Source organism: Streptomyces sp. NPDC001373, assembly GCF_042895815.1.
Lineage (GTDB): Bacteria > Actinomycetota > Actinomycetes > Streptomycetales > Streptomycetaceae > Streptomyces.
On record NZ_JBIAWQ010000024.1, the window covers coordinates 1 to 57,671 of the forward strand.

Sequence of the window (57,671 nt, forward strand, 5' to 3'; positions counted from 1 at the left end):
AACCAGGCAGCGGCCGAACAAGCGAACCTGAAACCACGTCAACCCGCCCTGACCAGCTAGTCAGCACCTCCCGCGCAGCGGGGGAACCTCAGAGGACCGCCTGCCGCAGGGCGGCCTGCTCGGCCTCCCCGAGCACCTGGTGCACCCCGACCGGCTTGCCCCGCGGGCGCATGACCAGCGCCTCCCGCCCGCCGGCCTGCCACTTCGCCCACCACTTGTCGACGGCCTTCAGCGACACCCCGAAGACCGCCGCCACGTCCTCACGGTCCCGGCCCGCCACCAACGCGGCCACCGCCCGCAGCCGCAGGGCCTCCTGCGCCGACGGCGACAGATGCCGCGCGTCCCCCACCAGATCGCTCACACCCCACCAACGACCCAGAACCCAAACCGTTTCGGATCAATAGAACCGCCCCGCCTCGGCGATCTCCGCCTCCCACCGCCCACCTTCCTTCGGCATGGTGATGAGGCCCCGCTCTTTCAGGACCTGTGCAGTGCGGGCTAGGTCCGGCGAGTCAGACGTGACGGGTTCAGCGCCCTCCCCGATGCGTGTGAGGAGGGCGAGCTGGCGAGCGTTGAGCGGCGACCAACGGTGCATGTGATCGTCGTACCGTCCATGGCGCGGTCAGTACAAGCCGTAGGTGGATCGAAGCGTTAGGTCGGCTAGGCTGACTCCCCGTCTTCGTGGCCCCCTTTTGATCCATGGGGGCCACAGCGTGTCAGGTGTTCGAAGTTCTCCACCCAGAACCCGCTTACCAGGTCCCCGTGAAGAGCCAGCTTCGGGTTGATCACCACACGCATGCCGCGCGTCATCGCTATGCGAACAAAGCGGTCAAACTGTTCATCGGTCAAAATTGCCGACACGGTGAACTCGGGCAGTTTGATGCCGCACCGTTCCCAGTTCCTGAGGTACGACTCCAGCTCGAGCGGATTGTGGAGAGAGAGATTACGCCGTCTACCACGATGGGGTCGCCCGTCTCCACATCCACAAGGTACGCGAGCGGGGCGTAATACTGCTTGCAGTCAGAGTAGGCGTCCCCAATGGCCCGGGTGTACCGCACAGCCTCCGCTCCTGTGCAGGGCACGGGGTCATGCCCCAGGCCGAGGAGCTGTGAGTAGGAGCCGAACATGGAACCACTGGCCGAATAGCAGAAGGGATCCCCAGCCTCCCGCGCCTGAGAGATGTGATCATTCATCACTTCTGCGCCACGGGCGGCGTGGTCGGCGGAGAAGCGCTTCACGCGCCCACGGTCAGTTACATAGTTCGCGCCGCCGTCTTCCAGGGATGCCTTGACGCACCAGCCACCCTGGGAGAAGTCGTCGTACTCGGACTTCCAGGAGATGGGGGCAAGCTTCATCGACGACTCCAGAAGCCCACCGAACAGCCATTGCCCACCCTGGACCGCCGTGATCCATCCCTTGTAGTCGAAGTTGCGCAGTCGCCGGTTCTCCCGGAACAGGGCCGCGTCGATCCCGCCGAGAACGCGGTCAGTGGGGGTGCGGCATGCCTCGTGGACCAGACCGATGTCTGCCGGAGAGCCCTCCTCGTCTACCTCGACCAGGGGTGCCCCGTCCTCGGAGATGTGGTCGCCGCAGTGCCTGCACAGGAAGGTGTTCTCGATGCGCGCGGCCAAGTTGGCGCAGTGGGCTCCGTGGGCCAGTGCCGCTGGCGCCGTGCTGGGATCATCCGTGAAGTTGGCGGCCAGGACCACCACCTGCTTGTCCGCGTATTCTTCGACACGGTCCTGCATGTAGCGTTCGAGCCCCGCACTGGTGGCCCATCGGCCGATGAGCTCCCACCGCTGCCCCTGTGCCAGTTCTACGTAGCCGTTGGCGAAGTTCAGACGCTTCGCCCCCGTGTCGTCGAAGCGCTTGAAGTCTGCGATGACGAAGTCGTACTCCTCGAAGGGCGACCTCGCCAGTACGATCTCCCGCCCGTACGAGAGTCCGGCGAGGAGATCCCCTGTAAAGAGTTGCGACTCCTCGCTGTCTCGGTCTCCCGGACGCTCGCTCATGTACATCCCCATACGGTCCTGCAATCCGGCGGTGCTGATCGAAAGCCGATCCCGGGCAAGCGAGACTGCCAGCGCAACCAGACCGCCCCAGAGCAGCCGGGGAGGAACCGTTGCCTTGCTGCTCAGCAGCAGGAGCGCAGCCGCCTCAAGGGAGCCGCCTTCCCTGATGTCCAGCGAACAGATCCGGATCCTGGCCAGGACGCGCTGGACCCCCTCCGGCGAGATCGCGTCCCCTGCCAAGGCTTCATGGTGATGGCGGATGATCCCCTCAGTCTTCTCCAGGACATCCCTCTCTTCAACGGTGAGCGGGATGCTCCTGCTGTCGGACTGATCGAGCCGAGCGGACTCAGTGAGTTTCCGGAGCACCTTCCGTACGCGCGAGGAGGCCTCAACCGAAGTAGCCAGCACGTACACGTCGCCGGGGCGGTTGTCGGAGACGTATTGGCCAACAAACTGGGCCAGGACGGATCCGAATTCCGAGGTGGGGTCTCCCGACACGCTGATCGTGTTCTTGGCCTGGACGAAGTGCCGTCCGCCAGGACCGACCAGGACGAGATCGTCGATTTGGTCCTCCGTCTCGAAGCGCAGCTCATCGACCTGCATGCCGGAGCCGAACCCCAGAAAGTCTAGATCCGTGATCCCGCATAGCATGTGGATCATGGCGAGAGCTGCGATGCGCTGCTGGAAGTCGATCCCAGAATGAGTAGCAGCACCCCCGCTGTTTCCCATGTAAGCCCCTCCCCTGGCGGATGAGAGATCCGCCGGTCGTCTGGAAGAGGGTACGTCGGCCACCTTCCGCACTTGAGCCAACGGATGCCTGAGCCCGTAGGGCCGCGGCCGAGCGCGAGGCGGAACCCCCTGACGGACAGGCGACACGACCGCCCATATAAAATAACTGGCTCGGTCTTGAGTGGAAGCCAGTCGGCCTGAGAGGCGTCGGCGAGCACTCAGGAGCTGTCTCTACGCGTCTTGGACGCTGTCGGTGGCGGCATGGATCAGGCCCGTGAAGTGCTGTTCGCGGCGGTCGACAGGGTGGAGTTCCGTAGCGTTTTGGACACCACCGTGAGTGGCACACCGACGGAGGTCGTGGTCGCCAGGTGGCGCGGGCGTGGCCGGTGATCCTGGGGCGCCGGCTTCTTCGACAGCTGGTGGAGCCGGTCGGGGACGTGGTGCGGTCCGAGCGGTCGGCCGTCGGGTCGGCAGACCACGAGTTCGGCGATCGGGTCGTCAGGATCAACCAGCAGTTTCCCTTGCCTCTGCGCCAATGGCCCCGGGTCCGGAGACCGGCAGCAGACTCTTGGTCTCCTGGGGTACAGCAGTTGCACCCACGCTGACCTGTGGAAAGGACAGTTGGAAAGGCCCATTGGCGGGGGCTGGTCCGGGAATGGGCCGGATCTTGGCCTGGCGGGCGCCCATTCGGGCTGTGCCTCGGCGGCAGGGGGAGCGGTCTCGACGACGCTTCTCTCGCTGATACCAGCTGCCGGCCGTGTCAGAGGTGTGAGGGAGAATCCGCAGCTGTACGGCAAGCGCCGCAGAGCGGAGCCGAGATGGGGGCGGGGCTGTGACGGAGAATGAAACCCTCTTCCGGGGGCCGCTGGGGGATATGGCGCAGAGTGAAGCGAGCCCTGTAGGAGTCCATCCGGCAGACCTCTACATGGCGGCGGTCAGCTGGTGGTCTGCGGCCGTGGCCCCTGCGGTCTCGATCGCTTCGTGGCCGAGCGCCCCGGTGACGGTATGGGCGTCTGTGGTGCGGCGGGAAGGTTCCGAGGACGATTCGCTGCATGGTCTCCTTCAGCGGCTTCTCAGCGAGTCGGCTCCGTTGGCATTCCACCACGATGTGACGAACCGCAGACTTCTGGGTGCGGCCTGCCACGCAACCCGGCGTGCCGAGAGGGCCGGCGTCGGTGCGCCCAGCTTCCTCCTGACGGGTTCACCGTTCACAGCAGGTCGTGGGGGCTCCAGTATCAGCATGTCGTTGGAAGGACCCATACGGCAGGCGTGGGACGGCCGGCACAGTCTGCCGACCCGCGGAGTCGGACGCTACCGGGCGGGCAGACCCGGACCTCAGTTCGGATCACTGTGGGAGGTGTCTGCGCGGGAGTGGCGCGGTTTCCTGGCGACCGACGCGGCCACGTACTCGCGCCTCCTGCACTTCTCCCGCCGGTCAGCGCCTGCCCGGTGCACGGACCCAGAGCCGGGCAGCTGGCGCCACGAGCTGGCAGCGGCATACGGCTGGGCCTTCAACACCCGGCCCGAACTGACTTACACGCGCCGTGCGCGCCGGCAGTGGCACATGATCCGCACGGCCGTACATCATTGGGAAGACCTTCCCGAGTGGCAGGCCGACTTCTTCGTCCGGATCGGCGATCACGTCTCCCGCATAGCGGGAACTCTCGCCACCACCGAACGCACCGCCATCCACAGTGCCCACGTGGAGTCGGCCTGGTCGCTGACCCGCCGTGCGGTCCTGGACACTGCAGACCTCGCCGCGATGGACCGCAGCGCGGTGGAGCAGTTCATCATGGACCTGGACGAGATGCTTTCCGACATCGAGCCGGAAGAAGGGCAAGCCGCGCCCATCCCCCCGGTCGAACCTGAACACAGTTCCTCGCGGCTGCGAGGCAGTGGCCGCCACGGACAGCAGCAGGCGACCGGCAGCAGCAGTGTGCGCAAGCTCAAGGAGTGGTACCAGGACCAGTGCCAGATGTGCGCGGCGGTGTTGGTACTGCCCTCACCTCGGCACCGGTACAGCGAAGCCGCTCACATCCGGGCGAGGGAGGACGAGGGCCCCGACGTGGTCGAGAACCTGTTGTGTCTCTGTCCGAACTGTCATGTCCTCTTCGACGCGGGCGCACGGATTCTGACCGACGACCTCGAAGTCGTCGACACCGTGACGGGCCGGCTCGGGGAGCGGATCCGGCTCCACCGATGGCACTTCATCGACCTCGAGTTCGTGCGCCACCATCGTCGGCGCTGGACCGGCGACGAGCGTGGCGGCACTCCCTTGGAGTAAGAAGGAGGTGCGATGGCAGGCACCTTGACGACTCCGCCGCCATGTCCGGCTGCCCCGTCTCGCCACGGGCGATGCCGGTGCGCCGGCCGACGTGCTCGCCGATCTCGGTGACGTGGAACGTCATCAACTGGCGAAAATGCCCCGGAAGGCGGCGCGATTGAGAGAGCCGGCCGAGTGGTCCCAGACGGCGAAGGTGATGCGGACGAACGGGGCGCCGTGGGTGTTCAGGGCTTCGGCGAACGCGTCCGCCACCTCGGCCGGGTCGTTGCCGAACACGCTGCAGCCCCACCCGCCGAGGACGAGCTCGCGCACCCTGTGGTGGGCGGCCACGCCGAGCACACGGCGGGCCCGTTCGGTGAGGGTGCCCTTGACGTCGACCCCCTCACCCGAGCAGCAGGTCTGGCGCGGCGCCGGGCTCAGGCGGCGTCGCTTGCGACGGACGGATTCCTTCGCGGGCCGAACGCGGTGTTGAAGGGGCGGCAGTGCGTCGTAGGCACGAGCAAGTACGGCGCGCCCGAGCCGTTTCGGACTGGGCGGGGGCCGGTCTGCCCCGCTGTGAGGGCGTCGTACGGGGTGAGGACGTCGAGGTTGTCGAACACGTAGTAGAGGGGCAGCCTGGTCCACGCGACGAGCTGGAGGTGCGCGTCGACCGCGGCGCTCTCGATCGCGTGGCGGTGCGTCGCCCGACTGGTCATGCTGCTCTTGCAGTCGATCATTGCGACATGGCCCTCTTTAGCGGCAAGGAGGTCGGGCGTCCACCGAAGAGAGCTGTCGGTCTTTCGGAGTGCGGCTTGAACGGGCTGGGTGAGGACTCCCTGCCCCCACGGGTTGACCGCCCATCCGCGCGCGGTCAGTTCCTGGGCGATGCGCTGCTCGTGGGCGTCCCCCACGGCTTTCCTCTGCTGAAAGCTCGGCATGACGTGAAGTCTTGCGCAGCACGCTCTCGTCGAAACGAGAGGCAGACACAGACCGGCCAGGCGGAACGCCGCAGAAGCTGTCTCACTGCGTCCCGCTGTGTCCGCCTGAGTCCGGCTGTGTCTCACTGCGTCCGGACAACAATGGCCGGAAGTCATCCACGTCTGGCCCTCTTCGCCCACAGAGCTGTTGGCGCCCGGCAGGGCCCGGTGGCCCGTGTATCCACGCGTTGACCGTTTGGCTTCGGGGAGCTGTCCGGCTCCCCGAAGGCCTGACAGGAGTGGTGATCAGCGGAGGCGGAGGCGGCGCAGGGCCATGACGGTGCCGTCGGGGTGGATGGAGACGGGGCCGCGCCACTTGGCGTCCCAGGGGTCGGTGGGCCAGGAGTCGCGGAGGGCGTTGGTCTCGTGGCGGTACTGGTCGACCCTGCCGTCCCGGAGGTGGTCGAAGAGGTTCTCCGCCAGACCGGAGAAGGCCTCCACCCGGACGCCGTTGAGGCGGAAGACATGATCGGTGCCCACGAACTTCCTGCCGTGGATGGTGTGTGTGACGTCTTGGACGATGCCGGTGCCGGCGTGGGTGAACGTCTCGAAGTGGCCTTTGCCCTGGCGCTTGGTGAGGTACCGGGCGGTGGGCTCGCCACCTCCGGTGAAGGCCATCAGGCCGGCGGCATCCGCCTGGGCGAGGACTCGGCCGAACCAGCCGCACTCCTCGGGACGCACGTGGTAGCCGACCGGTGGTTCCTCGTTCGGATTGGTCGGGGCGTCGATGCCGGGCCGGATGCTGCGGTCCTCGACGGGAGGGTCGAGATAGAGGTCCTTCGCATCTGCCAGGGTGCCGTCGCCTGGGGCGTGGAGCAGGTAGAGCGTGATGCTCTCGCTCTTCTTGGGGAGCGTGGTGCCGAAGACGAAGGCCGGTGTCTCGTTGTACGCGCCGATGTGGATGCCTTCCACGTCGGCGGAGGCGGTGGCCAGCTGCTTGTGGACCTGGGCGGCGTTGCCGTGCGTGCCCTTGCAGGTGACCGGCATGACCCGGGACGGCTCGCCCGGCTTCCACACCTCCAGGAAGAAGCCCGGCCGGCGCGGGGCACTGCTGCGTCCCGCCTCCCTGCCGGTCAGCTCCCAGCCGGCCCGCATGGCTATCTCGGCGTCGATGACCGAGACCGAGTGATCCGGGTACTGAGCGGCGAGTACGCGCCGGGCGAGGGCCAGGGCGAAACCGATGCCGAGCTCGCCCGACTGTGTGGCCGCGTAGTGGCGCCTGGGGTTACGGCCCTCGCTGGACAGTGCCATGTAGCGCCCGTCGTTGCCGGTGAGGGCCTGGCAGTACTTCAGGCTGGCCCAGTGCTCGGCAAGTCCTCGCCCTGCGCCTTGGCGGGCGAGGACGTTGGCCCGGCCCAGGGCGTGGAGTACGTCCCATGGAGTCAGTTGGAGCGACAGACCGAGTGACTTCACGGGCAGCGGCCGAAGCTCTGGTTTGCGGCGCAGAGGGGCCTGGTTCTTCTCCCGCTTGGCCTTGTCGTCCGCGGTCGCAGCCTTGGCAACGCTGCCCGCGAGGTCCGATGTCGAGTGAACGGCCACGTTCCACGGCTGCGCGAGATCCCTCAGCACGTCTGCTCGCTTCAAGCTGCTTCCCCCTACGTTCGTACGGGTGGTACAGGCCGGTGTCGCAAGTTACGTGGGGGAGCAGGGGCGCATGAAGGGCGTAAGCGCGCACATCGTCGGCGTCGGCCCCACCTTGGTACGGGGGCCAGCCAGTCAGGCGTTGACCTGCGCCATGCCGGCGTCCGTGCTGCTGTCGCTCATGGCGTCGAGGCAGCGCTCGGCGTCCAGGGCCGCTGCGCAGCTCGAACCGGCTGCGGTGATGGCTTTGGCGGTGGGTGTGGTCGACGAAGTCGCCGGCGGCGAAGACGCCAGGGGCGTTCGTACGGGTTGAGGGGGAGGCAGGCACAGGGACCGGTCCTGCAGGTTTTGGCGGTCGGCCGCTGGGGGATCGGCATGTCTGAGTGACGTGCCGTCAGGTAAGTCAGCATCTGGTCAGCATCAGTCCCCCACGTTCCGGAGAGTCTGGCCGACGCGAAGCCCGGTCCGGCAGCGTCACGACGGCCTGATGCCCACGGCAGTGCAGGCCAGAAGCCTTCTCGTCCGAGGGGGTGGATTTTCCTTTAGATCTCCGACCCGACGCCTCCCGGTGTAGAGTGCAGAACGCCCTTGACCTGCAAAAAGCTGGCAGGGAGCCGTCTTCTAGGAGCTCAAATTGCTGCGCACCATGATCAAGTCCAACATCTGACATTTGGTCATCTGCGCAGGTCAGGGCCATGATGGCCGGGCCCAGGTCAGCAAACACTCAGCATGAGACCGGACCCCGTTCCGCCGATGCTGACCCCCGGGCGAGACAGCGGGGGGCCGGGCCAGCGGTCGCCCGCACGGCTCCGGAAGGCTCCCACTCATGGCTCGACAGCTCGCCCGCGGCATGGGCACGTTCTTCAAGCCCTGCGACTGTGCGAGGCAGACGCGATGCGCGCACACGTACACGATCCGCTTCCGGGACGCGCTTGGGAAGCAGCGCGAGGAGACCGGTTTCAGCACGCAGGACGACGCGATAGAGCGCCTCACGGTGCTCTATGCGGAAAAAAAGCAGACGGCCCCAACCGTGGCCGAGGCGCGTCGTGAATTGGGGCAGAAGACGGTCAAGGAGTATGCAGAGACTTGGTTGCCTCGGCAGCGCAAGATGACGGATTACTCTACCGCACAGCATGTTGGTAGCTATATCAAGGTTCATATCAACCCCGCCCTCGGCTCCCGAAAGCTGAACTCGGTCACCCCGAGTGTGGTTGAGCGGTTCCTTGACAACCTTGAGGCTAATGGGGTGGGCCGGGGAAACCAAATGAACATCTATCGCACCCTGAAGTCCATCCTTAGAGATGCGTACGACAAGGGGGCGATGGCTGAGGATCCGGTGAAGGGCGTCCAGGATCCGGAGTATGTTCGGGACAAGGTAGTCATCCCTGCGCTGGACTACATCACCAAGGCCCTGGCGGTGGCAGACACAGACCTCGCCCTGGAGATCACGATGATGGTCGGGTGCGGGCTCCGCAATGGTGAGGCTCGGGCAGTCAACGTGAACAACGTGGTTGCGGACGACGTTTATCGAGTGCACGAGCAGATTCATTCGAATCTACAGAAGCCGGCCAAGCTTAAGCATCGCAAGGCGGGTGAATTCAGAGAAGTGCCCCTACCTCGCGCCGTACGAGAGGCGATGGAGCGTTTCGAAGAGAAATATGGCACGACGAAGGACGGCTATCTCCTCAGGGGGCCGAGCGGCTTCTATACCGAAGGAATGGAGCGGCGGCGCGTGCAGAAGCTGTTTAAGGACCTGCCCCCGATGGAGGGGATGAGCATGTACGGATTCCGTCACTACTTCGCTTCAAATGCCCTGGGTAAAGGCATACCGATCACTGATGTGGCGGAGTGGATGGGACACAAGTCCATCGAGGAGACGTATCGCACCTATCGGCACCTCATGCCTGGCAGCATTACAAAGGCCGCTCGCATCCTTGACGCCGGCCTCTGGGAGACTGCTTGACCGCGAATCGGGCCAAAACTTGCGCTCGCGACCCTTTTGGGGATCTTAGACACTGCTGGCCTGCCCTGCTGCACACCTAGTTCCGCCCCTCAACCGGGTCGACTGGTTGGCCGAGGACCCCGTGTGGTTCCGAGGGGAAAAAGCGGAGTCGACAAGTCTCAGCCGTCACCTGGTATAGCGGCAGCCCTTGAGGGCTGAACGGGTTAGGCAGGTGCGTCAGGAGACGTGCTTCTTGGTCCCGAACATGGGAGATGTAGAGGACAGAGTAGGTCTCATCCTTCGCCAGCCTGCGTGCGCGGCGCACCTGGGTGGCCCCGAGTTCGAATTCGTACCCGTCCCCTTCGGACGCCTTGACCTCGAAGTAGTGACGTGTGTCGGCCGTCGTGATCATAAAGTCGTAGCCGAGGCTGTCATCGCCCCGGTCGTCACCGAGCACTGCGGCGCGGAAGCCCGACACCCAGCTCTCTTCCAAGGGCACCCCGAACTTCTGCCGCAGCCACTCGCCAGCGACCATCTCCCCGGCGAGGCCGATGTGCTGGGCGCTCATCGCGTCGTGGTCAGCTCCGGTCGCCGCGTACCGGCGTGGACCGCCGGAGCGTGGAGCCGCGGTTACAGGTGGCGCGATGGTGAGGCCGGTCGTTGTCCGGATCGGCCCCATTCGGCGGGCGAAGTCCTCGGCGAACGTGGGCAGGGTGTCGGCCACGGCAGGTGTAAGCGCTGCGGACCGCACGCCCGCACTGCCCTCGGACCCGGCCGCAAGGTCGGACGTTGACGTTGAGGCCCCGAATGAGCGCCGTTCGGCAGTGAGATCCTCCACCGTCCACAGGCCGAGTCGGCGCAGCAGCACTGCGGTGGCCTGCGGCGTCAGTTCCTCGAAGTCGAGCAGGCCGTGGGCGCTGAGTGCCCTGAGCGCCTGGGCTGCGGTCGGACGGCGATGGCCAGGGGCGGGGGCGGGATCCAGATCGTGAGGGGGGAAGTGGGAAGGAGGGTCGGTCAGCCAGCGGCGGATGTTCTCGCGGTTGAGCCGTCGCAGTTCAGCTACCTGGGGCAACCCGGACACAGGTACCGGGGCAACCGGTGCGCGTGATCCCAGCCAGGTGTCGAGATGGGCCTGCAGCAGGTCGTCGGGCAGTTCCCAGTACATGTCGAGCCAGGCCGGATCCGGACCGAGGACAGACAAGGCCGCGCAGCTCTCTATGTAGTCGAGCGAATCGCCGCTGGTCGTGTAGTCCGACAGGAAGGCGTCCCGGATCTGGTCACACAGCACGGCGCGGTTGCGTTGCAGCCAGGCCTCCAACTGCCGGGCGTGCCCGTCGGCGTCGTGCAGCGGCGGGTAGCCGTGAGCGCGCCACAGCGTGTTCGCCTGTTGCAGGGAAATCTCCAGGGCGGCGAGGGCAGCGCGCCGGTCGTCGGAATCGGCCAAGGCGAGCAGCAGCCCGGTGCCCGTGTCAGTACCCACCAGCCGGGAATCGAGCCAGGCTTTCAGGTCCGCGACGCCGCACAGGGACGGGCCCTCGACGACGAGCAGGGCGGCGGCAGCGGCGTTCACACAGACGAGCAGCGGCAGCAAGCGCTGCACGGTCGACTCGATCAGAGCGTACCCGGGTGTCAGTTCAAGCAGTTCGGCCACGTCCAGGTCCAGCACGCCGGCGATCGCTTCCACCGTGACCGAGGTGGGGTCGGGGCACCGGCGCTCCAGGTCGATGAGGTGCAGACGCAGCGAGTCGTCGAGACCGGGGACGCCCAGCAGGCCCACGATCGCGCTGCTCGCAGCCTGGAGCGCCGCCCACATGGCCTCGGCCGGGCTGTTGTGTGCGGTGCCGGGGACACTCACGATGAGGGGGCCGACCGGGCTTTGATGCAACAGGGCGTGCGGCCTGTCCGGCACGGAGGCGGGATGCCCCTCGATGACTGGCTGCACGTGCCGGGCGAGCGTGAACGTGGCTTCACCCAGCTTGTCCATCACGTCCGCGAACCTCAGTCGCGGGCCGGGCTGTGGGTGCAGTTCCAGAAGCCCCGCCACGGCCACCGGAAGCCACGGGCCAACCGTTTCGAGGAGGGCATGCCGGGGAGCACGGTGGAAAGGCTCGCCGTCGATGGTCAACTCGATGTCGGTGCCGCTGGCAAGGCGGAGCGCCGTCGCTCCGTGACGGGCCAGGTATTCCCGGACCCGGACGGCCAGTCCGGCTCGGCGCAAGGGCAGCAGTGCTGCCTGAGTCTGTTTCAGCAGTCCGTATTGCGATGCGCCCTGGCTGTCCAGTACGTAGATGCTCTCGTGGCCGTCTGCAGGCAGGACGCTGAGTACCCCGGAGCGCTGGACGAGCACGTCGAGATGGAAGGGACCTGCCGGGGGAGCCTCGGCGCGGCCACTGGGCAGTAGATCCGCCCACGCTGCCTCGTACGCCGCCCGGATGCCCGGCATGGACCTGATGTGACGGACGGACGGAGCGTCCCGCAGCAGCTCGACGAGGTGGCGCAGACGGTCTGTGGCGGACGAGGGGTCCTTCCACATCCTGACACCCAGGGCACCCAGGCGTAGCTGGACGCGGTCATTCAGATGAAGGTTCACGCCGGACGGTTGGGCTGCCAGGAAGTCGGGGACACGATCCTGGGCAGGCACGAACCAAGCGTCCTCCGGACGCCGGAAGGCCACGGCGGAGCGGTTTCCGGGTGTGGTCTGCGGGAACCAGGCTGCGGTGGACAGGAACCCGGCCACCGGAGAGGGCCATTCGACCGCGGTGCCGTTGGCTCCCCGGAACACCACGGACGACTTGGGCCACCTCCGCAGGCCGTGTAGTACAAGCTCCGCGTACATGGAGCGGCTCGTGTCATCGAAGGTCTCGAAGGCTTCCCGGCCGGGGAGTTGGTAGAAGACGCTCTCGCAGGTGTACGAGGCACTTGGGAAGGGCTTGCCTCTCGCCCACAGGTTGTCGATGCCGTGGATCCACTGGCGGAACTCCTCGCGGGACACGCCCCATCCGGGTTCCCAAGGTGTGCTCGACGGGCCGGCCAAGTTACTGCCGAGCACCCGCACGTTCGTATGTTGCACGGGTTCCAGGGGCAAACCGTGCTGGACGCCGCACCGTTCCAGGAAGCGGTACAGCCGGGCAACCGGAGCCTCGGGAAGCATGTCGGCGGGGGAGTGTAGGAGACGGCGGCGTACGCCGCTGAGGGAGGCGCACTGCGCGTCACCACGGCTCAGGAACCGAGTGAGTACGGCGTCGATCCCGCTCCCGGACGGGTCGGTCCAGCCGTCGCCGAACACGGCACGGCTGGAGAGGGACCATCCTCCCGCGGTAGGCACCAGCAGCTTCGCCGTGATGGCGCTGCCGGCCGAGTCCAGCACGCTGCCGTTCCACGTCCGGAAGGCCCCCGCGAGGCAGGCGCGAAGCTGCTCTTCGTCGCTGCCCGCCGACGCCATGGCGGCAGCGATGAGTTCCAGGACGGTCTCGGTGCTGTAGCTCCGGACCAGTCCGTTCTCCTCGAGCCACCGCTTGGCGTCCGTGGGGTGACGCGTCCCAGTGACGGAGAGGGGGATGTCGGGGCGGAGGAACACGACGTGCTGCTCCAGGCCCGGAGGAAGCGCGACGTCCATCGTCCCGTCGGCGTCGGGCTCAGGGGCGAAGAAGACGTGCCTGCCGTCGGAGGAGGGAGGTACGAGCACACCCTCGTGGCCCATCAGTAGGGCCCGGCCGGCGCACAGTTCGGCGGAGACGGTCCGCGAGAGGTCGCTGTAGAACTCGGTCCAGGCTCTCGGGGGCACGTCCTGAGCGGCGAGTGACGCGGCGCACCGCTCCGCCCACGCGACGAGTGTCCCAGCAGTAGGCCTGAGGTCGCGCTTGCGGTGTGCGGCCAGACGTTCCAGACGCTGCAGCCGTTGGGATCCGATGGCGTAGTGATCGACCATGTCGGGAACGCCCGTCAGCGCGACGGCCAGGGGTGTGAAGCGGGTGCACTGCGCGGACTGCTTCCACATCCGGGCCCGCTCCAGGGACGTGCGGCTGGGCACGGAACGGAGTACTGGAACGAAGGGGACGGTGTCGATGTCGGCGCCCGTGCGGGCGAAGGCCTCGGACAGCCGTGGAATGTCGCTGACGTACCAGCTGACGAGGTCGAGCAGGGTGCCGTCGGGGAGGGGCAGCCGATCGGCGGCGGCGAGCTGCGCAACGCGGGCGCACGTGTCGGCCGCCCGGTCGAGGAGCATGCCATTCCACGGCATCTCCTGGTTGAGCGTACGGCGATCAAGGCCTGCGGAGAAGGGGGCGTTGAGGTAGCCGCCGAACGGTGCCTTCGCTGCCGCGCCCATGGGCAGGAAGGTGTACATCCTGCTGGTGGTGATGGCCTCGTCCAGTGAGACAGCGATGCTGACGGAAGCCTCTCCGCTCCAGGACTCCCATGCCGTGCCCATGGTGCGCTCCGCGCGGCCCTCTGCGATCGTGCGCAGGACGGTGGCCTCGTCGACCCGGCTCGTTGCGATCAGGAGGCGCGGGCCACGGCTGAGGTGGACTTCTCGGATCTGAAGATCTTCATGGCTCAGCAGTTCGGTGGTCTTCCGGCTGTACTCCGCCCGGGTCTCGGACAGACCGGTCCCGTACGCCAGCGTGACGGTTTCGAGTCGATCGAGGAAGAGTTCGAAGGGGGGAGCATTGCGGTCGCTCAGCGCTTGCAACTGCTGTACGACTTCCTGCCTGGCTTCGCGAGAGCGTAGTGGCAGCCGGATGACGGTGGAGTAGCCGGCGCGGGCGTAGGCCGCCACGTCGCCTGGGACCTCGTCCACGCAGACCGGCACCTGGAGGGAGGAGACGTTGTCACGGAGTTCCTGTGCGAAACCGTGACGGTCGACGGCGACCAGGGCGGCGAGGGCGTCGAAGTCCGCGGGCTGGGCGAAGCGGAAGCAGTAGCCGTCGAAGCGGGCGGAGAAGGGGGTCGCCTTGCTGAAGATCTCGGGGGCATCCGTCAGATGCAGAACGCTCTTGAACCCGACTCCTTTGTGGCCGATGCCCTCGTCGGGCCTCTTGCTCGACCGGGCGATGCGGCACAACGCCGCGAAGTTGGCATCGGTCAGCGGGAACCCGCCGTTGGCCGCGTACAGGACACCGTGCTCGCCCTCGTCCGGGCGCAGCGCCAGTTCGACGCGGCCGTCCGAGCGGTCTGTGGGGTGGGCGTCGTGGCCGTTCTGCAGGAGTTCGACCAAGGTCCGACCGCGGTAGTCGGGGGCGATGGTGCCTTCCGTGATCTCTTTGAGCTCACGGGTGAGAGGCTGGCCGTATGCGGCTGCCGCCAGGTACGCCCGGGCGATGCCGGACGCCTGCGCCTGGACGCGCTGACGCCAGTCGGCAGCGGCTGCGGCGTGGTGCTGGCCGCCACTGTTATGGCTCAGGCGTGCGTCTGCCATGATCCCCCCGGTTCTGCGGGCTCCCCAGCCCGGTGTGGTGCGCGTCCGGTGGCCCGGACGAGTCCGGGCGATGCGCGGACATGGCTACTGATGGGTGGTCACGTTACCGGCGGTCCAGCCTGAGGAAGGTTGCTGCTCACCCACTGGACAAGCGATCTAGACACGCGGACGCGCCTCGACCGAGGCTGGGTTGCGGTCTCAGACGGTCGAGGGGGCCGGCCTCGCGGTCTGATCGATTGGTCCATGCAGCAGCGGGACCGTGTCAGCCAAGGCCGCAGCATGCGCGTGTCGGCTGTTGGTCGCGTTCACCCACGGGGCGGTGTCTGGGAGCGGACCTTAAGCCCGAACTGTCGGGGTGTAAGTCCGAGGCGGGCCGTCTCCTCGATGCTCTGGTGCAGCTCGCCGGCCACAGCGGCGACCTCTGCGTAGGCACTCTCGAGCTCGGGAGTGGTGTAAAGGCGGCATAGGTCCTCGTACCCAACGCGATACCCAAACCACCTGCCCAGGTGGAGCAGGGACTCATACGTGCGTGAGGAGCGAAGGACGTAGCCGACTGTGAGGCCTTCGAGCGTAAGCCCCAGAGGGAGCTGGGTGCCAGCGATGGCGATGACGCTCAAGCCCACAGCTCGGTTCTCGAAATACGCTAGGAGTTCATTGGATCCGCCGTTCACGGTGCCGACGCGGATTCTCTCTATTGCGGGCCTTAGGTGTTCCGCAACCTCCTCCCATGAAACTCTCGCCGCCTCGGCTGAGGGGAAGGCTTCGCTCGTTGGAGAGAAGTCCGACAGCCACAGATCCCGGAAGTCGGCTAGCTGTCGGATCGCAGCAGCGTTGCGTCCGTCCCGCAAAGTGTCCATGATGAACCGCACACGAGCCTCGACCTGTTCGCGCACGTGGGCCTGCACGTTAACGAAACGGCTGACCGTGACGAGCATGGAATTGTGCACCGAGATCTGGCCTCGTGCGCGGCGTGCGGCACAAGAAAGGATGAAGGCATCGATCGCTTCGCGTAGCGAGGCGGGCAGTTCTGCACCCGGAACGTGTTTCGATGGATGCTGTGTAGGCATCCAGCCTTCGTAGTCCGTGACATGCCGCACGAGGGGTAGTCCTTCGGTTGATGTCGCGGCCCCTTCCTCGCTCCGCGTGCTGAACAAGCGCTCCGGACCCAAGTAGTTCGACGGTGCGCGGAGGCTATACATAAAGCTGTCTGGGAAAAGGCTGGGACTGGTCGCCTCGCCGTGCTCGTCGGATTCGAGGTACATTCCGGCGATCGGTGTAGAGGCGTATCCGATGTATGCAGACCTATTGAAACGTGCCAGGATCCTGCGAATGCTCTGACCTGTGGCTGACAAGCTGCTGTTCGGGGCTGACGTCAATGGGCCGTAGGACCTATCTACGTCGTCGTCCACGATGAGAATCGGGAGATCCAGGACGACGGTATCTCCCGTGGCAGGGGACAGCGTTCCGTACTGCTCCGTGAGCCATTCCTGAAGATTCTCCACGACCCGTCGGTTCTTTTTGATCACGAAGACGACAGGAACCCGGCTCGATCGAAGGTTCAGCTGCCGAAGGAGCCTCGAGTTAAAGTCCCCCTTTTCGCTGCTGTTGGTCATGGAGATAATGTGCAGCGCTTTGGAGTGAGGCAGGGAGCCGGCGCCGAAGCGGTGTCCGACGGCGTTGCGACGCGTTTCAGAACGCATCTGATATTGGGAGTCGAATCCCAAGAGTCCCTCGTCAACACGCATTTGTGTCTGCGCCCGCAGGGCATTGTTAGGGCCGGTGATGATCACGATCAGGCGGTAGCCCGCGTCGATGGCCTTGGCGGCCAGGCCGATGTAGTGGCCGGTCTTGCCTGACTGGGGTTGCCCAATGACCAGGCCAGTACGCCGCCAAGCCCCGGGTCGCCGTGGGTCCTCGAGACGGGCCAGTACGTCGTGCGTGCTCTCGTCGAGGCGTTGAGCCACAAGGGGCGGAAGACCCCGGGCCTCCCGAAGAAAGCGCACATACCGCTCCCAGAAGTCCCACTCCCGGTTGTCTGCAGCATCCTCCAGCCACGGCACGTGGCCTTGGCCGTTCTCCAGCACTGCCGCAGATTCCTGAAATACAGTTACCTGGGCCTCAAGGCTTCTCAGTAGGGCCGCACGATTTACGCTTGCGCCCTGACCAGCGAGCATCCTCTCGGTCGTGTCTACGGAGGCCGCTACTTCCCGTGGAGTTGGTTGGCGGTCCGTGGGCAGCAGAGCCAGAGCGAGACGCAGGGCGAGTTCCGTCCCCGGCTGGGCGTCATGCGCGGTTGGCGGTAGCAGGCGGGACTCATCGTCCGGCGCGCTAGCCGCGTTCTCCAGAACACGGACCACCTGTCCGGAGGCGACGTCACGGGGTGGGACAGCGGGCAGTCCGCGTGAGGGCGGGTCCGGGCGGTGGGGGGGCGTCGGGGGAGCGGTAACCTGCTCCGGCGCGGAAACGCCGAGCAGTTCCAGGGTCTGCCGCGAGGCGCGGGCGAATGGGTGGAGCTCCGCGTGTAGTTCCCGGGAGGCGGACGGGTCGGGCAGTACGGACATCAGCCCCTGGCCGCCGCTGCGCTCGGCGACGCGGCGGTCGAGAGCCTCTCGCATCCGCCAGACATCGTCCACGGCCAGCCGTTCTCGTAGAACTACCTGCGCAGCCCTGGTGAGTGACAGTCTGACGGAATCTCCATCGCCGCTGATCTCGAATAGCCCGCTCGTCACCACCTCTGCCACGTCCGCCGTCGCAGCCTCCTGAACCAGGGCGTCCCGGATCAGGTGCAGCACGGCCAGGGGCAGTGGGTCGAAGGTGGAACACAGAACAGCGAGCCGGACCGCCGCCCTGCTGGCGGTGCGGAGGAACCCGTGTGCGCGGACTTCGGGCGGTACGGGCTTGGTAGCTGGAACGGAGTGCGCGGGCAGGCGCCCTGTGGGCGGCACGAGGACGGCGGTGCAGCCCGCGGGGTCGTTGCGCATCATTGCGCGTGACCAGCGCCCAATGGAATGGGCGGACAGGGACAGGACTGGGACCGGTTGCCATGAGCCGGGGCCGCCGGACGCGTCCCGGTCGAGCAGCGGCGGGGCGTCGTAAGGGAGCCGGGCGCCGTACGGGCCGGGGACGGTCGGGGTGACCCGCACCAGGGGAAGGTCGAGTCCGGTGCCACGCCACAACCGGGTGGGCAGCGGGTTGAGCAGTGCGATCGGTGTCGTGCCCGCCCAGGTGTGCAGCAGCTGCCACACCTCGGGCCGCCTCCAGGCGCCGGCCGCGCAGTCGGAGACGAGGACCACGAGCATCCGGCCGTCGGGGGAGCCGACCTGGCCCGGCGAGATGGGGCTGCCGTCCGGCCGGAACAATAGGTCGCGGACCCTCAGAGTGCGGAAGGCGCCGGTTCGGGAAACCAGCGCAATGAGCTCCCTTACCGTCTCTCGCCACACTCGCATGCCAGGGGAGCGATCGACGACGAACGTCACGTCGAACCACCGCTCGGGGGCAGGGGCGAACACGGGGATCAGGTGCCCGCTGCGGGCGTAGCCAGCGACGGTCAGGTCGACGTCGAGCTCGCTCCGCCGCCCCTCCCGCCACCGCCGCTTCCATGGCCGCAGCGCGTGGGTCACGTCGAGGGCGTGCGGGAGCGCTGCCGCACGGGGTACCGAGACTGTGGTGCCGCGGAGCCGGTCCGGCCCGCCAGCGCGGGGTGCGTGCAGGGCGTGGTCGGCGGCCCGGGCGGTCCCGGCGATGTCCGGCTGAGGGGTGCTAGACCGCACGACGGGCGTGGCAACCGTGGGCGCCGTTCCGGCACGGTCGGGTGCACGGGTCGGCGGGACCGCGGTGGATACCGATAGATCGCCCCGCGGCTCCGCCAGGTCCGGGCCCGCGGCCGCGTCGCGGGCCATCCGCGAGGCGAGCCACAGAACTTCGGCCAGGGCGGTGCCGTCCAGGTCCGGCGCAGCCGTCTGCAGCGCTGCCAGCACCCGGGACAGGTCCTGGGGCACCCCAGGCATCTCAGGCACGGGACAGATCTCGCAGCAGCAGCTCTTCGATGTCCCGCCGTCGGTCCTCGTCGGGAGCGTTGTCCGTGCTCAGTAGGTGGACGGCGTTCAGCAGCTGGTCGACCGCCAGGTTCTCGCCCTGCTCCAGACGGGTGACGAAGGTGGCGATCAGCTGCTGCGAGTTGGCCGCCCCGGCGGTCCCCTCGTCGAGGTGCGCGGCGACGACTCTGGTCAGCGTCTCGACCGTGGGCCGCGGCATAGTGAAGCGGACGCAGCGACGTAGGAACGCCGCGGGGAAATCGCGTTCGCCATTGCTGGTCATCACGATGAAGGGGAACTCGGTGCATTGCACCCTGCCCCGCGCGATCTGGTGCCGCCGGTCGCCGTCCCACTCGCGGATCGCGACCACGTCTTCCGTGTACCGGGCGAGCTCGGGGATCTCGAACTCGCCGCGCTCCAGCGCGTCCAGCAGGTCGCTGGGGAGATCGAGGTCGCTTTTGTCGATCTCGTCCACCAGCAGGGCCCGTGGGTGCTCCGAGGGCAGCAGGGCGGTGCCCAGCGGGCCCATGCGGAGGAAGGGGGCGATGTCGTCGCTGCCCTTGCGGCCTTCCAGCCGCTGTGCATGGATCCGGCCGAGCGCGTCGTACCGGTAGAGGGCCTCGCCCAAGGTGGAGCGCGAGGTGATGTGCCACCGCAGGACAGGTCCCAGGCCGAGCTCGACGGCGACCTGCTCGATCACAGTCGACTTGCCAGATCCGGCCGGGCCAGTCAACAGCAGCGGCCGGCGCAGCAGCAGTGCGGCGTTCACGGCCTCTACTAGTCCGGGCAGCGGCACGAACTCTTTGTGCAGGGGTCGGCGGGGGAACTCCCGCCAGGGCGGAGCCGGGTCGAGCCGGCGGGCCTGCTCGGGAGCTCGGCCGTGCCCGGCGTAGAAGGGCTGCCAGGTCATCAGGGTGTCTCTCCCTCGGTCGTGTATTTCTTGAACCAACGGCAGAAGTCGAGATAGTCCAGGTCGTCCCAGACGGCGCGCAACCGGTGTAGGCCGTCCCGGACTAGCGGACTGGAGCTTTCGCTGGCTTGTTCGGAGCTGGACTGCCGTCTCTCGCGGTACGCCGTGGAGAACTTCCCCGGCAGTTGGTGCCAGCTCTCGTCGACGTAGCGGCGGGTGTCCTCGGAGACCTGGCCGCTGCCTCCCTCCGGCCACAGCACGATTGGGGAGGCGGCCAACAAGGTCACCATGATGTCGCCGAGTTTCGCATGGTGATGCCCAAGGGCCACCGCCTGGCCCTTCGGGCGGCGGTCCAGACGGACCTGCAGCTCTCCGTCGGGGCGGGTGTCGCTTTCCTCAAGCCAGTGGACGCGCTGCCCGCATTCTGCGGCTTCCATCGTGCGCAGATTCTCCCGGGCCTCGTCGTTGATCCAAAAGAGGTGCTCGGGCGGCTGCATTCGGTCGCTCCAGCGTAGGACCACGTCGTGCCGGTCGCCGAGCCGCCGGCCGTAGTAGGTGTCCTCGGGCCGCCAAAGGACTAGCAGTTGGGCCGGGGCCGCGATCTCGACCCGCTTCAGCGGGACGTCGAGGGACTCGGCGAGATCGGACGCCCAGCGCAGTGCTGAGCCGATCTGCTGTTCCACTCCACTGCGGTCGGGTCGGCAGGGGAACTCTTGGTGCTGGTAGTGGATGTTGCCGTCGAGCAGCCATGCTGTGAGGGATTCAGGCCACTCGTCGCTCACAGCAGCGTGCAGGGAGACGATGAGCCGAAGTCGCATGTCGCGGGTACGTTCCGCCCACCCTTCCCAGGCGTCGTTGAGGTCGATGTCCGCTCCTACGTCAGCGGCCCACTGCCGAAGGTCCGGGTGCCCGACTGGTACGCCCGTCGCCGCGGCGAGGGATGTCACGAAGCGCACCAACGGGATCACCAGACCCTGGCCCACGAGTGGTGCGCGCAGTCGCAGGTACTCCACCGCGTCCCGCAGCAGGTCGTTGCCCGCGGTGGTAGGCAGCTCGTCGGCTTGCGGAGCGGCAGCGACGAGCGACCGCTTCAGCAATTTCGAGGTCAGTTCACTGCCTGGCCAGGCGCCCAGCAGGGCACGGGTTCGCATGCAGTGCCGGATGGCGTCGATCAGCGCACGCGCTTGTGCGCCGTGCTGAGGCTCAAGGGCAACTGTCTCCTTCTCGACCGCGTCGAGCTGCCGTACATCGTCGAGGGCGCCGGGGGCGGTCCCCCAGGCGGGGAACACTCGGGCCAAGGCCGTATGAGCCATGGGGCCCAATAGCCGTTCTGCCTGGCGGACCGTGTGCCGCTGGTTGTACGCCAACCACAGCCCTGTCTCCTCGAACTGGGCGCCGTCCCATTCCATACGGTGGATGTCTTGACCGACGGCGCCACCGTCCAGGCGGACGGCCTCCAGGACAGCCTCAGGAGACAGGCGTTCTGCGGCCCGCTCGACGCCCTTCTGGAGGATCTTGGTGATGGTCCTGCTAAACCGGAGGTCGAACGCCTCTTCGGCGACGCCCGCGCCCATGAGCAGGGACAGCCGTGTGTTGCCCTGCCGGATGCCGGTGGCGATCGCCTTGACCTCGGGTGCGGCGCCGGCCGCATGGCAGGTGTCCATGATGGTGATGATCCCGGAGAGGCCGGGCGTCTCGACGACCTGTTTCAGCATGGATGCCACGTCGACTGTAGTGGTGAGTTCACCGCACCGTGAATCACCAGCCATGAAGTACAGGTTGCCGCCGGACGTTATCCCGTGGCCGAGCAAAGCGAGGACGAGCACCCCGCTCGCTGTCCCCGCCGCCCGTGCGGCAGCGCGGATCGCCTGTTCGATCTCGGTCTGGCCGATCTCGCCGTACAGCAAGGTCCGCGTCGAGTGCGAGGTCGCACAGGCGCCCCCATTGGGCTCGGTGAGTACGGCGTGGAAAGACCGTGCGGCGTCCTCGAGTTCGGCCAAGAAGTCCAGATCGGGGCACTGTGCCGCGATCACCAGGGCGTGACGGCTGCTGGTCACTGACCCGCGAGGGTGTCCAGGGCCTCGACGACAGGGCCGGCAACGGCGGGGTGGGCGAGATACTTGGCGGCGGGGTGCACCCAGAGTCCATCCGAGTCCACGCGGTCGCTCACCGGGCCCACCCCGGCGGTGTTGGGGCGGACGAAGTCCTCCAACATGGGACGGGCAGCGATCACGTCGTCGCGGTCCCAGAAGTTGAGCCAGCGGCCGACTGTCTCGGGCGTGCCCATCGGCTGCGGCCGAGTACGGGGCAGAACAGTCGTCCGCATTCCCAGGGGCGAGCCGAGGGTCACGAACAGCGGTACGTCTCCCTTGTGTTCATGGAGTGCCTCCAGGGCGACGACCGTTCCGAGCGAGTGTGCGACGACCACGGTAGGCCCGTCCTGGCCGAGGTGGCCTGCCACGCGCTCCCGGATCCTCCGGTCCAGGGGAGCGCCAGCAGCGTCCGATTCTCCGCGGTTCAGGTAGCGAGCGACCTGCCCGAGAATCGTCAGCGTCAGTTGGGAGCTCGCTATGCCGCCGAACCAACGCAGGCCTGGAGCCGACATGAGGGTGGTCAACGCGTTTAGAGTTCGACGACCGACGTTCCCGAGTCCCTGGCTCCGACCAGCTGGCGCGAGCTGAGCCTGGGCATGGAGCAGCACCCGCTTCTCCTGGCCGGAGAGAACGGGGTCGGCGAGGTGATCGCTGATGGCCTCAAGGAGCAGCTCCGCGACGACGGCCTCGTCGTCTGCCCCCTGCGAGCCGAAGGCACCCTGGGCCCCCGCCTTCTTGAAGAGGTCGCCGTAGTAGGCGAAGCGCGTCTCGGAGGCCCAGCCGTCGATCAGCGCGGATACATGTCGGGTTTGCCCGGCGCGTCGGGCTCCATCCGCCAGGGCCCTCAGCCACTCGTCCCCCTCGGCCTCGGCGTCACGAGGACCCCCGATACCGTGGACAAACACCAGACGCGGTTTCACGCTCCCACCCCCAAGTCGGTTCACCAGCTTAGAGGAACCCCAGTCCCTGTCAGTACGTGCGGGTGTTACCCGGGGCGGCTGTGAACGCTGGTGATGCAGCTCCGATAAGCCGTTCGGGAGCCGTTTGGAGGGGAGTGTGCAACGGCTGCTGATTCTTTGGCCTGGCCGCGGCGCAGCCACCGGGCCAGCCCGGGGGCGAGGCTATGGCTCGTCACTCTCCGCGCCGGGCCCCTCCGAGAGTCCGATGCTGGGGCCGCGGTACTCCGGATGGGCACGGTCGATGGCTCCGGCGATGTGGAGGGGCACCGGGTGGCGTGTGCGTGCATCCCAGGCGAGTGACTGGTGGCAGAGCTGGGCTGCCAGGCCGGCGAGGTGCTCGGGATCGCGTCCGTCGGGGTTCGGGACCGTGATTTGGACCGCGGTGAAGCTGTGCCAGTCCTTGCGCTGGAGGCCCTCCTCGTCCTTTGGAATCGTGAGGCGCGTGTAGACGCCGCCGATGCTGCCTGCGCCCCCGAAACCGTCGTAGCTGCGGGACGCTTGGGCGATGTACCAGGTGGGGATACCCGTGCCACTGGTGCGACGGTACAAGTACTCCCGAGGCTTGGGAGGCCGCTTAGGGTTCTTGCGATTACTGGCGGCGTTCACCACGGGGGTCGGTACCTCGCCGTAGGCAGTGTTGATGGCGACGACGGCAACAGAGCGCGTAGCGGTTCGGAGGTTGTCTCCAGGCAGTTCGCCTGCACCGAAGTGCATGTTCTGCAGTCCGGGCCAGATCGTGCGGCATGCCTCGGTGTCAACGAAGATGATCAGCGGGCGATCGCTTGGCAGCAGTTTGAGCGCAGCTTCGATGTGGTGACGGGTGAGGAGCGCTCCTTCCTCGTGGCGGGCATGGCCTGGCCTCCCGATGGGTCCGCGCCCGAAGGCGGCCTCGGCGTCGGCTTGTCGGAGCCAGTCATGCATTGCGTGGTCGTATGACTCGAGGTGCCATGCGCGCTCTGGGCTGCTGGTGGTGTGGAGCGCAGTGAGCACTTCGACCATCTGGGTCCGGTCCGCGCCGCCGGGTCGACGGTTGCTGACGCGTTGCTGGCGCAGGTGAATGCCGACAAGGATGGGTTCATCGGTGAGCTGAGTTACCTGGGCGAGTCGGCTGTCCACAGCTCCGAGCCGGAACAGCAAGTCGCGCAGCGCGTTGAGGGCCTTGAAGTCCTTGGGAGGTTCTTCGTCTGTGGTCGGCTCGTCGCTGTCCGACTCGGAATCCGTTAGTCGGGCGAGGAACTGGGATACGACATTGCGGCGGTACAAGGCATGACGCAGATCGCGCTTGTGGTCGTGCCGCTGCTGGTTGGCTTCCCGCTCCCGCTTGGTCGGCTTCGGATTCCAGATGGTCTCGACCCAGGCACCGTTGAGGACACCATCCTTGAGATCATCCAGGAAGGTCAGCTCGTGATCCCAGTCGACCTGCTCGATGCGGTCGATCGCCCGCAGCCGCTGGAAGCGCACAGCGAGACGCGGAGTGAGCTGATGGTCGTCGCCGTCGCTGCATGCGGCGAGTCCTGCTGGATCCCCTGCGTACGGCGCGAGGGTCTCGAGCATCCGCCGGCGTGTCGTGCCCTCGTTGTAGAGGGCGATGATGCGTACGCGGCTGCGGCCCGTGGCGGTCAGAGCCTGATCCAGGTGTTCGCTGGAGATGGCTCCCTTCGTCGGACGGACAAGCTCGGTGCCTGTGCGGTCAAAGCTGATCTGTGCGATCTTCGGGCGTTGGATCGTCTTCGTGATGTGATCGGCGAGCACGCTGTTGAATCGCGTGCCGACTCCCTTCCCTAGGGGGTGCGAGATGGGTCCCGGGACGAGGGCGCGGACGCTGCCGGCGAGTTTGGTCAGGTCCTCGTTGGATGGCCACTCGGCGAAGCCCATGCCGCAAGCCTCGATCACCTCCGAGGCGTAATTGCGCGCGTAGGGGACCCATTCGCCGGCGCTGTTCTTTGTGTGGCCGATTGGCATCCTCAGGAGCGTGTTCTTGCCGTGGTCGATGAAGGCAGTGCGTGTGCCGGCCCAGTGTGTTGCCAGACGACTGAAGGTGGGGAGGACATGGAGGGCGAAGAGCGGCTCGCCTGGGTGGGTGACCACACGAAAATCGAGCTTGTGGATGGCGTAGCCGGTGCGCTTGGGCCGTTCCGTTGTCCGCGTGGTGACGTTGTCCCAGCTGACGAGACTGCCGTGGGTGTCCATACGCCATCGCACGTTCAGATGCGATGGGCCGTTGGGGATCGGCAATGGCTTTCTGGCCAGACGCTGTGCGAAGTTCCACGAGGCGACGCGATAGAACCAGCCGGGTGCGTGGGGCCGCCCCTGTGCCGAACCTCGAACGTAGGACGCGAGCTCCGGCTTCTGAACCTCGGCAGCCGCCAGGATGGGGGCGAGGGTGTTGAGGTCGTCGCCCTTCCGGATGCACGATTCCCACTGCTGGACAGCAGTGCTGAGTACCCACGGGTCGAACGGTTGGGTGGTGACGGCCACCGCGGGGCTGGCGAGCTCGTCCTCAAGGTGGTCGTAGCTGTGGGGCATGAGGACAACGGGCTGCCCGGAGACCGCACTGAGTGCAGCGGCGAGCCCCGAGTACGGAGGGCGCCTCGGCTTGCCTCCCTTGGCGTCCCCATAGACGGGGAGGTTGCCCCAGGCTTCGCCGAACTCACGGTCCAGCGGATAGAGCGTGATCTTGCCGAGGGCCATGTGCGGAAAGAGGAAGGCGAGGGTGGTGATCACGGAGTGGTCTTCCTGGTGTGGCGGTCAGCGAAGGCGAAGAAGGCATCCAGAGTGGTGCCGTAGAGGCTCTGCATCCGAGGTAGCGCACCCGTCCGCAACCACTCGCTCCGCAGTTCACGGATCAGGTGCGGCAGGTCGGAATTCCCATTGGCATCGAGGAAGGCGTAGTCGACCAGCTTGATGCGCCCTGGTGTTCCTCCCCGGCGCGCGCGACCAACGAGCTGGATGAGACTGATGATCAGTTCGGCCGCGATGGCTCTCTTGGCCCGGTGGGGCAGTGACCGGAAGTAGCGGTCGCTGTTGACGAGCTGCTCGAAGTACTTGCCAGCGACGCTTACTCGGCGGGCGAGCTCCTTCCAGGGATCGCTGCAAGCAGACTTCTCGTCGAGCGACCGGGCTCCCACATGCGCGAGCAGCTCATCGGGTTCGTCGATGAGCGGCACCGGTCGGATCGCCACCCAGATCGAGCCAATGGCCGACTTGTTGGTCTGCGGGGCAAGGATGTTCAGTCCGCGCTCGGCTCGGCCCAGGGGGGCGATCAGAATGCGGGCCTTCGGGAGCCGGGTGAAGCTCTCCAGCTGATCACCGGGGATCTCATGCCAGACCGGCTCGGCCGCTTCGTCTTCGCGCCCCACGGGTTCGTCTTCCGGCCGGGGGCGGACAGCAACGGCGATGAGTCCTGGTTCCGCGCCGGCTGCGAGAAGTCCGTCGCGGAGATGCTGGCAGCTGTCGTACGACGTGGTCACAAGCAGGACGGAATCTTGGACACGCTGTGTGCTCAGAGCACCGAGGTCCCGTAGCTCTCCGCGGAGGCGGGGCCACATGCGCTGGCCGAGGAGCTTGGTGGCCTCTGTTCGGTCTTTTCCTGTGGTCCCGGAGATGCGGAGCATGTCTTGTCCCTGGCCGGGAAACAGCTCGGCCTCGACGGTCACACCATGGTCGACGTTGTCCGGCACCCACCAGGTGGGCGGGGCGTGAACATGGTGGCGGTGAGCCCCTGGTGCGAAGGAAGTGGCGGAGAGCCCGAGCACTGCTCTCTGATGGCCGCTGTGTGCCAGGGCTGTGATCTGGCCCAGGGTGATCACGTAGGTGTGCGGGTCTCCGCCGAAGGCGGCGACACTGAGACGGGTGTCTTCGGGGCTGCCCGTACGAACGTCCTCTGTGAACGCAAACATGAGCCGGCCCCTTGGACCATGAGGGATGGCCCGCCATACGCTGAAGGGCCCGAGAACATCTGCGATGTCCCTTGCCGCCTCGACACCGACCAGCTTCAGCTGCTGAGCGTTGTGGACAAACCGATACAGGAGCTGACGCAGCGGCTCGAGGAAGGCTCGGCGGAGCATCCGGTCGATGACATCGGCTCTGACCTGTTGGTTGGGGACCCAACGGCTCAGGAGGTATTCCAACTCCCTGCGGACGTGGGACAGGCTGCCAGCTTGCTCGTCCGGGTCCGTGACTGCACACAGCAGTTCAGCCACATCCCTCAGGTGCTCCGGGACGGCGTCCAGTCTGATCTTGCGCTCATACAGTCCGGCGAGGATCGCTCGATCATTTGGGCTGGGTGCGGTGGTGATCAATTCGGTGGTGATCAAGTTCTCATCGTTGGCGAAGAGCGCGATCAGTTGGCCAGTGATCCAGCCGTCCCAACGTTGCGGAATGATCCACCGCTTGTCCTGGGCGGGGCTGGCCGCGCGCTTCTTGTGGGGGCTTCGCCTTGGGTGGCCAAGGCCTGAGGTGGAGGCCAGGGTGCCGTGGGCCAGATGGCTGGTGTAAGTCTCGGCAAGCCAACGTGTACGCATCAGCGTGTTGCGCATGCTCTCGTCCAGGGCCGGCCGCACCCGTCCGAATGCCTGGATGAGCTGGGTGTCCAGCTCGAGGAGTGGCCGCTGTTCATGTCGGTTTCCCCAGGCCAGGTTCAGCCCACGACCCGCGCGCCCCAGGACGTAAGACTGAAAGGCGTCCACCTCATCGACGGCCGTGAACTGGCATCGGCGGAGCACGAGCTCCTCCACGGTCATGCGCTCCACGATGGCGCCGCTTTCCAGACGGACCGGGATGTGGAGGTGACCTTGGTAGAAGTTGGCATGGGTGGTGACGATGATCTGTGCGGCGCAGGCTTGGCGGGCAAGTCGGAACTTCCCGCAAACCTGCCGGAAGGGGCACGCGCACGGCCCTTGCCGCAGACCCCGTTTGGGCTTGCCCCGAGGAGCGGACCCGGGTGACCGGTAGGGAACCAATGAGACGCAGTGCTCGTGCCCCGGCACCCATGCGTCGACCTCTTCGTCGAGGGTTGCCAAGGAAGGCAGAGCGCAGCCGTATCCGAGTCGTCGCTCGGCCCACTCGATGAACTCGCGGTCCTTCGATTCGGCGGCCACTTGCTCAACAGCCGCCATCATGCTGTTGGGAGACATGAGCGGTACGACCACGCTGCCGGGATCCTTGACGCCCCGAGCGGATAGGTCTTTCTCGATCCCGTACGCCATCTTCAATGCCGCGACCGTCGTTGGCACCACCAAGGCCAAGTTGACAGCCTGCTGGTGCGCCCAGGATCCCAGGCTGCGCATGAAGACGCTCTTGCCGTAGCCGGTGGGTGCTTGCAGCACCTGCAGGTTCCCCGCGGCTACCTGAAGGATGTCGCCGGTCAGTCGCCCGTCACTGCCGCGTAGCTGTTTGAACAAGGGCCCCAAGGACTCGGTCCGGAAGGTTTCGCCGGCGCTCTGATCCAGCTGGGCGTTGAGATCCATGAAGCCGGCGAGCTTGATGGAGATGTCGTTAGTGGCCGGGGCTGTTTGGACGAGGGGCGGTTCGATCTCGGGGGCGGAGTGTCGCTCGTCCAGTGTGTAGTGCGCCTGCACGGCCCATGTGTGCTCCGTGCCAGCGACTGGAACACGCAAGGTCGTTACGTAGTCTCCGGGCCTTGCGACAGACATGGGTTGGGAGTGCTCAGTGCGGATCCGCTCGATCTCTCCCAGCAATAGATCTGCGAGCTCGGTCGGGAGCATGCCATGGCGTGCCGCAAGATGACCTGAATCAAGCAGAACATATTCGCTGATGGCTCCAGTGCTCAGGAACCGCTCGGCGTCGATGCGCAACGACTCCGCGTTGCTCAATCTGTTCTGTCGTTGCCGCAGCATGCGGCTGATGCGGCGCTGGTCATCGAGCGGCAGGTTCGAGTACTCGCTCCACGCATCGTATTGCCCGGTGAGGAGGTAGCAGACTCGCTCGAGGTCGGTTCCGCTCCCTCCATCCGCTGTTCGGATGGGGAAGTAGGCATGTGCAACCGCGCACGCGCATGCGATGACCTTTGGAAGGATTCGCCGGTCAAGTGCTGATTCGTCGTCGATGGCCTGCCGCGTCATTGGCGCTTGGCCTTCCTGATCTGGGCCTTGACCTCACTGATGACCTCGCTCACCAGCAGGACCTCCATATTTGGCAAGAGGGTGGTCAGCTCGTCTCGCTGGGCTTCGCTTCGGTAGTCGGGAATCACGATGGTGCGCGCAGCCAGCGGCTTATGGCGGATCTTGTCGGCGAGGGACACTGCGGATGCGTAGTCCTTCACGTCCAGTGTCTTCACCCAGCCAGTGGCGGGCACCTTCACAAGAAGGTCGATCCGGTCTTTGTTGGGCCAGATCTCGACGTGCACGCCGTGCGGCCTCAGCCGGCCGAGCCGCTCGAAGAGGTAGACCTCAGAGACGCCGGAGATGACGATGTGCCGCCACACCGCGGTCTCTACGCACATGCTCCGGTCAGGCCCCTCACGCAGGAATACGCGGGCCGCAGGCTGACGAGGAACGTCTCCATCGCGGGGCTGTAGCAGCGGCCGGCCCTTGGGTGAGTCGCGCCGTACGAAGTAGACCGAGTCATGCAGCGGGAATCGGCAGCGGACTTCAATCCCGTCCACATGCATGGGCCATTGGCAGACAGGGCATGGCCACCAGTACTTGTCACGAAAGACCTGATCGGCAGGAATCGGCACGTAGCGCACTGACTTCCGCATCCCCACCGCCTCGGCGAAGAGCTGGGCCAACTGCCTCTCTGCGCCAGCCGGATTCTTCACCACGAAGTATCGGTGTGCTGTGTACTCGTCCTCGCTCGCACCCTCGTTGATACGCCGGAAGGCTTCATTCTCGACCAGCTCGGCATGCATCCAGGCCCACGTGGGCAACCACCCGCGGGCCGGGTCCACGCCACCGCTGAGGAGCTCAACGATGTCTTCACAGCCTTCGCTGTAGACGTCGTCACTGAGATCGCCATTCCTGAGGATCGTCAATCCCCGGACCGCCACGTCAGAGAAGAGTTCGGGTGCGATCTCTTCAAGTGGGCGGTGCAGTGCGTCGATCAGCATGGATGGAGTGGTTGGACCACGTCCCGGGCCGCAGACGGACATCACGACACCCGTCATGCGAGCAATCTCGCGGCGGGCAGCGGGCTCCTCGTACCGGCAGGTGTGAGCGTATCCGGCTCGAACAGCGGCGCTGATCAAGACTCGACGGTGGAATAGCAATGTGTCAGACGGCAGCGCCATCAGACCTCCATCTCACTTCACTGAGTGACCACGACAGAGCTCTCTGTGCCGAAGGATCATGCCACGGGAAGCCGGGACCGAGCGGGATCCTGATTTCGTTGTGGCACCGTGCTGACCTGCGGGAACAGGGAGACAGGTAGTTGCTGACGGCGTGAAACTTCACTCAATAAGGTGACGATAGTGGACCAAGGAGCGCCGTTTTGGCCTCGTGTAAGAGGCGTGTGCCAGGTCTCTTACATCCACGGAGACCCCTCCGGAAACAATCTCAGGGCCGCTCGTGTTCTGGCGTGTACGCAGAAGAGGAGGGGGAGGTGTCGGGGCTGAGGCTGTTCGACGTGACCGGGGGGAGCGCGGCGGAGATCGCAGCACGCTCGGCCGAGGTGGAGCGCGACCTGCAGGACGTGATTGAGGCGAACATGGAGGCCATGCTGGGGGTGCGGTTCCTGGCTAGTGAGTACAGCACTGGGCCGGTCCACGGAGGCCGGATCGACTCGCTGGGCATCGACGAGAACGGGTCTCCTGTTGTAGTGGAGTACAAGCGTGGGCGTGACGCCGGCGTCATCAACCAGGGCCTCTTCTACCTCGCTTGGCTGACCGATCACCGCGCAGAGTTCCAGCACCTGGTCAGCGAGCAACTCGGGGCGGATTCAGCAGCCCAGGTGCTGTGGAGTAGCCCCCGGCTGATCTGTATCGCAGAAGGCTTCACCCGCTACGACCTCCACGCTGTGCGCGAGATTCGCCGCACCATCGACCTGGTCCGCTACAACTACTTCGGCAGCGGATTGCTTGCCCTCGAGCCGGTGGCGAAGGTGACGGCAGGTGTGCCGGCGAGGGGCGGGCGCAGGCGCCCCTCGCAAGGTGCGCCGATCGGACCGCGTGGCGCTGGTACGGCTGACCTCCGCGGCATGCTCGACGAGCTGGTAAGGGGGTTCGGCGACGACGTGAGCAGTGTGGATCGCAAGCAGTACCGCGCCTACCGGCGCCTGCGTAACTTTGCCTGCGTCAACCATGCCCACCAGCAGGAGGTCGTCGTCACCCTTCGGGTGAGCCCGAAAGACATCGACCTCGTTCCGGGCTTCACCCGGGATGTCAGCACAGTCGGCCACCACGGCACGGGCGACCTGGAGGTCCGCCTGCGGACAGAGCGCGATCTGCGACGGGCGGAGCCCATGCTGCGCATGAGCTACGAGGCTGCATGAGCTGGGGACATCCTGTGATTCGGGGCGGCCGGCGACGTGGACAAGCTGGAACGGTGCCCATCGACATCCCCCCGAGCGCGACTGACGGAGACCTTGGCCTCCGACCCGGCCGATCCGGACTGGACCGGGTTCCTCAACAGGAGCAGATCCGGGCGGGGGCTTCTTCGTCTCCGGGGCTCAGCGCGGTCCGGCACTGGCTGGCGCCCCAGACCATGACCGGTTCCCGCCCTTGACGTCCAGGTGCCCGTGGACGAGCGTCGCACGCAAATACGCGCAACTCACTGGACAGGGGAGATCGTCATGGCGCTACGGTTCGTCGGGATAGACCCCAGCACTGGCGGCGGAGGTTCCCCCACCGTCTGGGTTGACGAGGAGAAACAGGAACTCGTCATCCAGGGGTGGAACCTCGACTCGGCCCGCACGGCCGAGGTCGCATCCACCGAGTGGGTCGCCGGGCACGACGTCGGCGTACCCGAGGGCGAGACGCCGGTGCGGGTCCCGTTCCGGCTGGTTCCGATTTTGAGGGAGGCATGTGATGTCGCAGAACGCTCCGGACTTCGCCGCACTGATGAGGCAGGCTGAGCACAGCGCGGTCCACCTGGAGATGCGCGACACCTACGGAGTCGGCGACGAGGCCGAGGAGTTCGAGGAGTTCAAGCGCACCGGCCACGTCGACCTCGACCCCACCTTGCGATGGTGGCCTGAGTGGCTCGGCATCGTCCGGGACACGGTCGGCCGCGGTGTGGTCATGCGGCGGGCGCGGATCGTCTCTGAGCCGGTGACCGATTACATTCGCTGGGAACACGCCGTCACCCCGATGAACATCGAGGCCGGGGAACAGGTCCGCTGGCTTCCGCGTCGGCGGGCGTCGGACATCGCGCTGCCGGGGAATGACCTGTGGCTGATCGATCGCCGCCTGGTGATGTTCCATTTCTGGACGGGTGAAGGCGACTGGGCCGGCCACGAGTTCACGGAGGAGCCCTCCGTGGTCAAGCTCGTCACCGACGCCTTCGAGACGGTGTGGGAGCGCGGCACCCCTCACGAGCAGTACACCGTCTGACTCCGACCGGACCCACCTCCCATGGCCTCTTCCCCGTCATCCAGCGCGCAGGCGGCCCGTGAAGCGCTGGCCATGCGTCTGTCCCACCTCCGCAAGGACGCCGGTCTCACCGGGCGGGAGCTGTCCGCCCGGTGCGGCTGGCATCCCGCGAAGACGACCAGGCTTCAAAAGGGTGAGATCGCAGCCTCGGACTCGGACATCCGCGCCTGGTGCGCGGCCACCGACTCCGACGACCAGGCGGCCGACCTGATCGCCACCGCCCGCGCTGTCGATTCGATGTACCAGGAGTGGCGGCGCCTCCACCGCAACGGAATGCGCAAAGCCCAGGAAGACTGGTCGGACCGGCATCGGCAAGCCCGAATCTGCCGTACCTACGTCTCCAACGTGGTCCCCGGCTACCTTCAGACCCCCGGATACGCCACCGCGCTCATGCGCAGCATCACCACCTTCCAGGGCACTCCTGACGACGTGACCGAGGCCGTGGCCGCCCGCGTCGCCCGCAGCCGGTTCCTCTACGAGGGCGGCCACCGCTTCGTCGTGCTCATGGAGGAGTGGGTCCTACGCTCCCGCATCGGCGACGCCGACACGATGACCGGCCAACTCCGGCACCTCCTCAACGTGCAGCCGCTCGCCTCGATCTCCCTCGGGATCATCCCGGCCAGCTCACAGCGCACCATCTGGCCGTTGGAGGCGTTCTACCTCTTCGACGACCGCCAAGCCGCCGTTGAGACCCTGACCGCCGAGGTCAACATCACCCAGCCCCGGGAACTTGCGGACTATGCACAGGCGTTCGCCGGCCTGGCAGACATGGCGGTCTACGGAGACAACGCCCGCGCACTGATCACGGCCGCGATCGACTCCCTCGGATGAGAATCCGCAATTAGGCGCAACTTCGTTGAGTGCGGATCCCCTATCTCCCTACGGTGAGGACACGCCGCTCGGGGTGGTCACAGGCCTCCGGGTGGCTCCCCCCAAGCAGCGGACCGCAGACCTCGCGCTGCGGTCCGCTGCCCTCCACCGGTCAGGAGCACGCCATGCCCGAGTCTCCCTCGCCGCCCGCTCGCCCGCCAGCTCCAGGACCAGCCGGAGCACGCCCCCTGGGCGCCGTGCTGGCCGCGACGACCGGGGCGACCAAGTGAGCGACCAAGACGGTGCGGCATGAGCAGGTTTCCCGACTGGCTGTACGCGGGCGCCCGCGTCCTGGACCCCGCCAGGGACCGCGAGGGAGTCATCCAGTTCATCGGCGAGTGGGAAGACCCCCAAACCTGCCGCGTCATCCCCGAGGCCGTCTTCCTGCGCCCTGAAAGGGGCGGCGTCGAATGGGTCGTCGCCGACCACCAGGTGCTCCGCCAAGCCGACGCCCGCTGAACACCCAGACTTCCCGCCCCGCGCCTCCTACAGGGCTACCGACCGGGGTGGGCACACCACTTCCTGCCGGATGACCGGCAGGACAACACCACGAGGAACAGGAAGGAGTACGCGATGAACGAGAACACGCAGACGCAGGACAGCGGTCTGGTGGTCGGCGTCCGCCGAATCACCGCGGCCCGCACCCGTGCCGAGGAAGCCTCGGACAACACGGGCGGCAAGTCGGACATGAACGACACCTGATCCACGGAAGGACACGCGCACGATGACTGAGACCTCATCGTGGGCGGCGCGGCTGGGCGGGGACACGTTCCTCGCCCAGTCGTGTTTCCGCGCCCACAAAGTAGTTCCCGCCGCCAGCCAAGTCCCGTCCCTCCTCACGTGGGACGACCTGAACGAGATCATCGCAACGCACCGCCTCGAACCGCCGCGGATGCGCCTCTCCCGCGCAGGCGAAGCCGTCCCCACTACCGCGTACTCCTTGCTCCGCACCAACCGCAGGGGCACCTCCTGGTACCAGCCCGAGCCCGCCGAGTTCCACGCCCGGCTCGCTGAGGGCGCCTCCCTCGTGATCGACGCCATCGACCAGATCCACGCGCCCATCCGAGAGTCCGCCGAGGAGCTGGAGCGCTTCTTCCGCACGCCGGTCCAGGTCAACGCGTATGCCTCCTGGACGGCCGAAGAGGGCTTCGGTACCCACTGGGACGATCACGACGTAGTGGTGCTCCAGGTCGACGGCGCGAAGCGGTGGAAGATCTACGGCCCCACCCGGCAGGCGCCTGCATGGCGCGACGTCGAAACCCCTGAAGCCCCGACGGACGAGCCACTATCGGACATCGTGCTCACGCCCGGCGATGTGCTCTACCTCCCGCGCGGCTGGTGGCACGCCGTCACCGCCGACCAGGGAACCCCCTCCCTTCACCTCACGTTCGGACTCGCCACGCAGACCGGCGCCGAATTCCTCGGCTGGGCAGTGGACGAGCTACGCGTCAATGCCACCGTTCGCCAGGACGTTCCCCGGCACAGCAACCAGGGCGATCGGGCCGCCTACCTCGAAGCCGTACGCAAGGACGTCCTGGCGCTCCTCGACGAGCCGGACGTGCTCGACCGCTGGGCCCGCTCGATCGACAGCACCCATCCCGGACGCCCCCGCCTGTCCCTGCCCCACCTGGGTGCTGTCCCCGCCGCGCCCAGGACCACGGTCAAGCTCACCGCCCCCCGCGCCCACCTCTACCAGGACGACCAGGTGGTGACGCTCGCCGGCGCGGGTAAGGAGTTCGCCTTCGCCCTCGCTGTCGCCCCGCTCCTGCACCTCCTGGCCGAAGGTCGGCCGGTCACCCTCGCCGCGCTCGCACAGCACTCCGGGCTCACCGTCGACCAGGCCGCGGAGGTCATGACCGCGCTGGTCGCAGGACAGGCCGCCGCCGTGGTTGGGAGCAGCCGGTGACCGCCTCGCTCGGTCTGGGCACGTACAAGGTGCGCGACGTCGCCGAAGCAGCGTGCACCGCCTGCTCCCAGGGCGCGGCCTGGATCGACACCGCCCCCAACTACGGCCACGCGCACCAGGAACTCGCCCCGGTCCTCGCCGAGCACGTGCAGGTCAAGGTGTCCACGAAGACGGGGTTCTTCGGTAGGCAGGAGGGCACCACGGCGGTCCAGCAGGGCATCCTCACCGACGACCAGGCCGCCGCCGGTCACAGCCTCGCTCCCGAATTCCTGCGGTGGCAGACGGACCGGTCCCTGGACGTCCTCGGCCGCGCCGACATCGTGTTCGTCCACAACCCCGAGCACGCCCACCTCGACTGCGAGGAGCTGCAAGAGCGGCTGCGCGAGGCATTCGCCGTGCTGGAGGAGTTCGCCCACGCCGGGCGCATTGGCGGGTACGGTGTGGCCGCCTGGTCCGCCTTCACCTCCGGCGCGTTCACCGTCACCGAACTCCTCGACCTCGCGCGGGAAGCCGCCGGATCGGGTGAACATCACCTGCGCGCCGTACAGCTCCCGGTGAGCCTGGTCATGGCCTGGCCCATCAGCCTCGCCCTGGACGGCCGCGGCCCCCTGGTGCAAGCTCGTTCGGCGGGGCTGACCACGTTCGGCTCCTCGCCCCTGCACGGCGGAGAACTCCTGCACTTGGCCACACCTGAACTGGCCGACTACATCCGCCCCGGCAGCACGCCGGCTGCCGCCTGTCTCCTCGCCGCCGTCTCCTGCCCCAGCCTCGACGTGGTACTGCTGTCCGCGAGCACCCGCGAGCACTGGGCCGCCGCGCAGGAGGCCGCCGCCGCCCCGCTCGCACCCGACCACCTGAGGAAGGTCACCGATGTACTCGCCCAAGGATGACGAGACCCAAGGCCGCATGGAGCACGCGCTGGCCCGTGCCTGCGACCACTTCGGTGTCACCGCGACCGGTCCGGTCTCTTGGGGCTGGCTCGGCCGCACCATCGGCTCCCGCACCACCGATGACTGGTGGCTGCGCGTCCACTGCGGAGAGATCGCGAAGGCATCAGCCGCGATGACGGAGGGGATCGTGGTCGCCGAGGAGCGGATCTCCAGCCTGGTCTCCCGCCCGCATCTGCAGGGCCTGCACCGCTGGGAGTCCGACCCCTACGTCTTCGAGGGCGAGCTGATCGACTACATCGCCCAGCCGGTGATCTCCCCGGAGACGCCCGACCTCGCCGAGGACCCGCACCTGCCCGATGCCTGGTGGAGCGACCTGCGCAACAGCCTGGACGCCCTCGCCGACGCCGAGCCCCCGCGGACAACCATCCGCCAGGAGTGGGCGGATCGCGTGTTCCCCGAATTCCTCGGCATCCCCGCGCCGGCCATCACCGAACGCGTCACCGGCCACGCCGATCTCCAGTGGGCCAACATCACCGGACACCCCTTCGTCCTGCTGGACTGGGAACGCTGGGGAGCCGTCCCGCTCGGCTACGACCCCGCCATGCTGTACGTCAACAGCCTCCGCGTCCCGGCCGTCGCCGAGCGGGTCCGCAAGGAGTTCGCGGACATCCTGGAGACGGATGCCGGGCGCCTCGCCGAGCAGATCGCCCTCGCCGAGATGCTCCAGGCCGTAGGCCGCGGCTGGTACGAAGAGCTTGCTCCCCACCTGCGCCAGAGGGCCGAGGAGCTGACCGGCGTCACGCCGCCCACGCCCCTCAGAACGTGATCCCGACATGACGGTGCCCCCTTCCTCCAGCGACAGTGGCGACGAAAGGAAGCGAGGAAACAGTGAGGCTTTCCAGCCGACGTCTCGTAATGCGAGAGCCCGAGGCAGGCGATATCGACAGGGTTACCACCGAGCTGCAGGACTTGGAGATCCAGCGGAACACCACCGTGCCGAGCCCGTACGCCAGAGCCGACGCCGAGCAGTTCGTGCACAACGCCAACACCGGGCAGCGGACCACGTTCATCATCACCGAGACCGGCCAGCGAGCCGGAGCGATCAGCCTGCACCTGCACGACAAGAGGGCGTCGAGCATCGGCTACTGGATCGGCAAGGCAGCCCGCGGCCGCGGCATCGCCACCGAAGCCGTCACCAGAGTCTGCCGCTGGGGCTTCGAAGACCTCGGGCTGCCGATCATCACCTGGTCGGCGAACGTCGGCAACGAAGCGTCCCGGGCGGTCGCGGCCAAGGCCGGATTCCAGATGGAAGGAACCCTGAGGCTCCGCACCATGTCCCAAGGCGCCCTACGGGACTGCTGGGTGGGATCGCTGCTGCCGCACGAGCTGCGAGACATCCCCTGACAGACGGGCCTCTCGGAGAGTGCCAGCGACCGAAATCGGCTGCCGGCCACGAAGCGGCGCTGTAGCGTGACCGGCCTTGACGATCAGAGGAGAGCCATGCCCGAGAAGACCGCCGGGTCCGGCCGCACTTACACCGCTCACTACGCCGACGTCCACCTGATCGTCCGCCAGGGCGACGAGATCCTGATGGGGCGCCGCAGCAGTCAGCCGGTCTTCCCCGACATGTACCAGGTACCGGCAGGGCTGATGGAGGACCACGAACCCGCCACGATGGCGGCGGGGCGGGAGTTCACCGAGGAGACCGGCGCCACCGTCGATCCCGGCGACGTACGGTTCGTGCACCTGATGCACCACGTCTCCACTCACGCTGGGTCGCGACGGATCGCGTTCTTCTTCGAGGTCGACCGCTGGCACGGCCAGATCGGTAACCCGGAGCCGGACAAGTGCCAGGGCTGGGAGTGGCACAAGGCCACCAACCTCCCGGAGCCTATGCCCCCATACCTCGGCATCGCCCTGCGCCACATCGCCGACGGTGTCACGTACAGCGAGTACGCCTGGCCCCGCGGCACCCAGGCCGGTGCGTCCGCGACTGCCTCCACAGGCACGACCCATGGGTGAGCACGTCACCCGCGGGCGCACCGTGCGGGTCGGCTGGTTCGGGACCAGCATCATGGAACACCTGCAGGCCCACGTGGCTGCGATGTCGGACCAGACCCGGCTCCCGCCGGTCGGCGCGACGGTGACCGTGGAAGGGTGGCAACGGCGCGGCTACCCGTACCTCGTCGCGCTGGCGCTCCAGGCCGACCATCCCGGCACGCTCTTCGAGCACGACAACCGGGCCCAGGGCGGAGCAACCATCCGCGACGTGCACCGAATCGTGCACGACACCGTGAAGGCCGGCGGGGCCCCGTACGACGTCGCGGTCATCGGCTGCGGCATCAACGACGTGTGGCGCGCCCATCAGGCCGGCAGGGAAGCGGAGGGCGTCGGACCGGAGGAATTCGCCGACCTGTACGCGCGGACCCTCGATGTGCTCGTCTCCGCCAGCAAGGAGGTGCTCTGCATCGGTGAGACGGCGGTGGGGGCCGGAGCCATCGATCTGGGCGCAGTGGCCCAGATGAACAACACGCTGGCCGCGTACAACACGATCGTCGCGGCCGCGGCCGCGACCGCCGGGGCCCGCTACGTGGACGTGCAACAGGCGTTCCAGAACGCGGCCGAGAGCCTCCCGCCCGGCCTCTCGCTGTGGACGGACGGCGTCCATCTCACCGAGCTCGGCGCTACCCTCCTCGCCCGACACGTCCACCCCCAACTCGCGCGCCTCGTCGGACATTCACAGCCGACACAGCCAGTGCCGGCAAGGAGAATCGACGGATGACCGCACGCCGCTGGAATGACCTGCCCGCCTCCCTGAGGGACCGCCTTACGCACGACCTCGCGATTACCGGCGTGCCGGTCCCTGTGACTGGCGGCTACACCTCCGGGGTCCGCGTCCGGATCGACACCGCCCGCGGCCCGGTGTTCGTCAAGGCGATCCCTGCCGATGACCCCGGCGCCGGGATGTACCGCACCGAGATGGCAGCCGCCCGGACCCTGCCCGCCGGTATCGGCCCGGCGCTGCTCACAGCGGCCGAGTCGCACGGCTGGATCGCGCTCGCTTTCGACTACGTCACAGGCCGGCACCCCGACCTCGCCCCCGGATCACCGGACCTGCACACCTTGAACGAGACCCTGAGTCACGCACACGCAGCACTCACCCCATGTCCCCTACCCTCTGCCCCGCCGCTCGCGGACAGCCCGATTTTCAGCGGCCGCCCCCTCCCCGAGGGGTACGGGCGTGGCGACACCCTGCTGCACTGCGACCTCCGCGCCGACAACCTCCTCGTCACCCCTGTCGGCACCATCACCCTCCTCGACTGGGCATGGCCCTACCGCGGCCCCGCGTGGGCAGAGTTCGCACTTCTCGTCCCGCAGCTCATCCTCACCGGTCACACCCCCGCCAACGCCGAACGATGGGCCGCTCAGGCCCCCGCCTACCGGAGCGCACCCCCTGCCGGTATCGACGCCATCGCCGAAGCCCTCACCGACTACTGGACCAGCCGCACCCAGCAGGGAACACCGGAGCTCCGCGCCTACAGGACCCGAGCCGCTGAGGCAGGCCGGGCATGGGTTCAGCACCGACAGGCGAACTCGACACCGTGACCGAGGAGACCACCACGAGCGCCATCAGCAACGAGACCACGCTCGGCGGAAACCACTTCCGGAACGAACCGAGGGCCGGGAGCGCGCCGCGCTGCGTCCTGATGGCGGGGCTACCCGGCTCGGGCAAGACCTACCTGGCTGAGGCCCTCGCCGGGGCCGGGCTGGTGCGGCTGTGCACGGATGAGGAGATGCACCGACGGTACGGGATCTACGGTGTGGACTACCCGCGCGGGACCTTCACCGCCCGCGAGCGGCCGGTGCTCGAGGAGATCCGAGCCCGGGTGGGAGCCCTGTTGGGGACAGGCCATGACGTTGTTCTCGACCACGGCCTGTGGACCCGGGCCGAGCGAGAGGAGTGGCGGCAGACCGTCACCTCGGCGGCCGGCGCGCCGCTGATGCTGCACCTGCCCGCTACACATGCGCAGCTGTGGGCCCGGGTCAGGGAGCGGAATGTGACGGGAGGCCCGGCTGATATCCGGTTCGAAGAACACGACCTCGAACGGTTCGCCGCACGGTTCGAGCCCCCTGGACCGGACGAAGACGCCATCACGTACGAAGGTGATCCGGCCCTGGTGCTCGCGCTCCTCGGAAACGGCAGGCCGGCCACCGAACACAACCTCGCCCAGACCCTCGACACCACGCGCAGAAGCTAATGCGCACACCGTCAGCTCCCGGCCGGACACCTTTGACCAGGTTCGTTCCCGTGCGGGTCGCGGTACGGCCTCGTGACCCGACGTTTCCTTGGCGCGGCGCCGGTCTTGGCCGCCGCCGTGGCGGCAGCAGTCGACGACGGCCGGGACGTCTCGACAGCCTCGGACACGACTGGACGGAGATCAAACGATGGGCGCAGCACCTCCTGCTGAAGCAGTAGAAGCGTTGGAGCAGCGGTTCGGGACAGTCGTCCACGGTCTACTGAGCGACAGGCGGGGCTCCCGGGCATGGAAGATCACGGCGCTCGGGGCGGCTCTGGCGCTGAAGGCCAATGCACCTGACGGCGACGATTCCCGCGACAAGGCCCGGGAACTGGCGCAGGAAGACCACCACCTCCAGGTCCTGGCCGAGGCCGGCGCGATCCACTCCGCCTACCGCATCGATGCCGGAGGGTGGGAGAGCGGGCGGTGGCTGGCGATGGAGTGGGTCGACGGCGCACCGCTCTGGCACGCTCTGGCTCCCACCCGCCTTGGCACCGGGAACACTGTGGCCAACCGCGCCCTGATCCTGGGCGTGGCGCAGACGTGGGCCGCTCGCCTCGCCCCGATGCACGCCGCCGGGTGGGCCCACGCCGACGTACAGCCCACCAACACGCTCGTCACCCCCGACGGCGGGGCTCACCTGATCGACTACGCCCTGGCCTGCGGCCCAGACACCGCCCGCCTGCCCTACCGGGGGGCGCTGACGCACACCACCGCCCCTGAAATCGCCGACGCCATTCTGGCTACCGCCGCCGATGTCCACGTCCAGGCTGAGCCGCCCGCCGACATCTGGGGTCTGGGCGCCTCGCTGTTCTGGTGCTGGACCGGGCACCGTCCCGGTGTATACGAGGACGACACCCCGCGCGCCGACAAGCTCCGCGCTGTGGCAGAGGGCAAGCTGCACGCCCTCCCGGACGTCCAGCCGTGGCCGTTTCCGGCTCTGGAAGCGCTGATCGAGGCATGCCTGGCCCCAGACCCCGCCCAGCGCCCCACCGCCGCCGAGGTGGCCGCATGGTCGAGCTGAGAGGGCTGACCCCCGACGATGCTCCCTTTGTGGCGCGCATCTATAGCGGCGCCTCGGTCCGCTTCACCCACGGCGAGGGCTACCAGATGCCGGTCGAGGACGCCGCCGTACGCCTGGCGAAAATCCACGACCAGGACCACGCAGAACCCCGCGATCACTGGAGCCTCGGCATCACCGTGGCCGGTGACCTCATCGGCCTCGTCAAATGCCGCCGGCAGGACGAAAGTACCGCCGCCCTCAGCTACATCCTGCGCGACGACACCTGGGGGCGCGGCCATGCCACCAACGCCGTACGGCAGTTCGTCCCACTTGTCTTCGCCGAAGCCGCAGTGGCGCGTCTGGAAGCCATGCACCACCCTGACAACCCTGCCTCTGGCCGTGTCCTCGCCAAAGCGGGCTTCACCCGCATCGGTACCGCCGATTTTCACGCCGGCGACGGGCAGCGAGTGCCATATCCGGTGTACGAACTGCACCGGTGAACCTCGTGATCGTGCAGAGCTTCGCCGACGGCCAGCACCGCGACGCACTCGCCCGTACGTCACTACTCGCCCGAGCCGGAGACGCCTACCTGGTCAACAGCCAGACCTGGCACCGAGGCGCCCCGAACCAGTCCGACCGCACCCGGTACCTGCTGACCACCGCGTACGGCCGGCGGATCATCAGCCAGCGCTTCTACCCCTTCATCGGCTACCAGCTTCCAACCAGCGTCCTCGAAGGGGCATCCGACCAGCTCGCCCGACTCCTCGGCCAGCACGGCAAAGGCGCCTACGGCTAAACCGATCACACCCACCCGGTCCGGTGCCGCAGCCACACGCGGGCGGCCTCGGCGGCCCGGACCTGGTGGGCACGAAGAAACGGAACACCTGGCGGATTCGGCCGACGCGAAGACTTCTCCCAGTACCCCCCGATCCCGGCGGCGAATGCGGTGAGGACAGCGGGATCGTCAGGCTGCGGAAGATGGCTCACCGCGGCCTCGGCCTCGATGGGCGAGTGGCCATCCATAATCAGGTGAGGCACCAGCACCGCCGGGTCGATCCAGGCCGCACCCTGATTCTGATAAGACCAGTCGATGATGACGACCGACCCGTCCTCACGGCGCAGCATGTTGTCCGGCCGCAGATCCCAGTGCAGAAGCGTCCTCCCCGCTGCCGCCTGCTGCCAGTTCTCCTCGATTTCGGCAAGGGCACTGATGCGGCCAGCTGCCCACGGGTCGAGATCATCCGGAGTCTGCGCGGTCAGAGTCGACCATCCGGTCAGCCACCGGCCAACCACCTCGGTGATCGGACGTGCGCTGTTCAGCGGCGAGGGGGTGAGGAGTTTCCCAGCCTGCTCGACGGCGGCCAGAGCCATCACCGTATCCGCCGAATCCGGGGCCAGCACAGGCACCGTTCCGGGGATGTCCTCGAGGCACAGCCACCACCATCCGGCGCTGTCCTCCGGCGTGGCCCACCACAGGACACGCGGCCCCACACCGTCCGGAAGGACCGAGGTTACGGCGATCTCGTCCGCATACTGCGGGGCGAACGGGTGATCATCGCTCATCCCCTTGAGGAATACATGCCGCCCGTCGTCCAGGAGCAGCCGGGACGCCACACCCGGGGTGAACCCGCCGGTGCACGGAATCGCCCCGGCTACGGGGGAGCCCAGCCGGAGTTCCACGTAAGCACGCGCCTCGGAGGGAAGCGACGCCCACTCTGGCCGGACAGAAGTTACGGCCATGGGATACCCCCTGGAACTGGCGCCGGGCAGGAGACGTTCCCGGCAGGCTAGCGGTCTGAGGGGACTCAGCGCTGGAGTTCTTCCACCCGCCGGGCCGGAAGATGGGTTCCAGACGTCCATCACCTACTCGAACCACCGGGCTGCTCATCCGTGCTCCGCCCGCCCCCGTCGGGCGACCAGCCGCGCGGAGCAGGGCCCCCGAGGAAATCGGATGGGCCGGTCTAGCGGCGACGGGGAGAATTGACTCATGCCGGGGATCGGGAGCGGCTGCTCGGCGAGCGCGGGGCCTTCTCGAACGCTCCACGTGTCTGGGCGCGCGGTAGCGTCCCCTGTGAGACCAATCGCGGAAGGGACGGTCACCGGATGCCGCACAGCACTGACAGCGCGGACGGGCGTGAACAGCTCGGCCTGATCCTCGACTTCGCCGGAGTGCTCACCGACAACCCTCTCGCTGCCCACCGTGCATGGTGCCTATCCGAAGGACTGGCCCCGGAGGCGTGGCGCAGCACCCTCAACGACCACCCGGAGGGTCGGCGTCTGTACGCGGCCCTGGAGGTCGGGGAGATGGGGCAGGCGGAGTGGAACGAGGGCACTGCCGCTCTGCTGGGTGCGCACGTTGACCCGGTGAACCTGATGGGCAGGGTGTGGGCCGGGGTGCCGGCGGCTCGTCGGATGGCTGCCCTCGCCCGTGCGGCACGGGCGGCTGGTCATCGGGTCGCCCTGTTGTCCAACAGCTTCGGCCTGGACCCGTTCAACCCGTACGAGCACGTCGGAATCTGGGATCTGTTCGATGTGCACGTCGTCTCCGGGCTGGTCGGCATGGCCAAACCTGATCCGGCGATCTACCGGCTGACCCTGGACCGCATCGGCCTGCCTGCCGAGCGGTGCGTGTTCGTGGACGATCACGTGGTGAACCTTCCGCCGGCCGCAGAGCTGGGGATCACCACCGTCCACGCCACCGGTGAGGACGAGGCCGTTGCGGAGCTGGAGGCCCTTCTGGGAGTCAGTGCGGTCCTCGCCGCTTGACCTCGACCTCTGGCGGGTGGCGGCCTTCCTCGCCAGCCTGGACCTCATGCCGGAACACATCCGCCGCCGCGCCGACGGGCACCTCGCCCTCATCGACGCAGAAACCCTCCGCCCGGACATCACCGGGCTGCCCGACCTGATCACCCTCGCCCAGATGGCGGATCACCAGGGACACCCGTTCCCGCGCTGGGTACGCCACGCCTACCTGCACCACGTACGCGAACTCGGCGCCCAGTGGAACGATCACGACCTCATACGCGCCCCTGGCAGCGTTCGCCGCTGCCACCGGCCTCCGTTCCCTGCACGGCGCCCACTAGTGACCAGCCAGCGGTACCGTGCCACCTCTCGACGCAAGGAGGATCCCAAGTGCGCGGTATCCGCACCGTCATGGTCTTCGTCGACGATCCCGAAGTCGCCGCCCGCTGGTGGGGCAACATCTTCGAAGCCGAGGTCAAGCTCGACATCAACGGCACCGCCGTCTACGCCTGGCTCGACCTCGGCGGACTCGAGTTCGGCTTCCACCAGGCGTCCCCGAAAGCCAACGCCCACGGGCGAAGCACCGTCCCATACTGGTCCGTCGAGGACCTCGAAGCCGAACGCAAGCGCCTCCTGGAAGCGGGCTGCACCCATCACCGCGGCCCCCTCGATGTGGAGCCCGGTCGGCGCATCTGCCAGCTCATCGACCCCTTCGGCACTGCTTTCGGACTCGATGGTCCATGACCCCTCGGAGTCCCCAATGCGCCACTGGCCCTCACCAGCCTCCAGCTCACCACCGCCGAACTCGTCCTGCGCATCCCTTCGGACGACGAGCTCGACGCCCTAGCCCAGGTGGCTGCTGGGGGAGTCGTCCCCGCTGCGTGCCTTCTTTAACGCCCCCGGTGGAGGCGAGTGTCTCGCGTGCCGAAGCAACCTCACAGGCCTCGTGCGGGAGGTTCCTTGGGGGAGCGGGTGCTGGTGATGGCGAGGATGTGGGCGGAGGCATCGGTGAGCGCAGTGTGCGATTCCGCGAGGCGAGCTGCGGCGAGGGCAGCGTCGTACATCGCTGTGTTCAAGAGGTTGGTGGCGGTGTACTTCTCGATGGCCTTGACCGCCACCCAGCCGGGTCCCTCGATGCCGTACACGGTGGGGTTGGCGAGTCCGGCCTGGGTGACTTCCGCGCGGAGCTCGGTGGAGGTCTGGAAGTAGGCGACGGTGAAGCCGCGCTGTCCTGCGTAGCGGCCCTGGTCGAGGGTGTCGCGTACTCCGTCCTGGATGGCGGGCTCGGTGATGCCGGTGGTGGCGATGTAATCGAGGAGGGGGGAGTAGCGGGAGATCGCGGCTGCGGCGATGAGACCGCCGGGCCGGACCACGCGGGCCGCTTCGGTCAGCGCGGAGAGCCGGTCGGCCTTGTCGTGGAGGTGGTACAGGGGGCCGAGGAGCAGCACTACGTCGTACGTGCCGGCTGCGGCCGTGAGGTGGCGGGCGTCGCCCAGCTCGGCTGTCACGCCGTCGAGGGCGGCTGCCTGGCTGACGTGCTTGGGTACGGGGTCCACGACGTGCACGGTGTAGCCGTCTTCTGCGAGCCATCGGGCGTGGGTTCCGGGGCCACCACCGACATCAAGCACGCGGGCCGGCGCGGGTGGGAGGTGGCGGCGTAGTAGCTCGCGGGTGCGTGCGAGTTCCAGGGTGCCCGTGGCGGTGGTGTGCAGTCGTGCGGCCTCGTCGGATCGGGTGTAGAAGTCGGTGATCTCCGGGCGTACGGAGGGGTTGCTCGTCATCGTGGACTCCTCGTCCTGAGGGGCTGGTGGTGTCCGGCAGGGTAGGGGACATTGCGAAGTGATCACTGCGAATTTCGGTGTCCTGCGGAGGGGCGCTGGGCCCAATTACGTGCCGCCAGGATCGAGTTCGGGCGGATGCCCTCCCAGAAGCCGTGTGATCAGACCGTGGGAGGGCGGCGCGGGCTGTACCACCTGCGTCTACATCATGGTGGTGATGTCGTGCCGCATGATCGGCTTGAGGCGGTCGCGGAGGTCACCGATTTCCGCCTTCAGGCTCTCCAGGGCAGGTTCGTTCCCGGGATCTGCGGTGGCGACGTGGCCCCGGCTGTTGCGCACGGCGCGAAAGACAGCGTCGGCGGCGTCGGTTACCGAGGCAGGAGCGAGGACGTGGATCCGGTGGCGCACGGCTCCCAGCCCATATGCGGTGAAGGCCGTCTCTGCGGCTGTGGGGCGTTCGTGCGGCGGCGCGGTGCGGAGCACGGTGAGGAGTTCATGTCCGGTGTCCTCCAGCGCGGTGAGGTACTCCGCGTACAGGGCAGCGCGCTCCTTCCTGGAACGGGCCCGTTCTGCGCGTCGCCAGCGGCGTTGGTCGTTCATGGCTGATGTGCCGGCGCCTAAAGGGTGTTGCAGAAGGCTGGGTGCCAGCAGGCCGGTGTGCTGTCTGACCTGCTGGTTCATCCCTTCACGTCGCGCGACACAAGCACAAGGCTGGGCCGGATGACTTCGAAGACCCTCTGGCAACACGCTCCGAGGCTGATTGAGACTCGTTGCCCGCGCGCACCACGAAGCGTCTACTGGTCAAACGGGATCGGTGAACGAGATCGGCTTGCCGGTGGCGTGGGCATATGCGATCTCCCTGCTCGTGGACTCGCCGATATACCCGCCGGGGTTGACGACCAGAACCCGGTCAGCCAGGTCGATCTTGCGCAGGTGGAGAGCGTCCAGCGCGGTCTTCTGCTCGTTGGTGATCAACTCGTCTGCTTCGCCTGGCGCGACGACGATGACACCTGCGAAGGTCAGATCACGGTTCGCCGCACGCATCTCGTCCACGAACCGGGTAGAGCCGCAGATGCAGACAATCTCAGGTCGGTCGGGCACGGCTCAGTCCTTCGGTCGAACGGGAAACCGTCAGGTGCACGTTGACATCACAGACAGGCGCACGAGCCAGTAGTTTACGCAGCGAGATGGACGCCACGCGGCTGCACCGTCGCAGGCGGGAGGCGCAGCCCGTGCTGGGAATGGCGCTGCTCGACGACGAAGTCTGAGGTGTACCCGACTCACCAGCCTTCTCTAGCAAACGGCCTAGTGGGCGTCCGCGGAGGCTTGGGGCATGCAGGGCTTTCGGTCGGGTTGGGAACGGTCATCGGCCTGACCGGGAGGGGGTGCGCGCGGCAGGGCTGGCTCGTGGGGCCGGGGTGCGGACGGCGGGAGCCCGGGGGACGGCAGACCGGCGGGCGGGGGGCTTCTCGGCGAAGTTGCCGGTTGCCTGGTGCCAGCGGCCCCGGACCGTGGAGAGCGCGGAGAGTGCCCGGCGGCTGCCGGTGGCCAACTGGTGGACGGAGGTGGCCTCGTCCGTGGTGAGCGCTTCGATCCGTGCGGCAGCGGCACCGGCCTGGCCCAGGAGAGCGCGCTGGAGGACCTTCTGGCCCCAGTGCTCGGGTGACCCTGCGGGATGGGCGAGCAGGTCGAGGACCTCCGCGGGACCGAGCCCGTCGCGAAGCAGGCCGCGCTGCTGGGCTTCCCACAGCACGGTGATGGGGTCCACGGGTGCACCCCGGCGGGCGAGTGCCGTCAGGCAGGCGAAGAGGGCGGCGTGCACGGGGACGGTGAAGTCGCTTTCGTGTAGCCAGCGCAGCCGCGGCAGGTCATCGGGGTGGGCGGTGGCCGTGGCCAGGAGCATCCGCTCCTCGTCCTCCGCCTCCACCGACGCCTCGGCAGCCGGGGCGGGTACCGGCGGGGTCCGGGGCATTGATCCGGGGTGAGAGGGGAAGGCGGTGACCAGCTCGTCGAGGTATACGGCGAGCTGGTCGGCCCGGGCCAGTGCGGCCGCGGCCGGGTCGGGCCCCGGGGCGCGGGCGGCCTGGGCGAGGAGGCCGGCGTGCCGGCGCAGAACGCGGCGGGCGTGTCCGGAGCGGACGATCTGCGCGTAGGCCGGGGCGTGGGCGTCGGTGGGGCAGATGCTGATGAGGGTGTGCAGGTAGGCAGCCGTCAAGGCCCGGGCCCGGGGCTGGGCGGCGGCAAGAAGCTGGTTCGGCCACACTGGGCTGGCCCGGTGGACCTCGGGTGCGGGCGGGGACGTTGTGCACATCGCCGCGAACAGGGCACTGTGGGCGGTGTTGGCGAAGTGCTCGGGCTCGAGGAGGCCAATGGTCTTCAGCCGCTCGGGGACCAGGAGCAGGGCGCCGAGAAGGGCCTGCTCGGCGTAGTGGACTACCGGCGTCGGCGCCGGGTCCTCGGGCAACTCCTCGTCGGCTGCGGCGCGGGCATGATCGGCCATCAAGCCGCCAGCACGAAGTCGTCGCGGCTGAACGTGCGTTCCACATGCGGAGCGATCAAGTGCGCCGCAAGCAGCGGAGGCACCGCGTTGCCGATCTGGGAGAAGCGCTGGCCCTTGTTGCCTTGCCAGGGGTAGGACGCCGGGAACGACTGCAGGATTCCGGCTTCCTCGGTGGTGATTCGGATCGCCGGCGGCGCTGCCTCCGCCGCCGAGCCGGCGAGGGCGGTGGACCCGGTGGTCCAGACGCACTCGTTGGCCCGGTTGACGAAGAACAGCGTGGCCGCCGGCTCGGTCACGGGGCGGACCGCCGCGTTCGACTGGCTGTTGCTGGGCAGAACCCAGTCCCGTTCGCCCCCGCAGTGCGGCCACGACGGTGAAGTCCCGCCCCCGCACCGGCACGGCGATCCGGGCTTGGGGCTCCGGCCGGATACCGGGCGGCGCGGGGGGTTCTGCCAGGTGCCGCGGTCGCGGGCGTCGGACAGCGTCTTGCGGGATCCGGAGGGGAAGGGTTCAGGTCCACCTCCGGGGCCGCCGCCGGCACACACCGTGGGCACGGGACCGTCGGTGCGGCCCCAGCCCAGGGCCTCGGCCATGGACACCCACCTCTGGCGGCCCGGGCCAAAGAGAGACTCAGGCTCGTCGAACTTGGCGTGCGTGGGTTCGGGTGGGACCGCCCGACGGGTACGGGAGGCGATCAGGATCGCCCGCCGCCGGGTCTGCGGCACTCCGAAGTCAGCCGCGTTCAGGATGCCGCACCAGGTGGAGAACCCCCAGGAGCGCAGCACCGCGGCGTACTGCTTCCACAAGGGCGCGACGTCGGGCACCTCCTCCATCAATATCCATTCCGGCTCGCCGGCCTGGTGCAGGGCGTGGAGGTATCGCATCGGTTCGGCGGCCAGCAGCGACCGCTGATCCTGGCAGGCTGCGAGCAGTTGGGGGCGAGTGTCCCGTCCGGCGGCCAGGTCCGCCACGGCCTGGTGGACGAGGGGCTGGTCGACCAGGCCGAGACGCTTGCCGGCCATGCTCCACGCCTGACAGGGCGGGCTCGCTATCAGGCCGCGGGTCCGGCCGATGAAAGGGCGGACCGGGTAGAGCGCGACGTTGGTGCGGATCGTGGTCTGCCCGGTCGCCGCGCGGGTCTTGCATGCCCATTCGTCCCACTCCAGGCCGACATCGCGCACACCCAGGACGTGCAGGGCGTGCCCCCAGCCACCCGGACCAGCGAAGAGGTCCAGAACGAGGTTTCTCATACGGCCAGCCCGAAGTCGGCCTGTGTGGGCGCGGCCTTGGCGATGGCCCGGGCGGTGATGGCGTCGGAGGCGGCCTTGGAAGCGGCGGCCAGCTCTCCGGCGCCCGGTTCGAGGTACCAGGGGCGCAGGTCGAGCATGGCGGCGCGCAGGCCGGTCGCGAAGAGGAGGGCGGTGCCCTTGGGCAGGGCGCGGATCCGGTCCGCGGGCAGGATCCGCTCCTGCCGCATGCTGATCGAGGTGGACTTGCCCGACTCGGAGATGGAGGTGGACTTGGTCTCCACGTCGTGGTCGCCGATCAGCCGGGAGAGCTTGTCCGCGAAGTCGGGGTCGTCGATGCCGGACCCGATGACCTTGATGGTGGCCGCCGACCACATGGCGTCCATACCCGCGTCGCCCCAGGTTTTCTGTCCCTGTCTGTAAGACTGCAAGATCGTTATGGGGATGATTCCGCGCGAGCCCAGGTGCGAGTAGAGGTCCGGGAGGTCGGAGATTTTGCAGACGTTTGCGGCCTCGTCGAGGATCGCGAGCATGGGCGGGTCGAGACGTCCGCCGGTACGTTCGGCTCGGGCGGTCGCGGCCCGCATCACCGAGTCGGCGCACGCTGCGATGAGTGCGGAGGCTCCGCCGCCACCGTCCTTGGAGAGAAGGAACAGCGTGTCGGTGGAGGCCACGAACTCGGCCGGGCCGAACTCCGGTACGTCCTTCTGTGGGGTCACCCAGGCGGCGATGTCGGCGCTGAGCAGGGCGGACGCGTACTGTCTTGCGGTCTCGTAGATGCCGTCTCGGGTTTCCGGCGGGCCCTCGACCGTTCCCTTCAACTGGGCTGCGACGGAGGTGAATCCGTGGTCGCGCAGGATGTCGAGCGGTCGCCGGTCGGCGGGGAACGCCAGCCACTGCATCACGTCCGTGATCGGGCGGTTGTCGAGGGCTGCGGCCAGGAACAGCTGCGACAGGATGTTGGATCCGGCCTTGGACCAGAAGTCGCCCTGCTGGGAGGCGTCCACGGATGCGGCGAGGAAGTGGCCGGCGAGCCGGTTCGCGCCCTCCAGGGACTTGGCGTCCGCAAGGGGGTTCCACCACATGGTGCGGGGTGCGTGGGCGATCTGCTGGGGGTCCATCGACCATACCCGCCCGACCCGGCTGCGGGCATCGAAGCAGGTCGTATAGGCGTCACCGGCGGCCTTGTTGCTGGTCAGGAGTACGGCGCCGGGTGCGGCCAGGATGGAGGGGATCGCCAGCGAGGTGGTCTTCCCGGAGCGCGGTGCCATGATTGCCATCGCGACGTCCTCGTACCCCATGCGGACTTCGGTGCGGCTTCCCTGAAGGTTGCCGAGGAGGATTCCGGTGTCGGAGGCCGCGATGCGGTCGGCGTCCTTCAGGCTGGGGCGCAGGCTGCGGGCCTTGGCGGTGATCGCGCTGGCCAGGAGCGGCTCTATGTCCCTGGCCTTGGCGGTGCCCTGAACCCGGCGCTTGTTCTTCCCGCCGAAGGCGCCCTTGTGGCGGCTCCACCACACGCCGCCGACGGCGGCCAGGGCGATCAGGGCGAGTACGGGAAGGATTCGGGCGCCGAGGAGCAGGGACGTTTCTTCTAGGCCGGGCCAGAGCTGGTCGGGGCGTATGAGGGCGTCGGCGGGCCGGTAGACGGCCCAGGGGTGGCCGGTGAGCAGGGCGGTGAGGTTCCCGCCGAGCCAGGCGAGATGGGAGAGGGGGATGGCGACGGCGAAGACGCTGAGGAGGACTGTGAAGGCTATGTCGTAGCCGTCGGAGGAGGAGCTGGAATGGGACAAGGGCGCGCGGTTCCGTGAAGGGGGGCGGGGGCGAAAGGGGGTCAGCGGGTGCGGTGGGGCAGCGACCCGCCGGGCGGCTGTGGCGGCAGCGGCGTGCCGGTGCGGTGGGCGGCGAGGCGGTCGACCCGGTCCCACAGGGCGCACTCGGCCTGATGGGCGGGAACGCGGTCGCGGGCGATGCGGACGCTGTAGCGCAGGAAGGGGACCATCGCCTTCTCGTCACGCAGCAGCGGCTCGGTGGAGACCATGCCGGCGAGGACGGCGGTGGCCAGGTGGGGCGGGGTGTGGTCGGAGAAGTACGCCCGCCAGGCCGTACGGGCGGTCGGCTCGGAGGCCCAGGGGCCGTCGTGGGCCGTGACCTCGATGTTCATCGCACCGAGCGGGTGCCGGGACACGGTGACGAATCCGTCGGGCGAGGAGATCTGGTGGTCCAGTACGGAGTGCTTCCATCCGGCGTGCTCCAGGACTTGCATCGGATCGGCCGTGCTGTCGGCAGGGCCGGTGGTGAGGGCGTCGGTGGCCGCGGCGACGATCTCGGCCGGGGTCCGGGCGCCGAAGCGCATGGTCCACGCCTTCTCGGTGCTGGTCCCGGTGTGGTGGAGGGTCCACCAGTGGTTGTCCGGGTCTGGTGATAGCAGCAGTTCGGCCTGACGGTCGCGGCGGGTGAGCCGTACGACCGGGCTGAGGGGGATGTGGGACGGCTGCCAGCGGAAAGTCTTCTGGAGCGGGGCGGTCACCCACCGCGGATCCCCGCCGCCGGCCAGGTAGCGGGGAGCGACCTGGGCCAGCACCGGCGGCTTCTCGGCCCCGCTCACCGCTGAGCGCTGTCCGTGACGGAGAGGGCGATGTGGTTCGCGGTGACCGTACGGCGTGCGACGGAGAGTTCGAGGGTGTCGGCGTGGGTGGCGAACAGGCCGACCCGTGCGGAGTCGAGGTCGCCCTCGGGCGGTAGGAGGACCTTGTCGCCTTCTTCGAACAGCCATGCCGGGCCGTGCACCCACCCGGCGGTCTTGGCGAAGCCGTTGGCGATGGCCCGCTGGGCCAGGGTTCCGGATGCGGGGGCGTAGAGGACCTTGATGGCGACGGCCTGCTGCCGGGTGGGGGTGAGGTCGGGCTCCCAGCCGACGGCGAGGTCGGCGGCGATTCGCGGCAGCGACAGGCCGGTGGCCTGCCAGACCGCCCAGCCGATCCAGTCCCCGCCGATCCGGCCGTTGACCTCGATCACGCGCGGCCCGGTGGAGGTAAGCCGCAGCTCCACGTGCTGGATGCCGCTCACGGTGCCGGTGGCCTTCACGGCCGCGGCGGCGATGGGCGCAACGGTGGTCAGCAGTGGGTCGCCGGCGGTGAGGGTGTGGCCGGTCTCCTCGAACAGCGGCTCGGCCCCGAGCTCCTTGCGGGTCACCGCCACCGCGGTGGTAACGCCCTGGAACGTGACGCACTCGACGCTGACTTCCTCGCCGGACAGGTACTCCTCGACCAGGACGACGGTGTTGTCGCCGCCGTGGAGCTGGACACCGCGGGTGGCGAAGGCGTACGCGTCGGCGAGGTCTTCCTGGGTCTCGGCCTTGATGACGCCGATGCTGCCGCCGACCGAGGCGGGCTTGACGACGACCGGGTAGCCGATGGTGCTCGCCGCGCCCAGGGCCTCGTCCAGGGAGGTGGCGGCCAGGGACTGGGCGGACGGTACGCCGTGGCGGGCGAACGCGGCGCGGCTGGCGGCCTTGTCCCGGCAGGTCCGTACCGACTCCACGCTGGTGATGGCCAGCCCGAGGTGCTCGGCCAGCCGGGCCACCGCTGTCAGGTGGGCCTCGGCCCAGGTCACCACGCCCGCGATCGGCCGGCGTGCGGCGAGCGCCTCACCGGCGGCGAGGAGAGCGGCCTCGTCGTCGAAGTCGCCGACGATCTCGTGGTCGACGACGTGGGGCTGTTCCCAGGTGAGGGGGCCGGTGGTGATGGCGGCGACGTCGTAGGCGTCGGCCACCTGGCGCAGGCAGTAACTGCGGTAGATGTCGTCACCCGGGGCGACGACCAGGACGAGCGGGCGGTGGGACAAGCGAACTCCAAGGCGGAAGGGAAGAGAGGGTTGGTTCAGCGGCGGGTCGTGTGACCGGCGGTGGCCGGCGGAGCAGGCGGCGGGGTGGCGGCGATCCTGGGGCCGGCGGCGCGCACGGCGGTGATGCGGATCTCCAGGACGGCGCGGCCGTGGACGGACCAGCTGTACAGCGCGTTCCATGCCTCCGCGTTACGGGCGTCGACTGCGGCGTGCCGAGCTTCGCGGCTCACATGGGGATGGGCCGTGAGGAGCTTTCGGTACTCCGTCCTTGTGGCGTCGATCCGGTCGAGCGCGTCGCGCAGTTGGCCCAGTTGCCAGGCCCATCGTTGCTGAACGGAGGAGACGGGGACCCGGCCGAGATCGGCTTCGGCGCCGTCGAGCAGGACGCTGGCCTCCTCGCGGAGGGGGCTGAACGCTGTCCACACCGCACGGTCCCGCTCGGCCTTGCGGCCGTCATAGGCTTCCGGGTCGTATGGCCAGCCGTCGAGGTCGGTGTGCTCGTCGGAGTAGAGGTCCCAGCTGTCGAGCGCCGTATCCGCCGCGCGCAGGAAGGCGGCAAGACGGCCGGCTATCTCCTGGTGGCCGGGGACGGCGGTGCTGCCGGAGGGGACGGGTTGGGGCACGGGCGGGCCTTTTCGAGGGTTCAGGGGCGGGATACGCGGGAGGATGCCGGGCTTGCCGGGGCGGCGGCCGGTGCTGGCAGGCGGGTGGTGAGGCGGGTGCGGCGCTGGGTGCGGGCTCGGGCCCGGGCGGCGTCGATGCGGGAGAAGTGGGCTTCGACCGCCTGCTCCGGGGTGAGCGGGCTGTTCTCCTGCCGGGCGGCGTAGTGGTCGAGGTCGTGCATGCCGCGCAGGACGGGGGCGGTGGAGACGAGCTGCTCGGCCAGGCCGGCCATGAGGTGGTCCGGGACCGGGCCGCTGATCCAGATCTGCCAGATCGGGGGACCGCTGTGCTCGGGCTTGGCCTCGATGCGCCACGCGAGGTGGTCGGGTGAGTCGTTGAAGATGGGGCGCAGTTCGGCCCGGATCGGCAGCCTCGGGTCGGGCGAGAGGGCCTCGCCGGTTCCGTCCGGGCGGAGGTCTACGCTCCAGCCCGCCTTCTGCATGTGCTCCCACGGCCCCGTGTCGCCTCGGCGCGGGCCGTCGAGGAGGCGGTCGGTGAATCCGGCGATGATCTCCGCCGGGACCATCCGGTCGAAGGAGGCGTTCCACGTCCAGTCGACGGAGTGGATCCGCCACCAGGAGCCGGAGGCGAACGGGTCGATCACCATGTGGTGCCGGCCCTCGTCGGGACCGGTCAAGGCGATCCGGGGGTCGCCGGGGGCGGAGGTGAGGGTCCATCCGGCAGCGAGCAGGGCGTGGGTGACGTGGCGGGGGTCACCGGGCCCCGCGAGGTGGCGGGGCGCCGTCTCGAAAGGGATCTTCGTGTGGTGGTCGTTGGCGTACGAGGCACGCTGGGCGGCGCTTACTGCCACGGGGCCGTCTCAGCGGGGCTCGTACGGACGGGCGCGGTGCGCAGGGGTTCGAGGGTGAGGTCGAGCAGGCGCAAGTCCTGCAGGACTGATGCGGCCTCGATGTATTCGCCCAGGGTCGCCTCGACGGTGTCGGTGCGAGGGACGGTGGTCTCCTGGGCGAGGTAGCGGGCGATGCCGCGCAGGGCTTCGCCGAGGCGGACTGCGGTGCCGGTGTCCGCGTCGACGAGTGCCGCGATCAAGGAGAGGGCTTCGGTCACGTGCGGGCCGGTCCGCAGGTGGGCGGTGAGACGGTGCAGGGTGTGTGCGGAGGCACGGATGTCCTCGGCGGTCAGCCGGGTGGTGTGTCCGTCAGTCATCGAAAGCTCCAGGGAATGAGGGTGGTTCAGCGGCGCTGGGGTGCCGGGCCGTGACCGCGACGGCGTCGTGAGGCGTGGTGAACGACGGGCCCAGGGCGCGGGAGAGGAACGGCGAGGAGGGAGCCGGGCGATTCATCGGGTCCTTGCGTAGCCAGACGCCTTGGCGCCGGTGCGGGCGCGGGAGGAGACCCAGTTGCGGCTCCAGGCTGCGGCGCGGGCGGCGGAGAGGCGGGCCTGCTGCCAGGCGCCGAGCTGGTCGGGCAGGACAGACACGGACGTGACGCGGATGCGGTTGCTGAGCGGGACGTGCCCGAGCGGGCGCATCACCGGCTCCGGGTCGGCCAGGGCCGTGGTCAGGGACTGCACCAGGTGCAGCGGGGTGCTCGCGGTGGCCTGCGCGTTCCACACGGGCCCGTGCTCGTTGCGGGCGCCGACCCACCAGTGGTTCTGGCTGCCGTCACCGCCGGGTTGGACGTACTGCACGACGGCGTGCCGGTCGGGGCTCTGGGCGACGAAGTAGTCGTCCTGCTGCATGCTCCACGACTTCTCGGTGAGCGGCGCCCACACGTTCGGGGCGTGCGCCGAGCGCGGCTTGGTCAGAGCATCGGTCAGGCCCGCAACGATCTCCACCGGGGTCTGCGGGGTCAGGGTGACCTGCCAGGCCGACTGATGTCCGTGCGCGGCACCGTGGACCTGCCAGCCGCCCGGCGGCTGGTAGGCGACGCGCACCATCTGGTCGGGCGAGTCGAAACCGAGCATTGTGCCGGAACTGCGGGAGACGTCCTTCCACCCCGACGCGCGCAGGAACTCGCCGACGTGGCGCAGGTCCCCGCCGCCGGCCAGGTAGCGGGGCTCGACCAGGTAGTGCTGCTGCGCCTGCTGGGCCTGGCCCCAGCCGGACCACTGCTGTCTCTTGCTCAACGGTGCCTCCCCCGCGCCACCAGGGCGGTGGCCTGCGTGGCATCCGGAGCGGACGTGGTCAGGGAGCGGCGCGAGGCGATCTCCTCGAACACTTCCTGGTGTTCGTCCAGATCGATGCCGAGGTCGTGCAGGGTGTTGGCGGTGCGCCCGAGCGCCAGCCACATTTCCGCGGGAAAGACGCCGCTTTGGGCGTGGTGCTTGGTGACGTAGGTGCCGGTGCCGACCAGGGCTGTCAGCCTGCCGAGGATGCCGTTCTCGGCGTCCAGGACCTGCTGGAGGATCTGTGCGGCCTGCTGGGGCCCGGCCTGGGACAGGTGTGCGGAGAGCTGGTCGAGCTGGCGGGTGATGCTGTTGGTGAGCGTGGTGGCGGGTGGGGTCATGGGCGGTCCAGGGGGCTGTGCCGTACCCCCGACGGTGGTCAGCGGGTGTGGCGGTGGGTGGGGGTGGCCGGCAGGTCGGCGCGCGGCGGCGGTGCGAGTTGAGGCCGGTCGGGGCCTGCGGCCTTGACGACGGCGGTGCGCAGGTAGCGGCGCAGCAGGAAGCGGGCGAGCCGCGGGCGGCTGGCGGCGTTGAGCGGTGGGACGCGTGGCCGGTGGCCGGTGCTGTCGGCGGTTGGCATGGCGTGGGTGGGGCGGTGCCGGAGGGTATGGGTCACCGGGCGCGGGTGGTGGTCCGGGCGCCGGGCGGCGGAGTGGGCAGCGTGGCTTCCGCGGCAGGGCGGGCGGCTGCGCGCAGCACGGTGGCGATGCCGAGGCGGGCGAGGCGGGCGCCGGCCGCTTGGACGGCATGGGCCTGGGCGCGGGTGTCGTCCCCGGAGAGCACGTACGCGCTTGCTGCGGTGTTCCACGCGAACCCTTCGGAGACCAGGGCTTCGGCTGCGGGCCGGGCGATGGTGACGGCCGCGAGGGAACCGTCCTCGAGCCAGGTCATCACCACCTGCTGCGGCTGAGCGCCGGGGGCGGGGAGGGGCTGCGGGGGGTTCATCGCGTTGTGCCGGACGTAGGCGAGCGCGATGTCGTAGCGGGGCAGCAGGTCGGCGGTGATGGCGCGGGCGGCGCGCTCGGGGTCGGCAGGCACGGAGATCCCGTCGGGTTCGCGGACCCCGGCGAACGCCTCCGGGGCGGCGCCGGACGGAGCCATGGCGGCCACGAGGAACTCCTCCTCGTGCCGGGGATGGAGGGTCACGTACAGGCGGGTGCCGTCGTCGCGGATGAGGTGGGCGTCTGTGCCCAGGGCGTACTCGGCGAGGGCGGCGGCCACTTCGTTGAGGTCCCAGACTTCTTCGGCATGCAGGAACTGGTCCTCGTGCCGCTGGTGTTGGTGGTGGTGCACGGTCCAGTTCCCGGGGAGTTCCTCGGAGAGGATGGTGGCGAACGACTC

51 protein-coding genes and 1 pseudogene (1 of these 52 running past the window's edge) are annotated in these 57,671 nt (G+C 68.2%); 21 read left to right on the forward strand and 31 right to left on the reverse strand.

From position 1 onward, the window contains the following. Positions 1-88 precede the first annotated feature (88 nt). Complete coding sequence (locus tag ACFY15_RS32740; RefSeq protein WP_390826607.1) at positions 89-361, reverse strand: helix-turn-helix domain-containing protein; 273 nt, start codon at positions 359-361, stop codon at positions 89-91. Between the two features lie 484 nt (positions 362-845). Then, positions 846-2,741 (reverse strand): hypothetical protein, encoded by a 1,896-nt coding sequence (locus ACFY15_RS32745; protein ID WP_390826608.1) that lies wholly within the window; start codon positions 2,739-2,741, stop codon positions 846-848. Between the two features lie 1,564 nt (positions 2,742-4,305). On the opposite strand from ACFY15_RS32745, the gene ACFY15_RS32750 reads away from it, so the two are divergent. Further along, positions 4,306-5,025, forward strand: a complete 720-nt coding sequence (locus ACFY15_RS32750; protein ID WP_390826609.1) for an HNH endonuclease — start codon at positions 4,306-4,308, stop codon at positions 5,023-5,025. A gap of 123 nt (positions 5,026-5,148) precedes the next feature. Here ACFY15_RS32750 and ACFY15_RS32755 read toward each other — a convergent pair whose 3' ends face one another. The 4 genes and pseudogenes from ACFY15_RS32755 to ACFY15_RS32770 form a co-directional block, all read right to left on the reverse strand. Beyond that, positions 5,149-5,508, reverse strand: a complete 360-nt coding sequence (locus tag ACFY15_RS32755; protein WP_390826684.1) for a TIGR02452 family protein — start codon at positions 5,506-5,508, stop codon at positions 5,149-5,151. Beyond that, positions 5,442-5,942, reverse strand: coding sequence for a hypothetical protein (locus ACFY15_RS32760; protein WP_390826610.1), 501 nt, complete (start codon positions 5,940-5,942; stop codon positions 5,442-5,444). The genes ACFY15_RS32755 and ACFY15_RS32760 overlap by 67 nt, the downstream gene beginning before the upstream one ends. A gap of 285 nt (positions 5,943-6,227) precedes the next feature. Beyond that, positions 6,228-7,565: a hypothetical protein gene (locus ACFY15_RS32765; RefSeq protein WP_219686659.1), complete on the reverse strand. Its 1,338-nt coding sequence runs from the start codon at positions 7,563-7,565 to the stop codon at positions 6,228-6,230. A gap of 132 nt (positions 7,566-7,697) precedes the next feature. Next, positions 7,698-7,881: pseudogene (locus ACFY15_RS32770) on the reverse strand (thioredoxin-disulfide reductase); the annotation flags it as partial. A 507-nt stretch (positions 7,882-8,388) separates the two neighbouring features. Between ACFY15_RS32770 and ACFY15_RS32775 the strand changes: the two are divergent. After that, positions 8,389-9,525, forward strand: coding sequence for a tyrosine-type recombinase/integrase (locus ACFY15_RS32775; protein WP_390826611.1), 1,137 nt, complete (start codon positions 8,389-8,391; stop codon positions 9,523-9,525). A 76-nt stretch (positions 9,526-9,601) separates the two neighbouring features. Here the strand turns inward: ACFY15_RS32775 and ACFY15_RS32780 are convergent, their stop codons facing one another. The 8 genes from ACFY15_RS32780 to ACFY15_RS32815 form a co-directional block, all read right to left on the reverse strand. Further along, positions 9,602-14,920 carry a sacsin N-terminal ATP-binding-like domain-containing protein gene (locus ACFY15_RS32780; protein WP_390826612.1) on the reverse strand — a complete coding sequence of 1,773 codons (5,319 nt, stop codon included), beginning with the start codon at positions 14,918-14,920 and terminating at the stop codon, positions 9,602-9,604. Positions 14,921-15,225: 305 nt separating this feature from the next. Next, positions 15,226-18,927 carry an SAV_2336 N-terminal domain-related protein gene (locus ACFY15_RS32785; protein WP_390826685.1) on the reverse strand — a complete coding sequence of 1,234 codons (3,702 nt, stop codon included), beginning with the start codon at positions 18,925-18,927 and terminating at the stop codon, positions 15,226-15,228. A 1-nt stretch (position 18,928) separates the two neighbouring features. Beyond that, positions 18,929-19,864 carry an ATPase gene (locus tag ACFY15_RS32790; RefSeq protein ID WP_390826613.1) on the reverse strand — a complete coding sequence of 312 codons (936 nt, stop codon included), beginning with the start codon at positions 19,862-19,864 and terminating at the stop codon, positions 18,929-18,931. Continuing rightward, positions 19,864-21,921 (reverse strand): hypothetical protein, encoded by a 2,058-nt coding sequence (locus ACFY15_RS32795; protein WP_390826614.1) that lies wholly within the window; start codon positions 21,919-21,921, stop codon positions 19,864-19,866. The genes ACFY15_RS32790 and ACFY15_RS32795 overlap by 1 nt, the downstream gene beginning before the upstream one ends. Continuing rightward, the gene (locus tag ACFY15_RS32800) at positions 21,918-22,877 is read right to left on the reverse strand and encodes an alpha/beta hydrolase (RefSeq protein ID WP_390826615.1); all 960 of its coding nucleotides are present in this window, start codon (positions 22,875-22,877) and stop codon (positions 21,918-21,920) included. The genes ACFY15_RS32795 and ACFY15_RS32800 overlap by 4 nt, the downstream gene beginning before the upstream one ends. Before the next feature lie 201 nt (positions 22,878-23,078). After that, positions 23,079-25,640, reverse strand: coding sequence for an RNaseH domain-containing protein (locus ACFY15_RS32805; RefSeq protein ID WP_390826616.1), 2,562 nt, complete (start codon positions 25,638-25,640; stop codon positions 23,079-23,081). After that, positions 25,637-28,999, reverse strand: a complete 3,363-nt coding sequence (locus ACFY15_RS32810) for a hypothetical protein (protein ID WP_390826617.1) — start codon at positions 28,997-28,999, stop codon at positions 25,637-25,639. The genes ACFY15_RS32805 and ACFY15_RS32810 overlap by 4 nt, the downstream gene beginning before the upstream one ends. Continuing rightward, positions 28,996-30,165 (reverse strand): hypothetical protein, encoded by a 1,170-nt coding sequence (locus ACFY15_RS32815; RefSeq protein ID WP_390826618.1) that lies wholly within the window; start codon positions 30,163-30,165, stop codon positions 28,996-28,998. Before ACFY15_RS32815 ends, ACFY15_RS32810 begins: the two co-directional genes overlap by 4 nt. 311 nt (positions 30,166-30,476) lie before the next feature. On the opposite strand from ACFY15_RS32815, the gene ACFY15_RS32820 reads away from it, so the two are divergent. From ACFY15_RS32820 to ACFY15_RS32900, 17 genes are all read left to right on the forward strand, one after another. Then, positions 30,477-31,364: a DUF5655 domain-containing protein gene (locus ACFY15_RS32820; protein WP_390826686.1), complete on the forward strand. Its 888-nt coding sequence runs from the start codon at positions 30,477-30,479 to the stop codon at positions 31,362-31,364. A gap of 300 nt (positions 31,365-31,664) precedes the next feature. Then, a complete protein-coding gene (locus ACFY15_RS32825) occupies positions 31,665-31,946 on the forward strand; it encodes a hypothetical protein (protein WP_390826619.1) in 282 nt (93 codons plus the stop codon). Next, positions 31,900-32,424: a DUF6879 family protein gene (locus ACFY15_RS32830; protein WP_390826620.1), complete on the forward strand. Its 525-nt coding sequence runs from the start codon at positions 31,900-31,902 to the stop codon at positions 32,422-32,424. The genes ACFY15_RS32825 and ACFY15_RS32830 overlap by 47 nt, the downstream gene beginning before the upstream one ends. A gap of 21 nt (positions 32,425-32,445) precedes the next feature. Continuing rightward, entirely contained in the window at positions 32,446-33,294 is an 849-nt protein-coding gene (locus ACFY15_RS32835) for a Scr1 family TA system antitoxin-like transcriptional regulator (RefSeq protein WP_390826621.1), read from the forward strand. A gap of 288 nt (positions 33,295-33,582) precedes the next feature. Continuing rightward, positions 33,583-33,792, forward strand: coding sequence for a hypothetical protein (locus ACFY15_RS32840; RefSeq protein WP_390826622.1), 210 nt, complete (start codon positions 33,583-33,585; stop codon positions 33,790-33,792). Positions 33,793-33,906: 114 nt separating this feature from the next. After that, positions 33,907-34,035: a hypothetical protein gene (locus tag ACFY15_RS32845; protein WP_389810002.1), complete on the forward strand. Its 129-nt coding sequence runs from the start codon at positions 33,907-33,909 to the stop codon at positions 34,033-34,035. Between the two features lie 22 nt (positions 34,036-34,057). Beyond that, on the forward strand, positions 34,058-35,239 hold the full coding sequence (locus ACFY15_RS32850; protein WP_390826623.1) for a JmjC domain-containing protein: 1,182 nt from the start codon (positions 34,058-34,060) through the stop codon (positions 35,237-35,239). After that, the gene (locus ACFY15_RS32855) at positions 35,236-36,129 is read left to right on the forward strand and encodes an aldo/keto reductase (protein ID WP_390826624.1); all 894 of its coding nucleotides are present in this window, start codon (positions 35,236-35,238) and stop codon (positions 36,127-36,129) included. Before ACFY15_RS32850 ends, ACFY15_RS32855 begins: the two co-directional genes overlap by 4 nt. Beyond that, complete coding sequence (locus ACFY15_RS32860; RefSeq protein ID WP_390826625.1) at positions 36,110-36,955, forward strand: hypothetical protein; 846 nt, start codon at positions 36,110-36,112, stop codon at positions 36,953-36,955. Before ACFY15_RS32855 ends, ACFY15_RS32860 begins: the two co-directional genes overlap by 20 nt. 89 nt (positions 36,956-37,044) lie before the next feature. Next, positions 37,045-37,533 (forward strand): GNAT family N-acetyltransferase, encoded by a 489-nt coding sequence (locus ACFY15_RS32865; protein ID WP_390826687.1) that lies wholly within the window; start codon positions 37,045-37,047, stop codon positions 37,531-37,533. Between the two features lie 96 nt (positions 37,534-37,629). Then, positions 37,630-38,151, forward strand: a complete 522-nt coding sequence (locus ACFY15_RS32870; RefSeq protein ID WP_390826626.1) for an NUDIX domain-containing protein — start codon at positions 37,630-37,632, stop codon at positions 38,149-38,151. Then, positions 38,144-38,911: a GDSL-type esterase/lipase family protein gene (locus ACFY15_RS32875; RefSeq protein WP_390826627.1), complete on the forward strand. Its 768-nt coding sequence runs from the start codon at positions 38,144-38,146 to the stop codon at positions 38,909-38,911. The genes ACFY15_RS32870 and ACFY15_RS32875 overlap by 8 nt, the downstream gene beginning before the upstream one ends. Then, positions 38,908-39,735 carry a hypothetical protein gene (locus ACFY15_RS32880; protein WP_390826628.1) on the forward strand — a complete coding sequence of 276 codons (828 nt, stop codon included), beginning with the start codon at positions 38,908-38,910 and terminating at the stop codon, positions 39,733-39,735. The genes ACFY15_RS32875 and ACFY15_RS32880 overlap by 4 nt, the downstream gene beginning before the upstream one ends. Continuing rightward, positions 39,699-40,388, forward strand: coding sequence for an AAA family ATPase (locus ACFY15_RS32885; RefSeq protein WP_390826629.1), 690 nt, complete (start codon positions 39,699-39,701; stop codon positions 40,386-40,388). The genes ACFY15_RS32880 and ACFY15_RS32885 overlap by 37 nt, the downstream gene beginning before the upstream one ends. A 187-nt stretch (positions 40,389-40,575) precedes the next feature. Further along, positions 40,576-41,451 (forward strand): hypothetical protein, encoded by an 876-nt coding sequence (locus ACFY15_RS32890; protein WP_390826630.1) that lies wholly within the window; start codon positions 40,576-40,578, stop codon positions 41,449-41,451. Further along, complete coding sequence (locus ACFY15_RS32895; protein WP_390826631.1) at positions 41,439-41,930, forward strand: GNAT family N-acetyltransferase; 492 nt, start codon at positions 41,439-41,441, stop codon at positions 41,928-41,930. Before ACFY15_RS32890 ends, ACFY15_RS32895 begins: the two co-directional genes overlap by 13 nt. Next, positions 41,927-42,226, forward strand: coding sequence for a hypothetical protein (locus ACFY15_RS32900; RefSeq protein WP_390826632.1), 300 nt, complete (start codon positions 41,927-41,929; stop codon positions 42,224-42,226). Before ACFY15_RS32895 ends, ACFY15_RS32900 begins: the two co-directional genes overlap by 4 nt. Positions 42,227-42,231: 5 nt before the next feature. Here the strand turns inward: ACFY15_RS32900 and ACFY15_RS32905 are convergent, their stop codons facing one another. Continuing rightward, complete coding sequence (locus tag ACFY15_RS32905; protein ID WP_390826633.1) at positions 42,232-43,110, reverse strand: phosphotransferase family protein; 879 nt, start codon at positions 43,108-43,110, stop codon at positions 42,232-42,234. 423 nt (positions 43,111-43,533) lie between these two features. Between ACFY15_RS32905 and ACFY15_RS32910 the strand changes: the two genes are divergently transcribed. Beyond that, the gene (locus ACFY15_RS32910) at positions 43,534-44,196 is read left to right on the forward strand and encodes an HAD-IA family hydrolase (RefSeq protein WP_390826634.1); all 663 of its coding nucleotides are present in this window, start codon (positions 43,534-43,536) and stop codon (positions 44,194-44,196) included. Here the strand turns inward: ACFY15_RS32910 and ACFY15_RS32915 are convergent. Further along, a complete protein-coding gene (locus tag ACFY15_RS32915) occupies positions 44,174-44,482 on the reverse strand; it encodes a hypothetical protein (RefSeq protein WP_390826635.1) in 309 nt (102 codons plus the stop codon). The genes ACFY15_RS32910 and ACFY15_RS32915 overlap by 23 nt on opposite strands. A gap of 80 nt (positions 44,483-44,562) precedes the next feature. Here ACFY15_RS32915 and ACFY15_RS32920 point away from each other — a divergent pair, with 80 nt between their 5' ends. After that, positions 44,563-44,916 (forward strand): VOC family protein, encoded by a 354-nt coding sequence (locus ACFY15_RS32920; protein WP_390826636.1) that lies wholly within the window; start codon positions 44,563-44,565, stop codon positions 44,914-44,916. A gap of 191 nt (positions 44,917-45,107) precedes the next feature. Here the strand turns inward: ACFY15_RS32920 and ACFY15_RS32925 are convergent, their stop codons facing one another. The 15 genes from ACFY15_RS32925 to ACFY15_RS32995 form a co-directional block, all read right to left on the reverse strand. Further along, the gene (locus ACFY15_RS32925) at positions 45,108-45,953 is read right to left on the reverse strand and encodes a class I SAM-dependent methyltransferase (protein WP_390826637.1); all 846 of its coding nucleotides are present in this window, start codon (positions 45,951-45,953) and stop codon (positions 45,108-45,110) included. Positions 45,954-46,151: 198 nt separating this feature from the next. Further along, positions 46,152-46,631 carry a hypothetical protein gene (locus ACFY15_RS32930; RefSeq protein ID WP_390826638.1) on the reverse strand — a complete coding sequence of 160 codons (480 nt, stop codon included), beginning with the start codon at positions 46,629-46,631 and terminating at the stop codon, positions 46,152-46,154. 120 nt (positions 46,632-46,751) lie between these two features. Continuing rightward, positions 46,752-47,051, reverse strand: a complete 300-nt coding sequence (locus ACFY15_RS32935; RefSeq protein ID WP_086726831.1) for a hypothetical protein — start codon at positions 47,049-47,051, stop codon at positions 46,752-46,754. 262 nt (positions 47,052-47,313) lie between these two features. Further along, positions 47,314-48,450: a DnaB-like helicase N-terminal domain-containing protein gene (locus ACFY15_RS32940; RefSeq protein WP_390826639.1), complete on the reverse strand. Its 1,137-nt coding sequence runs from the start codon at positions 48,448-48,450 to the stop codon at positions 47,314-47,316. After that, positions 48,450-49,700: a DNA cytosine methyltransferase gene (locus ACFY15_RS32945; RefSeq protein WP_390826640.1), complete on the reverse strand. Its 1,251-nt coding sequence runs from the start codon at positions 49,698-49,700 to the stop codon at positions 48,450-48,452. Before ACFY15_RS32945 ends, ACFY15_RS32940 begins: the two co-directional genes overlap by 1 nt. After that, positions 49,697-51,487 carry a type IV secretory system conjugative DNA transfer family protein gene (locus tag ACFY15_RS32950; RefSeq protein WP_390826641.1) on the reverse strand — a complete coding sequence of 597 codons (1,791 nt, stop codon included), beginning with the start codon at positions 51,485-51,487 and terminating at the stop codon, positions 49,697-49,699. Before ACFY15_RS32950 ends, ACFY15_RS32945 begins: the two co-directional genes overlap by 4 nt. A 41-nt stretch (positions 51,488-51,528) precedes the next feature. Next, positions 51,529-52,302, reverse strand: a complete 774-nt coding sequence (locus ACFY15_RS32955; protein ID WP_390826642.1) for a DUF317 domain-containing protein — start codon at positions 52,300-52,302, stop codon at positions 51,529-51,531. Then, the gene (locus tag ACFY15_RS32960; RefSeq protein ID WP_390826643.1) at positions 52,299-53,540 is read right to left on the reverse strand and encodes an acetyl-CoA carboxylase biotin carboxylase subunit family protein; all 1,242 of its coding nucleotides are present in this window, start codon (positions 53,538-53,540) and stop codon (positions 52,299-52,301) included. The genes ACFY15_RS32955 and ACFY15_RS32960 overlap by 4 nt, the downstream gene beginning before the upstream one ends. 35 nt (positions 53,541-53,575) lie before the next feature. After that, positions 53,576-54,163: a hypothetical protein gene (locus ACFY15_RS32965; protein ID WP_390826644.1), complete on the reverse strand. Its 588-nt coding sequence runs from the start codon at positions 54,161-54,163 to the stop codon at positions 53,576-53,578. Positions 54,164-54,183: 20 nt separating this feature from the next. After that, positions 54,184-55,014, reverse strand: coding sequence for a DUF317 domain-containing protein (locus ACFY15_RS32970; RefSeq protein ID WP_390826645.1), 831 nt, complete (start codon positions 55,012-55,014; stop codon positions 54,184-54,186). After that, on the reverse strand, positions 55,005-55,370 hold the full coding sequence (locus ACFY15_RS32975; protein ID WP_390826646.1) for a hypothetical protein: 366 nt from the start codon (positions 55,368-55,370) through the stop codon (positions 55,005-55,007). The genes ACFY15_RS32970 and ACFY15_RS32975 overlap by 10 nt, the downstream gene beginning before the upstream one ends. 132 nt (positions 55,371-55,502) lie before the next feature. After that, positions 55,503-56,291, reverse strand: a complete 789-nt coding sequence (locus tag ACFY15_RS32980) for a DUF317 domain-containing protein (RefSeq protein WP_390826647.1) — start codon at positions 56,289-56,291, stop codon at positions 55,503-55,505. Then, positions 56,288-56,671 (reverse strand): hypothetical protein, encoded by a 384-nt coding sequence (locus ACFY15_RS32985; RefSeq protein ID WP_390826648.1) that lies wholly within the window; start codon positions 56,669-56,671, stop codon positions 56,288-56,290. The genes ACFY15_RS32980 and ACFY15_RS32985 overlap by 4 nt, the downstream gene beginning before the upstream one ends. A gap of 38 nt (positions 56,672-56,709) precedes the next feature. After that, positions 56,710-56,946 (reverse strand): hypothetical protein, encoded by a 237-nt coding sequence (locus tag ACFY15_RS32990; RefSeq protein ID WP_390826649.1) that lies wholly within the window; start codon positions 56,944-56,946, stop codon positions 56,710-56,712. Then, positions 56,943-57,671, reverse strand: the 3' portion of a protein-coding gene (locus tag ACFY15_RS32995; RefSeq protein WP_390826650.1) for a hypothetical protein. It continues 60 nt past the right edge of the window; the window shows 729 of its 789 coding nt (coding positions 61-789); the start codon falls outside the window, past its right edge; its stop codon occupies positions 56,943-56,945. The genes ACFY15_RS32990 and ACFY15_RS32995 overlap by 4 nt, the downstream gene beginning before the upstream one ends.

Excerpts from the sequence above, each read along its gene's own strand:
- ACFY15_RS32810 (WP_390826617.1), bottom strand. The coding sequence starts at position 28,999 with ATGACGCGGCAGGCCATCGACGACGAATCAGCACTTGACCGGCGAATC.
- ACFY15_RS32910 (WP_390826634.1), top strand. The coding sequence starts at position 43,534 with ATGCCGCACAGCACTGACAGCGCGGACGGGCGTGAACAGCTCGGCCTG.
- ACFY15_RS32850 (WP_390826623.1), top strand. The coding sequence starts at position 34,058 with ATGACTGAGACCTCATCGTGGGCGGCGCGGCTGGGCGGGGACACGTTC.
- ACFY15_RS32885 (WP_390826629.1), top strand. The coding sequence starts at position 39,699 with ATGGGTTCAGCACCGACAGGCGAACTCGACACCGTGACCGAGGAGACC.
- ACFY15_RS32750 (WP_390826609.1), top strand. The coding sequence starts at position 4,306 with ATGATCCGCACGGCCGTACATCATTGGGAAGACCTTCCCGAGTGGCAG.
- ACFY15_RS32940 (WP_390826639.1), bottom strand. The coding sequence starts at position 48,450 with ATGGCCGATCATGCCCGCGCCGCAGCCGACGAGGAGTTGCCCGAGGAC.
- ACFY15_RS32945 (WP_390826640.1), bottom strand. The coding sequence starts at position 49,700 with ATGAGAAACCTCGTTCTGGACCTCTTCGCTGGTCCGGGTGGCTGGGGG.
- ACFY15_RS32875 (WP_390826627.1), top strand. The coding sequence starts at position 38,144 with ATGGGTGAGCACGTCACCCGCGGGCGCACCGTGCGGGTCGGCTGGTTC.
- ACFY15_RS32785 (WP_390826685.1), bottom strand. The coding sequence starts at position 18,927 with ATGCCTGGGGTGCCCCAGGACCTGTCCCGGGTGCTGGCAGCGCTGCAG.
- ACFY15_RS32825 (WP_390826619.1), top strand. The coding sequence starts at position 31,665 with ATGGCGCTACGGTTCGTCGGGATAGACCCCAGCACTGGCGGCGGAGGT.
- ACFY15_RS32840 (WP_390826622.1), top strand. The coding sequence starts at position 33,583 with ATGAGCAGGTTTCCCGACTGGCTGTACGCGGGCGCCCGCGTCCTGGAC.
- ACFY15_RS32745 (WP_390826608.1), bottom strand. The coding sequence starts at position 2,741 with ATGGGAAACAGCGGGGGTGCTGCTACTCATTCTGGGATCGACTTCCAG.
- ACFY15_RS32845 (WP_389810002.1), top strand. The coding sequence starts at position 33,907 with ATGAACGAGAACACGCAGACGCAGGACAGCGGTCTGGTGGTCGGCGTC.
- ACFY15_RS32895 (WP_390826631.1), top strand. The coding sequence starts at position 41,439 with ATGGTCGAGCTGAGAGGGCTGACCCCCGACGATGCTCCCTTTGTGGCG.
- ACFY15_RS32925 (WP_390826637.1), bottom strand. The coding sequence starts at position 45,953 with ATGACGAGCAACCCCTCCGTACGCCCGGAGATCACCGACTTCTACACC.
- ACFY15_RS32865 (WP_390826687.1), top strand. The coding sequence starts at position 37,045 with ATGCGAGAGCCCGAGGCAGGCGATATCGACAGGGTTACCACCGAGCTG.
- ACFY15_RS32890 (WP_390826630.1), top strand. The coding sequence starts at position 40,576 with ATGGGCGCAGCACCTCCTGCTGAAGCAGTAGAAGCGTTGGAGCAGCGG.
- ACFY15_RS32790 (WP_390826613.1), bottom strand. The coding sequence starts at position 19,864 with ATGACCTGGCAGCCCTTCTACGCCGGGCACGGCCGAGCTCCCGAGCAG.
- ACFY15_RS32830 (WP_390826620.1), top strand. The coding sequence starts at position 31,900 with ATGTCGCAGAACGCTCCGGACTTCGCCGCACTGATGAGGCAGGCTGAG.
- ACFY15_RS32860 (WP_390826625.1), top strand. The coding sequence starts at position 36,110 with ATGTACTCGCCCAAGGATGACGAGACCCAAGGCCGCATGGAGCACGCG.
- ACFY15_RS32975 (WP_390826646.1), bottom strand. The coding sequence starts at position 55,370 with ATGACTGACGGACACACCACCCGGCTGACCGCCGAGGACATCCGTGCC.
- ACFY15_RS32775 (WP_390826611.1), top strand. The coding sequence starts at position 8,389 with ATGGCTCGACAGCTCGCCCGCGGCATGGGCACGTTCTTCAAGCCCTGC.
- ACFY15_RS32760 (WP_390826610.1), bottom strand. The coding sequence starts at position 5,942 with ATGCCGAGCTTTCAGCAGAGGAAAGCCGTGGGGGACGCCCACGAGCAG.
- ACFY15_RS32870 (WP_390826626.1), top strand. The coding sequence starts at position 37,630 with ATGCCCGAGAAGACCGCCGGGTCCGGCCGCACTTACACCGCTCACTAC.
- ACFY15_RS32930 (WP_390826638.1), bottom strand. The coding sequence starts at position 46,631 with ATGAACCAGCAGGTCAGACAGCACACCGGCCTGCTGGCACCCAGCCTT.
- ACFY15_RS32815 (WP_390826618.1), bottom strand. The coding sequence starts at position 30,165 with ATGGCGCTGCCGTCTGACACATTGCTATTCCACCGTCGAGTCTTGATC.
- ACFY15_RS32835 (WP_390826621.1), top strand. The coding sequence starts at position 32,446 with ATGGCCTCTTCCCCGTCATCCAGCGCGCAGGCGGCCCGTGAAGCGCTG.
- ACFY15_RS32780 (WP_390826612.1), bottom strand. The coding sequence starts at position 14,920 with ATGGCAGACGCACGCCTGAGCCATAACAGTGGCGGCCAGCACCACGCC.
- ACFY15_RS32985 (WP_390826648.1), bottom strand. The coding sequence starts at position 56,671 with ATGACCCCACCCGCCACCACGCTCACCAACAGCATCACCCGCCAGCTC.
- ACFY15_RS32880 (WP_390826628.1), top strand. The coding sequence starts at position 38,908 with ATGACCGCACGCCGCTGGAATGACCTGCCCGCCTCCCTGAGGGACCGC.